59 protein-coding genes and 1 tRNA gene (1 of these 60 cut by a window edge) are annotated in these 53,920 nt (G+C 67.8%); 37 read left to right on the top strand and 23 right to left on the bottom strand.

Translation table 11 applies throughout. The features are described 5' to 3' along the window. Positions 1-27 precede the first annotated feature (27 nt). The 5 genes from ASF20_RS04520 to ASF20_RS24550 all read right to left on the bottom strand — a co-directional run bounded on the left by ASF20_RS04520 (position 28) and on the right by ASF20_RS24550 (position 4,693). Entirely contained in the window at positions 28-300 is a 273-nt protein-coding gene (locus tag ASF20_RS04520) for a hypothetical protein (RefSeq protein WP_056271337.1), read from the bottom strand. Positions 301-783: 483 nt separating this feature from the next. Then, positions 784-2,322: a nucleotidyltransferase gene (locus ASF20_RS04525; RefSeq protein ID WP_056271340.1), complete on the bottom strand. Its 1,539-nt coding sequence runs from the start codon at positions 2,320-2,322 to the stop codon at positions 784-786. Beyond that, the gene (locus ASF20_RS04530; protein ID WP_056271343.1) at positions 2,322-2,876 is read right to left on the bottom strand and encodes an SLATT domain-containing protein; all 555 of its coding nucleotides are present in this window, start codon (positions 2,874-2,876) and stop codon (positions 2,322-2,324) included. The genes ASF20_RS04525 and ASF20_RS04530 overlap by 1 nt, the downstream gene beginning before the upstream one ends. A gap of 17 nt (positions 2,877-2,893) precedes the next feature. Next, positions 2,894-4,456 carry a DUF2235 domain-containing protein gene (locus ASF20_RS04535; RefSeq protein WP_056271345.1) on the bottom strand — a complete coding sequence of 521 codons (1,563 nt, stop codon included), beginning with the start codon at positions 4,454-4,456 and terminating at the stop codon, positions 2,894-2,896. A gap of 63 nt (positions 4,457-4,519) precedes the next feature. After that, the gene (locus ASF20_RS24550) at positions 4,520-4,693 is read right to left on the bottom strand and encodes a hypothetical protein (RefSeq protein ID WP_156647957.1); all 174 of its coding nucleotides are present in this window, start codon (positions 4,691-4,693) and stop codon (positions 4,520-4,522) included. Positions 4,694-4,926: 233 nt separating this feature from the next. Between ASF20_RS24550 and ASF20_RS04540 the strand changes: the two genes are divergently transcribed. The 3 genes from ASF20_RS04540 (at position 4,927) to ASF20_RS04550 (ending at position 8,126) form a co-directional block, all read left to right on the top strand. After that, positions 4,927-6,030, top strand: a complete 1,104-nt coding sequence (locus ASF20_RS04540) for an XRE family transcriptional regulator (RefSeq protein ID WP_056271349.1) — start codon at positions 4,927-4,929, stop codon at positions 6,028-6,030. 9 nt (positions 6,031-6,039) lie between these two features. Next, positions 6,040-6,573, top strand: a complete 534-nt coding sequence (locus ASF20_RS04545; protein WP_056271352.1) for a hypothetical protein — start codon at positions 6,040-6,042, stop codon at positions 6,571-6,573. A 62-nt stretch (positions 6,574-6,635) separates the two neighbouring features. Then, positions 6,636-8,126 carry a hypothetical protein gene (locus ASF20_RS04550; RefSeq protein WP_210166842.1) on the top strand — a complete coding sequence of 497 codons (1,491 nt, stop codon included), beginning with the start codon at positions 6,636-6,638 and terminating at the stop codon, positions 8,124-8,126. 98 nt (positions 8,127-8,224) lie between these two features. Here the strand turns inward: ASF20_RS04550 and ASF20_RS04555 are convergent, their stop codons facing one another. From ASF20_RS04555 to ASF20_RS04565, 3 genes are all read right to left on the bottom strand, one after another. Further along, positions 8,225-9,031, bottom strand: a complete 807-nt coding sequence (locus ASF20_RS04555) for a metallophosphoesterase (RefSeq protein WP_056271358.1) — start codon at positions 9,029-9,031, stop codon at positions 8,225-8,227. Continuing rightward, positions 9,028-9,579 carry a metallophosphoesterase gene (locus ASF20_RS04560; protein WP_056271361.1) on the bottom strand — a complete coding sequence of 184 codons (552 nt, stop codon included), beginning with the start codon at positions 9,577-9,579 and terminating at the stop codon, positions 9,028-9,030. Before ASF20_RS04560 ends, ASF20_RS04555 begins: the two co-directional genes overlap by 4 nt. A gap of 379 nt (positions 9,580-9,958) precedes the next feature. Then, on the bottom strand, positions 9,959-10,867 hold the full coding sequence (locus tag ASF20_RS04565) for a LysR family transcriptional regulator (RefSeq protein ID WP_056271364.1): 909 nt from the start codon (positions 10,865-10,867) through the stop codon (positions 9,959-9,961). Between the two features lie 134 nt (positions 10,868-11,001). On the opposite strand from ASF20_RS04565, the gene ASF20_RS04570 reads away from it, so the two are divergent. From ASF20_RS04570 to ASF20_RS04610, 9 genes are all read left to right on the top strand, one after another. Then, a complete protein-coding gene (locus ASF20_RS04570) occupies positions 11,002-11,889 on the top strand; it encodes an NAD(P)-dependent oxidoreductase (protein ID WP_056271366.1) in 888 nt (295 codons plus the stop codon). 4 nt (positions 11,890-11,893) lie between these two features. Further along, on the top strand, positions 11,894-12,619 hold the full coding sequence (locus tag ASF20_RS04575; protein ID WP_056271368.1) for a haloacid dehalogenase type II: 726 nt from the start codon (positions 11,894-11,896) through the stop codon (positions 12,617-12,619). Positions 12,620-12,635: 16 nt separating this feature from the next. Further along, positions 12,636-13,445, top strand: a complete 810-nt coding sequence (locus ASF20_RS04580; protein ID WP_056271373.1) for an SDR family NAD(P)-dependent oxidoreductase — start codon at positions 12,636-12,638, stop codon at positions 13,443-13,445. 7 nt (positions 13,446-13,452) lie between these two features. Continuing rightward, positions 13,453-14,313: an SDR family oxidoreductase gene (locus tag ASF20_RS04585; protein WP_348271543.1), complete on the top strand. Its 861-nt coding sequence runs from the start codon at positions 13,453-13,455 to the stop codon at positions 14,311-14,313. After that, a complete protein-coding gene (locus ASF20_RS04590; protein WP_056271376.1) occupies positions 14,310-15,014 on the top strand; it encodes a dihydrofolate reductase family protein in 705 nt (234 codons plus the stop codon). The genes ASF20_RS04585 and ASF20_RS04590 overlap by 4 nt, the downstream gene beginning before the upstream one ends. Before the next feature lie 208 nt (positions 15,015-15,222). Next, positions 15,223-16,008 (top strand): SDR family NAD(P)-dependent oxidoreductase, encoded by a 786-nt coding sequence (locus ASF20_RS04595; protein WP_056271379.1) that lies wholly within the window; start codon positions 15,223-15,225, stop codon positions 16,006-16,008. A gap of 12 nt (positions 16,009-16,020) precedes the next feature. Further along, entirely contained in the window at positions 16,021-16,764 is a 744-nt protein-coding gene (locus ASF20_RS04600; protein WP_056271382.1) for an SDR family oxidoreductase, read from the top strand. A 64-nt stretch (positions 16,765-16,828) separates the two neighbouring features. Then, positions 16,829-17,707 (top strand): alpha/beta hydrolase, encoded by an 879-nt coding sequence (locus tag ASF20_RS04605; RefSeq protein WP_056271385.1) that lies wholly within the window; start codon positions 16,829-16,831, stop codon positions 17,705-17,707. A 20-nt stretch (positions 17,708-17,727) separates the two neighbouring features. Beyond that, the gene (locus ASF20_RS04610) at positions 17,728-19,116 is read left to right on the top strand and encodes a PQQ-dependent sugar dehydrogenase (protein WP_056271388.1); all 1,389 of its coding nucleotides are present in this window, start codon (positions 17,728-17,730) and stop codon (positions 19,114-19,116) included. A 73-nt stretch (positions 19,117-19,189) separates the two neighbouring features. Here ASF20_RS04610 and ASF20_RS04615 read toward each other — a convergent pair whose 3' ends face one another. The 3 genes from ASF20_RS04615 to ASF20_RS04625 all read right to left on the bottom strand — a co-directional run bounded on the left by ASF20_RS04615 (position 19,190) and on the right by ASF20_RS04625 (position 21,709). After that, complete coding sequence (locus ASF20_RS04615; RefSeq protein ID WP_056271782.1) at positions 19,190-19,672, bottom strand: GNAT family N-acetyltransferase; 483 nt, start codon at positions 19,670-19,672, stop codon at positions 19,190-19,192. A 327-nt stretch (positions 19,673-19,999) separates the two neighbouring features. Beyond that, the gene (locus tag ASF20_RS04620) at positions 20,000-20,989 is read right to left on the bottom strand and encodes a zinc-dependent alcohol dehydrogenase family protein (protein WP_056271391.1); all 990 of its coding nucleotides are present in this window, start codon (positions 20,987-20,989) and stop codon (positions 20,000-20,002) included. A gap of 87 nt (positions 20,990-21,076) precedes the next feature. Then, positions 21,077-21,709 carry an NADPH-dependent F420 reductase gene (locus tag ASF20_RS04625; protein ID WP_056271394.1) on the bottom strand — a complete coding sequence of 211 codons (633 nt, stop codon included), beginning with the start codon at positions 21,707-21,709 and terminating at the stop codon, positions 21,077-21,079. A 116-nt stretch (positions 21,710-21,825) separates the two neighbouring features. Between ASF20_RS04625 and ASF20_RS04630 the strand changes: the two genes are divergently transcribed. Next, on the top strand, positions 21,826-22,719 hold the full coding sequence (locus tag ASF20_RS04630; protein ID WP_056271397.1) for a LysR family transcriptional regulator: 894 nt from the start codon (positions 21,826-21,828) through the stop codon (positions 22,717-22,719). A 39-nt stretch (positions 22,720-22,758) separates the two neighbouring features. On the opposite strand, the gene ASF20_RS04635 is transcribed toward ASF20_RS04630, so the two are convergent. Continuing rightward, complete coding sequence (locus ASF20_RS04635) at positions 22,759-23,916, bottom strand: NADH:flavin oxidoreductase/NADH oxidase (RefSeq protein ID WP_056271400.1); 1,158 nt, start codon at positions 23,914-23,916, stop codon at positions 22,759-22,761. A gap of 170 nt (positions 23,917-24,086) precedes the next feature. On the opposite strand from ASF20_RS04635, the gene ASF20_RS04640 reads away from it, so the two are divergent. Continuing rightward, positions 24,087-24,737 (top strand): TetR/AcrR family transcriptional regulator, encoded by a 651-nt coding sequence (locus ASF20_RS04640; RefSeq protein WP_056271402.1) that lies wholly within the window; start codon positions 24,087-24,089, stop codon positions 24,735-24,737. Continuing rightward, entirely contained in the window at positions 24,734-25,678 is a 945-nt protein-coding gene (locus ASF20_RS04645; protein ID WP_056271405.1) for a LysR family transcriptional regulator, read from the top strand. The genes ASF20_RS04640 and ASF20_RS04645 overlap by 4 nt, the downstream gene beginning before the upstream one ends. A gap of 22 nt (positions 25,679-25,700) precedes the next feature. On the opposite strand, the gene ASF20_RS04650 is transcribed toward ASF20_RS04645, so the two are convergent. After that, positions 25,701-26,111 carry a hypothetical protein gene (locus ASF20_RS04650; protein ID WP_056271407.1) on the bottom strand — a complete coding sequence of 137 codons (411 nt, stop codon included), beginning with the start codon at positions 26,109-26,111 and terminating at the stop codon, positions 25,701-25,703. Between the two features lie 292 nt (positions 26,112-26,403). Between ASF20_RS04650 and ASF20_RS04655 the strand changes: the two genes are divergently transcribed. The 7 genes from ASF20_RS04655 to ASF20_RS04685 all read left to right on the top strand — a co-directional run bounded on the left by ASF20_RS04655 (position 26,404) and on the right by ASF20_RS04685 (position 33,777). After that, positions 26,404-26,922 (top strand): MarR family transcriptional regulator, encoded by a 519-nt coding sequence (locus ASF20_RS04655; RefSeq protein ID WP_056271410.1) that lies wholly within the window; start codon positions 26,404-26,406, stop codon positions 26,920-26,922. Position 26,923: 1 nt separating this feature from the next. Beyond that, positions 26,924-27,292 carry an antibiotic biosynthesis monooxygenase family protein gene (locus ASF20_RS04660; protein ID WP_056271413.1) on the top strand — a complete coding sequence of 123 codons (369 nt, stop codon included), beginning with the start codon at positions 26,924-26,926 and terminating at the stop codon, positions 27,290-27,292. A 29-nt stretch (positions 27,293-27,321) separates the two neighbouring features. Continuing rightward, on the top strand, positions 27,322-28,980 hold the full coding sequence (locus tag ASF20_RS04665) for an FAD-dependent monooxygenase (RefSeq protein ID WP_056271416.1): 1,659 nt from the start codon (positions 27,322-27,324) through the stop codon (positions 28,978-28,980). A gap of 643 nt (positions 28,981-29,623) precedes the next feature. After that, entirely contained in the window at positions 29,624-30,715 is a 1,092-nt protein-coding gene (locus tag ASF20_RS04670; RefSeq protein ID WP_056271419.1) for an alkene reductase, read from the top strand. A 178-nt stretch (positions 30,716-30,893) separates the two neighbouring features. Beyond that, a complete protein-coding gene (locus ASF20_RS04675) occupies positions 30,894-32,792 on the top strand; it encodes a PAS domain-containing protein (RefSeq protein ID WP_056271422.1) in 1,899 nt (632 codons plus the stop codon). Beyond that, positions 32,789-33,511, top strand: a complete 723-nt coding sequence (locus ASF20_RS04680) for an HAD-IA family hydrolase (RefSeq protein ID WP_244476327.1) — start codon at positions 32,789-32,791, stop codon at positions 33,509-33,511. The genes ASF20_RS04675 and ASF20_RS04680 overlap by 4 nt, the downstream gene beginning before the upstream one ends. A gap of 41 nt (positions 33,512-33,552) precedes the next feature. Beyond that, on the top strand, positions 33,553-33,777 hold the full coding sequence (locus tag ASF20_RS04685) for a hypothetical protein (protein WP_056271425.1): 225 nt from the start codon (positions 33,553-33,555) through the stop codon (positions 33,775-33,777). Between the two features lie 5 nt (positions 33,778-33,782). On the opposite strand, the gene ASF20_RS04690 is transcribed toward ASF20_RS04685, so the two are convergent. Next, a complete protein-coding gene (locus ASF20_RS04690) occupies positions 33,783-36,236 on the bottom strand; it encodes a PAS domain-containing protein (RefSeq protein WP_056271428.1) in 2,454 nt (817 codons plus the stop codon). Positions 36,237-36,360: 124 nt separating this feature from the next. Continuing rightward, positions 36,361-36,858, bottom strand: a complete 498-nt coding sequence (locus tag ASF20_RS04695; RefSeq protein ID WP_056220949.1) for an outer membrane protein assembly factor BamE — start codon at positions 36,856-36,858, stop codon at positions 36,361-36,363. Between the two features lie 238 nt (positions 36,859-37,096). On the opposite strand from ASF20_RS04695, the gene ASF20_RS04700 reads away from it, so the two are divergent. From ASF20_RS04700 to ASF20_RS04745, 10 genes are all read left to right on the top strand, one after another. Further along, positions 37,097-37,696, top strand: a complete 600-nt coding sequence (locus ASF20_RS04700; RefSeq protein WP_156394300.1) for a ubiquinol-cytochrome C chaperone family protein — start codon at positions 37,097-37,099, stop codon at positions 37,694-37,696. Continuing rightward, entirely contained in the window at positions 37,693-38,217 is a 525-nt protein-coding gene (locus tag ASF20_RS04705; protein WP_056220951.1) for a DUF177 domain-containing protein, read from the top strand. The genes ASF20_RS04700 and ASF20_RS04705 overlap by 4 nt, the downstream gene beginning before the upstream one ends. Positions 38,218-38,404: 187 nt before the next feature. After that, positions 38,405-39,439 carry a phosphate acyltransferase PlsX gene (plsX, locus tag ASF20_RS04710; protein WP_056220954.1) on the top strand — a complete coding sequence of 345 codons (1,035 nt, stop codon included), beginning with the start codon at positions 38,405-38,407 and terminating at the stop codon, positions 39,437-39,439. 28 nt (positions 39,440-39,467) lie between these two features. Beyond that, positions 39,468-40,475 carry a beta-ketoacyl-ACP synthase III gene (locus ASF20_RS04715; RefSeq protein WP_056271431.1) on the top strand — a complete coding sequence of 336 codons (1,008 nt, stop codon included), beginning with the start codon at positions 39,468-39,470 and terminating at the stop codon, positions 40,473-40,475. A 116-nt stretch (positions 40,476-40,591) separates the two neighbouring features. Next, the gene (locus tag ASF20_RS04720) at positions 40,592-40,912 is read left to right on the top strand and encodes an integration host factor subunit alpha (RefSeq protein ID WP_056220962.1); all 321 of its coding nucleotides are present in this window, start codon (positions 40,592-40,594) and stop codon (positions 40,910-40,912) included. A gap of 67 nt (positions 40,913-40,979) precedes the next feature. Then, the gene (locus tag ASF20_RS04725) at positions 40,980-41,450 is read left to right on the top strand and encodes a MerR family transcriptional regulator (protein WP_244472586.1); all 471 of its coding nucleotides are present in this window, start codon (positions 40,980-40,982) and stop codon (positions 41,448-41,450) included. A gap of 133 nt (positions 41,451-41,583) precedes the next feature. Continuing rightward, positions 41,584-42,030 carry a hypothetical protein gene (locus ASF20_RS04730; protein ID WP_056220968.1) on the top strand — a complete coding sequence of 149 codons (447 nt, stop codon included), beginning with the start codon at positions 41,584-41,586 and terminating at the stop codon, positions 42,028-42,030. Between the two features lie 198 nt (positions 42,031-42,228). Further along, positions 42,229-44,175: a PrkA family serine protein kinase gene (locus tag ASF20_RS04735; RefSeq protein WP_056220971.1), complete on the top strand. Its 1,947-nt coding sequence runs from the start codon at positions 42,229-42,231 to the stop codon at positions 44,173-44,175. A gap of 106 nt (positions 44,176-44,281) precedes the next feature. After that, positions 44,282-45,583, top strand: a complete 1,302-nt coding sequence (locus tag ASF20_RS04740) for a YeaH/YhbH family protein (RefSeq protein WP_056271438.1) — start codon at positions 44,282-44,284, stop codon at positions 45,581-45,583. Between the two features lie 155 nt (positions 45,584-45,738). Beyond that, on the top strand, positions 45,739-47,310 hold the full coding sequence (locus tag ASF20_RS04745) for a SpoVR family protein (RefSeq protein WP_056271441.1): 1,572 nt from the start codon (positions 45,739-45,741) through the stop codon (positions 47,308-47,310). A 314-nt stretch (positions 47,311-47,624) separates the two neighbouring features. Here the strand turns inward: ASF20_RS04745 and ASF20_RS04750 are convergent, their stop codons facing one another. Together ASF20_RS04750 and ASF20_RS04755 are read right to left on the bottom strand one after the other, a co-directional pair. After that, positions 47,625-47,936 carry an ETC complex I subunit gene (locus ASF20_RS04750; RefSeq protein WP_056271785.1) on the bottom strand — a complete coding sequence of 104 codons (312 nt, stop codon included), beginning with the start codon at positions 47,934-47,936 and terminating at the stop codon, positions 47,625-47,627. A 38-nt stretch (positions 47,937-47,974) separates the two neighbouring features. Continuing rightward, positions 47,975-48,051 (bottom strand) — tRNA-Pro (locus tag ASF20_RS04755). A gap of 224 nt (positions 48,052-48,275) precedes the next feature. Between ASF20_RS04755 and ASF20_RS04760 the strand changes: the two genes are divergently transcribed. The 5 genes from ASF20_RS04760 to ASF20_RS04770 all read left to right on the top strand — a co-directional run bounded on the left by ASF20_RS04760 (position 48,276) and on the right by ASF20_RS04770 (position 50,261). Beyond that, positions 48,276-48,656: a hypothetical protein gene (locus ASF20_RS04760; protein WP_056271444.1), complete on the top strand. Its 381-nt coding sequence runs from the start codon at positions 48,276-48,278 to the stop codon at positions 48,654-48,656. Positions 48,657-48,686: 30 nt separating this feature from the next. Then, a complete protein-coding gene (locus ASF20_RS04765; RefSeq protein WP_056271447.1) occupies positions 48,687-48,950 on the top strand; it encodes a hypothetical protein in 264 nt (87 codons plus the stop codon). Beyond that, positions 48,947-49,138: a hypothetical protein gene (locus tag ASF20_RS23810; RefSeq protein ID WP_156647958.1), complete on the top strand. Its 192-nt coding sequence runs from the start codon at positions 48,947-48,949 to the stop codon at positions 49,136-49,138. Before ASF20_RS04765 ends, ASF20_RS23810 begins: the two co-directional genes overlap by 4 nt. 123 nt (positions 49,139-49,261) lie before the next feature. Beyond that, a complete protein-coding gene (locus ASF20_RS23085; RefSeq protein ID WP_082501167.1) occupies positions 49,262-49,837 on the top strand; it encodes a class I SAM-dependent methyltransferase in 576 nt (191 codons plus the stop codon). 97 nt (positions 49,838-49,934) lie between these two features. After that, positions 49,935-50,261: a hypothetical protein gene (locus ASF20_RS04770; protein WP_056271450.1), complete on the top strand. Its 327-nt coding sequence runs from the start codon at positions 49,935-49,937 to the stop codon at positions 50,259-50,261. Between the two features lie 269 nt (positions 50,262-50,530). On the opposite strand, the gene ASF20_RS04775 is transcribed toward ASF20_RS04770, so the two are convergent. The 6 genes from ASF20_RS04775 to ASF20_RS04800 all read right to left on the bottom strand — a co-directional run. Beyond that, positions 50,531-50,977 carry a helix-turn-helix domain-containing protein gene (locus tag ASF20_RS04775; protein ID WP_056271453.1) on the bottom strand — a complete coding sequence of 149 codons (447 nt, stop codon included), beginning with the start codon at positions 50,975-50,977 and terminating at the stop codon, positions 50,531-50,533. Positions 50,978-51,046: 69 nt separating this feature from the next. After that, positions 51,047-51,376, bottom strand: coding sequence for a DUF4258 domain-containing protein (locus tag ASF20_RS04780; protein WP_056271457.1), 330 nt, complete (start codon positions 51,374-51,376; stop codon positions 51,047-51,049). 796 nt (positions 51,377-52,172) lie between these two features. Then, positions 52,173-52,418, bottom strand: coding sequence for a hypothetical protein (locus ASF20_RS04785; protein WP_056271460.1), 246 nt, complete (start codon positions 52,416-52,418; stop codon positions 52,173-52,175). A gap of 566 nt (positions 52,419-52,984) precedes the next feature. Further along, positions 52,985-53,227, bottom strand: a complete 243-nt coding sequence (locus ASF20_RS23815) for a hypothetical protein (RefSeq protein ID WP_156647959.1) — start codon at positions 53,225-53,227, stop codon at positions 52,985-52,987. 248 nt (positions 53,228-53,475) lie between these two features. Continuing rightward, the gene (locus tag ASF20_RS04795) at positions 53,476-53,919 is read right to left on the bottom strand and encodes a hypothetical protein (protein ID WP_056271466.1); all 444 of its coding nucleotides are present in this window, start codon (positions 53,917-53,919) and stop codon (positions 53,476-53,478) included. Further along, positions 53,909-53,920, bottom strand: the final stretch of a protein-coding gene (locus tag ASF20_RS04800; RefSeq protein WP_244476328.1) for a hypothetical protein. 423 nt of this gene lie beyond the right edge of the window; only the last 12 of its 435 coding nucleotides appear in the window; the start codon falls outside the window, past its right edge; its stop codon occupies positions 53,909-53,911. The genes ASF20_RS04795 and ASF20_RS04800 overlap by 11 nt, the downstream gene beginning before the upstream one ends.

Genomic DNA, 53,920 nt, shown 5'->3' on the forward strand with positions numbered 1-53,920 from the left:
GAATGCGGGGTTCGCCGGACGGTAGCCTCAGTCGGCGATGTCGAAGCCGTCTGGGTCGCCGTGGCGGCGGGCATGCGCAGTCACTCGGACGTCGCCGGAACGGGGCGCGGTGCGCTCGGCCAGCCTCCGGGCGCGGCGCTCACCCTCCTCGTGAGCGGCGCGCCCCAGGGTGACGAGCACCGCCCGCACCGCTCGCTCGAAGGCCTCCTCGCCGAGCTCCTTGAGCGACGACAGGCGGCGGAAGACCTCGCCGACCTGGCGGTCGGGGTCATGGGACAGGTTGGGGTCGTGGAGGTTCATGGCGGCCTCGTGCGCGGGCCGCCGGCGTGTCGCCGGTCAGGCCTCGCGGATCGCGTGGAAGGGAAGCGCGGCGCTGCCCTGGGGCAGCGGACGGGCGTCCGGTATGAGGCGGCCAGGAACGTACACGGAGGAGCTCCGATATGCGGGCGACGGCCCGGAAGCACGCGTGAACATAAGGGAAACTACGGCGCGGTCGTCAACGCGCCCAGGGTCGATTACCCCGGTCCATCCGTGATTTGCCGCAATCGACATGTGGATCCCCAGGGAAGGGCCAGGGATTCGCGAACAGCCGGCCCGAAAGCTTAGGCGCCAGCGCAGGAGAACCTGGGCGCAAGCACGGGCGAGCTTCCGGGATGCGTCTCCAGCGTGACTCCGCGCCGACCGTGTAACGCGGGGCGTCCCCCTTTACGCGTTACGAAGACTTCCGAGCGCCTGCCTGCGCTACCTTCCGAGCACGAGGGGCGTGCGCCGGCCGGGGTGCGCTCAGGCGATGTTGACGATGAACGGCCCGCTCCGCGCCACGCAGTAGCCGTCCTTCACAATGAAGCACTCGATACTGTGGTTGCCCGAATAGGAAGTGCCCTCCTGGCGAGTGAGGGTTCCGCTCGACACGGTCGCCTCTTCGAAGCCGCCGCGAAGTCCCCTGGCGCGGGTGGCTTCGGTACCGGTGTTCACGATCTGCCAGAATACGCGATAGGGCCTCGGCACGTCGGTTTGGGCGACGAAGCGCAAGTCCGCTCCTTTCGGGAGCGCGGCGTCGTCGTTGGAGAACGCCGACGGGCGGAAGCCCCGCCGCTGGTAGGTCGCCGAGGCGATGCGAGCGTTTCCCCTGGTCAGGGTCGGCCAAGTCACGGGCTTACGGTGCGGCGCATCGAGGATGCGCTGCATGGTGCGACCCACAAAGCCGGCCAGGGCGGTCCGCGGGGCCGGTGGTCGCCTCGACGAGGCCGCCGCCTCCACCAAGCGACGTCCCATCCTGGGGGCGAGCCGCTCTATGAAGCCATCCACGCTGTCCTGCTCCGCGGCCTGCCGGAAGTCTGTCCTGGCGGTTTCGAGCCAATCGTAGAATGCGTCCTTACGCTCGGGTTCGTCCCTCCACATGTCGGCGAAATTCTCGCGCGGGTCCGACGGGTTGGCGATCCAGTAGTCGTCGCCTCGCCTGATAACGAACTGGTCCATCCGCGTGAGGATGCTGAGCAGCGCCCCGCTGATGGTCGTTTCCTGCTGGTAGGCGTGCGCCGCCAACGTCGAGACGACGATGGACGTCGGACGCCCGCCGGAATCCTCCGAGAACCTTACATCGCGGTGCCGCTTCAGGATTTGGATCGCCGATTGCAGCGGCGTCTTCACCCTGAAGGCCGGTATCTGGGCGACGTCGGCCTTGGCCTCGGCGAGCATCATGGCGCGCCGGCGGGTCTCGAAGACCGGTCGCATCCGCTCGTAAAACCACTCCGCATAGCCGTTTGGGTTGCTAACGGGCCAATCGTCGGAGCGGACGCGGTAGTTGTCGTGCTCGCTGTCGGTGATGCCGACGGATTTCTCGACGAAGGCCAGCGACAGCGACCGTGCCTCGCGCAAGAGGCGTTGCCGCTGCGCGTCCGGTACGGCGGGCAGCACGTCCATGTGGAATTGCGCCGTATCGGCGTAGTTGAGCGTCCAGCACCTGCGCCATCCCTCGGGCGGCTTCATGCCATGGCGCTCGGCGTAGAGCCTGAGCTCGTGGCCGAGATGGTCGTGAAGCTGCTTCTGGGTCAGGGACGTCTTGGCGACGGAGAACTCGCAGACGATGTCGAGGTCGTAATCCTCCTCGCCGCTCAGGGGACGTATGGCCGTGCCGAGCCGGAAGGACCCCTGCGTGTAGGCGTCGATATGGACATGCTCGAAGCGGGAGCCTGGCCGCTCCAACCAAGCGCAGACCGACTTGTAGCTGCGGTCCGCGGAGGCGTAGCGCTCGGCCGGAATGTCGAGGGCCTTCGCCAGGTCCTCGATCAACTCCTCGCCCGTATGGCGGCGGTTCGACATCAGACTCCCTTCCGCAGGGAGGCGGGAACGAACTTGTCGATCTCGGCGTCCGAGAAGGTGTAATCCTCATTTCGCTGGAGCGCTTTCTGCGCTTCGGCGTAAGCCTTGGCAGTGGTCTGCGGCGCCCCCTTGTAGAGTGCGGCGAGCTTCGCCTGCAGGTCGTCCCTGCGCTTGATCGCCTCGTCGTCGGTAAGGCGGCGCATGCGCATCTCGGTGAGGAGAGACAGGTAGGACTCGCGGATCGGCCAGAGGCTGGCGGCGGCGTCGCGGTGCTTCTGCGCGGTGCCCCCTGGATCGAAGCCCTTGGTGTAGCCGGAAATCCAGAGGGTGCAGAACGATACGACCGCTGTTGCGATCTTGAGCGCCGGCTGGTCGACGAAGATGCTCGACGTCGCTCCGGAGGCGGTGAGCGCCGCAAGGATGATCTGCGCGAGTTTGAGGTGGCGCAGGGTTCCGCCGCACCTGTCGGCCATCTTCTCGTGGGTTTTGTGCGTGTAGACCACCCGCCCGAAGCACTCCCGGACCTGGTCCTCAAGCGAGGTGAAAGCTTCCATGGATTTACCCTCGTCGCTCACTCGGCGGCATACGGCGTCGGGCCGTACCGGTCCCTGAAGCGCACATGGTGCGCCAGCGGGGCCGGCCGGTACGGGGCGACGCCGTCGCACTGGACGACTGCCGAAAGGGCGAAGCGCTCGTCGACGCTCGGATGCACGGTCGCGTCCGGCTTGATATCCCGGTCCTTGGCCTCCCAGGACTTGCCCTGCGCCCAGCGCCGCACCCAGGCCGGAACCCACGAGGCCGACACACGCGCCTCGATGGCGTCGCGCATGCCCGCGATCTCGCAGTGCTGCACTCCTGAAGCGGACGGGTGCAGCCGCAGCCGCGGGATCTGCATGACCTCGACCGGGTGGCGCGGATCGACGACGGCCGGCATGCCGTCGACCTTGAGGCCGTCCGGAACCCCCACCGCCTGCTCCAGCATCCACCTGAGCGCGATGTCGGACAGGCGGGATTCCGTCTCGGCGTAGCTGCCGCCGATGTCGGAGTGGTTGCCGGCGAACCAGAACTGCCGGAACTGGTCGGGCAGCCCAGGCGCCCTCGGCGGCGCGACCGCGGTGGGTCCCCACCTCACGCGGTCGAAGTCCTTGCGCCGCTCGTCGATGGCGATCGCCGCGCGGGCGTAGCCGACCTGGGCGCTGAGGAGGCGGTCGAAGTTCTCGCCCTTCCACTCCGCCACGTGGCTCTTCGATTTTCCCGGCTCGGGCCAGTCCGTGATGGTCTTGGTCTTCGCGGCGACGAGCCGCCGCCGGAACGCGAGGGCGGCCAACGCCGACGCGGCGACGAGGGCGCCCGCCGCGGTCAGGTCCGCCTTCCAGAAGGGGCCGTCGAACAGGTAGGAGACGCCCCCCACCAGGGCGGAGGCCACCGCGATGGCGATACCGAGGGGGATAACGACCGCAGCCGCCAGGCCGGCCTTGATCAGGGTCCGCTTCGGGCCCGAGACACCCAGGGCCGCCACCGTGTCGAAGGTCCCGATGAAGTAAGGCTCGACGTTGGACTTGCCGTCCCCATCGCGGTGGTCCGAGCCGTACCTTGCCCGGAACCGCCGGGAGAGCTCGTGCCGCTCCGCGTCGAAATCGGCCCGGGGGTGCCCCGCACCGTGCTCCAGCACCGTCTCGACGGCCTCGCGCGCGATGTCCCGCGTCATCCTGCGGAAGCGCAGCAGGGGGCCGTCCGCGCCCTTGGTGGGCACGCCGCAGTACATGAGCAGGTTCGCCACGCACCGGACCGTGTAGGCCCCGCGGCTGAAGCCGATCAGGTAGATGCGGTCGCCGGGCTCGTAGTGGTCGACGATGAAGCGGTAGCAGTCCGCGATGTTCGTGGTGATGCCGCGTCCCGAGAGGGAGCCGGCCATCTTCTGCATGAACCTGACCGGCGCAGTCAGCGCCGTGGCGCCGATGTCCGTGTTGAGGCCTGGGTCGTAGAAGGCGACCTGCTCCGAGGGGTCGATGCCGCTCTCGGGGCCGACTTTGCAGACCCGGTACATCTTATAGACGTTGCTGACGTGCTGCTCGGGACGGACGCCGCCGTCCTGCCCCGTGCCGTCCGAGAAGACCACGATGTTCTTGGCCATGATGCGCCTTGCGTCGGAGCACAGGTCGCGGACCCGCCGAACGGCGGGCCCGCCGCGGGCGCCTCAGCGCTCCTTGCGCACGCCCTTGAAGGGGGTGCCGTCCTTCTTGCCGTCCATGAACCGGCCGTTGTCCGCGTTGCGCTTGGTCCAGGTCTCGGTGACTGGGTTGAAGACCTGGGAGCGGTCGCGGACCATGCCGTTGCGGTGGCCGTCGCCGGCCGGGGGATTCGTTGCCATGTCGATGCCCGTGTCGGGGGCCCGCGCGACCGATGCGCGGCCCGGGATGCCTCAGAGCCTGCCCGCGGTCCGGGGCCGATGGCGCCGGGACGGCCGGGAAGCCCTGATGCTCAAGCCCCCGGTCCGAGGATGCGACGGCGTGCCCATGTTGGATTACGCACGCAACCTCGTGGATTGCTTTAATATCTTGCAAACTGCAGAAGTGCAAGATACAGCCGCGATGGAGGGACACGATGGCATCCGCACCGACCGGCATCCGGCTGAAGGCGCTCCGCGAGCAGCGCGGCATGTCGCAGGAGGAGCTCTCGCGCGTCCTCGGCCTCGACCATCGACAGTCGCTGCAGCAGATCGAGACCGGCGGGCGGAAGCTGTCGGCCGAGGAACTCGTCGCGGCCGTGCAGGCGTTCGACGTCCCGCTCGACTATTTCACCAACCCGTTCCTCATCGTCGGCGAGGCGAGGTTCTCCTGGCGCCGCCATGCGGAGACCTCGGTCGAGGAGCTCGACGCGTTCGAGCGCAAGGCGGGCGAGTGGATCGGCGCGTACCGCGAGCTGGCGGCGGCGACGGGCAGGACGCTCCCGCCCATCGCCCACCGGCTCAACCTGACGCGCACGAACAGCTACGAGGACGCGCTTGAGGCCGGCGAGGCGGTGGCGGGTTTCCTCGACCTGGGCCCGGTGCCGTCCGAGCGGCTCGCGGAAGCCATGCAGGACAAGCTGTCGACGCTCGTCCTGATGGTCGACGCAGAAAGGGGCATCTCGGGGGCCGCCTGCCTCGTGAGGAACCTGGGCGCCGTGCTGGTGAACCGGCTGGAGGCGCCCGGCAGGCGGAACTTCGACCTGGCGCACGAGCTGTTCCACATCCTTACCTGGGACGCGATGCCCCCGGAGCGCCTCGACGACGGGAAGGGCGCCGGCAACCTGCAGAAGCGCGTCGAGACGATGGCCGAGAAGTTCGCCTCGGCGGTCCTCATGCCGAGGCGGCTCTTCGAGGGCGTGACGGACGAGGGGCGCAACCCGGACTGGATCAACGTCAGGGCGACCGAGCTCGGCGTCTCGGCGAAGGCGCTCAAGTGGCGCCTGGTCGACCTCGAACGCCTCTCCCGTTCCGCCGCCCAGAGCTACGAGGACTACCGGCTCGTAAACAACGGCGGGCTGGTCCACAGGGAGCAGGACGTGCCCCTGAAGTTCGGCAAGCACTTCCTGACCGTGGTGGCTGACGCCATCGGGCAGGGACACGTCTCGGTGCGGCGGGCCGCGGCGCTGCTCGTTGTCACCATCGACGAGCTCGGGGACCTTTTGGACGCGCATGGGGTCGAACGCCCGTTCGACATGTGAGCCCGCACGATGGCTGTCCATCGCGGCTCGGTCCTCACCGACACCAACACGGTCATCGAGGCGCATCGCGTCGGCGCATGGCGGGCGTTGTCCAGCCGCTACCGATTGGTGACGGTGGCCAAGTGCCTAGAGGAGACGCAGACGGGCTTCCAGCGCCGGCGGCCTGAGGAGAACATCGACCCGACGATCCTGCGCCCGAGCTTCCATTCGGTCGAGCCGGACGACGCCCTCGCGATCATGAGGCTGCAACTCGACGGTCCCGGCGCGCACCTCGACGCCGGCGAGCTCTCGCTCTGGACGCATGCCCTGACGCGGGAGGACGACTGGCTGATCTGCGGGGCCGACGCCGCCAGCATGCGCTTCGGCTTCGACCACGGGCACCGTGCGCGGCTCGTCAGCCTCGGCGGCCTGCTGAACGACATCGGCTTCCGGCCCGCGCTTCCGCTCCGCCGCAACTTCGGCAAGCCCTGGCTCGACGACCTGATCCACCGCCTCGCGATGGAGGGACTCCGGCCGGGACCCGGGCAAGGAAGGCCGGCATGACGGACGCGCACGTAACCGCGCGAGGCATCGACGACGACATCCCCATCGGCGACACGCTGACCGTGGAGATCACGCTGCCAGACGTGCGGTTCCTGGACGAGGCCGGCCTCGCGCATTGGTTCCCGCACCTCGACGGCAAGTGGACCGAGCAGACGAAGGCGCTCCTCGCCCGCTTCGGCACCGACCGGCTGGACCTCAATTGGAACTGGTTCGAGACGTCGACCTGCTGGACCTGTCCATGCTGCGGGCGCGGCAAGCCCGAAATCGCGCGGCCGAACGAGGGCGGCGTCCTGCTGGCGCACCTGCATCTCCACCACGACCACATGCGCGAGCATTTTAACGCAGTCCTCCGGGAGCGGCTGGGCAAACCGTGGCCCAAGGAACTGTCAGCCTCCTCCCGCCACGCGGAGGACCCTATGCGCGCCCTCGTCATGCGCTTCCGCGCCTCCTTGGCCTGCGACGGCTGCAACACCGCCGAGGGCGATGCGAAGAAGGCGCTCGGCCTGCCGCGGCACTTCTCGTTCACGCCGTCCGAGATCGCGCGCTTCGTGCGGCCGCGGCCCAACGCGATGAACGAGATCGACGTCGAGGAGGCGCGCCAGGTCTGGCTCGGCGTGAGGGAGGAGTTCGAGAGCCGCATTGCTTTTGCGGAGGTGCTCGTGGAGCGTCTCGCCTCCGGCCTGTTCGCGATGGAGCGCGGCATCACGTCGACGCCCCTGTTCAATCCATCGACGCTCGACGACTTCATCGCCCGGGAAGCCAAGTCGCGGCAGCCGGCGGCCGTGATGAAGGCCTGGGCCTATCGCCTATGGGGCGACCTGAGCCAACGCTCGGTGAGCCGGGACGGGGTCGGTAAGTCCCAGAAACGTCGTCGACCAGCCCGTGTCCGTCCGCCCACGGACGCCGAGGTCGAGGTCTTCGAGCGCAAGCCCGGTAAGGGGTGGGAGCGGACGCCCGCGGACTGGACGTACCCCTGCTGCGAGCGGGGCAAGCGCGCGATCCTACGCCGTAGCGGGTCCGGGCGATGGTTCACCCAGATTCGAACGCTCGCGGTGGTCGATCTTGAGACGGACGCGGACAACCTGGCCTTCCGGCGTGAGCTGTATCCGGACCACCTCGAAGGCCCGGTCGTCGCAGGCATGCGCGAGCGGTACGTCTGCGCCGATTGCCGGGACGTGGTTTCCGAGCTTCGCCGGGCGCGGCCGGACCTCGACGGCACCATGCTCACCTTGGAGGACGTGCGGGATTGCCTGGGCGAGATCCGCGACAACGAGAAGGCGGAGATTGACCTCGTGCTGGCAGCCGAGAGGGCCGAGGCGAATTACGACCTGGAACGGGCCGAGTGGGAGTTCACGGTGCACCGCGACGTCGCCTTGCACCTCTGGAAGGTGTGGAAGTGCTTCGGCCCGGACGCCATAGCGGAAGCCCGGGAGGCGCTGACGACGGCCGTCCGCGCCGAGGGGCTTGATCCCAAGGCCGTCCCCGGGGCGATGCGGTGGCTGTTGCTCCAGGGCAAGGCGTTCGCGGCGGAGGGATGGGCGCGCCCCACCTAGGGAGAGACGTGGCCCCGTTCCTTCGAGGCAGTCACTCGGGAGGTACAGGAAGCCTGAGGTGCATCCTCGTACAGGTACGAGGTCAGCCAACTGCACGGCTAGGCGAAGGTAGCCTCGATGACGAGGTCGGGCACGAAGTCGGTCCGCTCCTCGACGTGGCCGCGCGCGTTGCAGACGACGCGGGTACGGCCGATCCGGTAGTCGACGTGCCGGTGGACATGGCCATGCACCCATAGGTCGGGGCCGCGGTCCTCGATCAACTCGGTCAGGTCGGAGGCATCGCACCAGGCGAGAGGGGCGTGGCGATCCGGCAGACTGTCAGGGTGCGGGGCGTGGTGGGTCACCACCACGGTCGGGCCGTCGTGCGGACGGGCCAACTCTGCGTCGAGGAAGGCGCGGGTCGCGCGGTGCAAGGAAAGGACCTGCTCGGGCTCGATCCGGTCGCGCGAGCGCGGTCCGGTGCGGATGCGGCGGTAGTCCACCATGCCGTCGCGGCCCTGGGCGGAGCGGAAGGCATGCGTCAGGCTGAACGAGCCGAGACGGAAGTCTGTCCAGAGGGTGCCGCCCAGGAAGCGGATGCCGGCGAGCACGACGGTGCCGTCGATCAACAGGTGGATGCCGAGCACGGCGGCACGGTCCCGTCCGCGGGCGACCTGATCGTGGATGGTGTAGCGCTCCTCGCCGCGGTCCCACCAGAAGTCATGGTTTCCCGGGACGTAGACGACTGGCACACCGGGCAGGCGCTCGCCGAGCCAATCGAGCGCACGCGTCAGGGGCATGTGCACGTCGCCGGCGACCACGGCCACGTCGAAGCCGTCCGGCGGCGCGTGGGCGGCGAGGTCCCAGGCGTTCTCCGGCCAATCCTGGTGCAGGTCGCTGAAAACCCAAAGCCGGCGTCCGATCATCGCCCTTGCTCCTCGGCCTGGGCATTCTCAGCGAGGCGGACGCGGATCTCGTCGAGGGTGACGGGCCGGAAACCGAAGCAATCGACGCCGACGTCGGTGCTGGCGGCGGTGCCGGGCAGCGTGCCGTGCGAGTGCCCATAGAAGTGCAGGTCGCCGCGATGCATGCGCGGCCAGACCCGATGGGCGTAGTGGCTCATCCAGACGCCCTGGGGCAAACCATCAGGTCCGGGAACGACCACCCGGGCGACGTCGAACACGCCGTCCCAGGGCAGGCGTACCGAGATGCGGTCGTGGTTTCCGCGCACCAGAAATCGCTGCCGTCCCCGGAGACGACCGAAGACGGAACGGGCGTAGTCCTCGCTGCAGCGGTAGCAGAAATCGCCGAGGTGCCAGACGGTGTCGTCTGACCGGACGACCGCGTTCCAGTTCGCGATCAGCGTCTCGTCGTGCGCCTCGATGGAGGCGAACGGCCTGGGGCTCTGCATCCTCGGAGAGAGGATGCCGGCATGGCCGAGGTGGGTATCGGAAACAAATACTTGACGTGACATGGGAGCCTCGCGGGAAGCGGAGGCCCGGCACACGGCAACACTCCGGCGATCAGTCGGTTGGGTGCTTGGCCGCGGTTTTCATGATGGTGTTTCCCGGAAGGGCAGCGAACCTGTCCCGGCGCGGATGCTCGCGCAAGCCCGGGTGATCGGGATCCACACCTTAGGCCGTGATCAGCGACGATCCTGCGGGCAAGAGTCGGGCTTTCGTGCCGCGAGGCAAGGTGGGAGGGACGGCGACGGCCGCCTGGGCGTGCCCGGCCATCAGCTAGCGGTCGGGTGACCGGGCCGGGCGGCGAGGCCTATCAAGGGGATTCTTCGCACATCCCGAAGACTGGCAGAGGCACTCACCAGACCCTGCGAACGCCGAAATCGGCCGTCTTCACTGCGAAACGGCGCGTACGCGAAGGTATGCGATCAGCGCCCTGAGGGCTTCGGGTACCTGTCTGCGGCTTGAGTAGTAGACGTGGAAGCCGGGACCGGGCGAGGCCCACGCGGGCAGGACCTCCCGCAGGGTTCCAGCCGCCAGTTGCCGTGAGACCAAGCCCTCCTGGCAGTAGGCGATCCCGCCGTCCGTCTCGGCCATCGCCAGCGCGAGCGCCGTCTCGCTCAGCACGGCTGACCAAGCGACGTCTACGACATGATGCTCGGCCCCCCGCTCAACCTCCCAGCGGTAGATCGCGCCGGTGCCCATCCTGAGGCCGATGCAGCGATGGGCCGCGAGGTCGGACGGGTGTTCGAGGGGCGGAGCACCTCCGAGATAGCCTGGGGAGGCCACCATGATCCATCGGATGTCTCCCCCGATGGGCACCGCGATCATCTCCTCGGGGACGCGCCCCCCGAAGCGGATGCCCGCGTCGAACCCCTCCCCGACGATGTCGACGAAGTCGTCCTGGACCACGACCTCCAGCTTCACCTCGGGGTACTCGGCCAGGAAGCCCGACAGGGCCGGTCCTAGCACCAAGCGGGCCGCGTCGGTCAGCACGTTGAGCCGAAGGCGGCCGGCCGGCTTTCCCCGGTAGCGGTTCAGAGCCTCCAAGCCTTCCTCGATTGCCCCGAACCCGGCTTCCAGGCGCGCCAGCAGGTCGGCGCCGGCCTCGGTCAGGGTGACGGCGCGGTTGGTGCGGTTGAACAGCCGCACGCCGAGCCGGGTCTCCAAGCCGCGCAGGGCATGGCTCAGCGCCGACGGCGATACGTCGAGTTCGAGGGCGGCCCTTCGGAAGCCGCCAACCCGGGCGATCACGCGGAACAGGTTGAGGTCGCCCAGGTCACCCCGGGTCAGTCCAGTCACGATTGCCGTTCCCTTTTCCGTGTTGAGCTCACCTGAACGCTGCGGTGAATTCTAGAACGGCACCAGCGCATGTCGACCGGGTTAGATGTCCGCAAGGCCGGACGCCGGCATCCACCGACAATCGAGGTTAAGACATGGCTGGGGACAGCAAGCGCATCGCCGTGACCGGAGGCCACGGCAAGGTCGGCAAGACCCTGGTCCCGTACCTTAAGGACAAAGGTTACGACGTCTTCGTCATCGACCGCGACGCCCCCTCCGACCCGAACGAGTTGGCGATGGTCGCGGACCTGACCGACTTCGGCCAGGCGCTCGACGCGCTGTCGTCCGCCGGCGAGGACACGTACGCCCGGGCCGAACCCAAAGCGTTCGACGTCGTCGTGCACCTCGCCAGCATCCCGCACCCGCGCATGCTGCCGGACAGCGACGAGTTCCGGCTCAACATGATGGCCACCTACAACGTCTTCGAGGCAGCCCGGCGGCTCGGCATCAAGGACGTCGTCTGGGCAGCCAGCGAGGTCGGCATCGGCGTGCCCTTCGACAGGACCGACACCCCCTACGTCCCGGTGGACGAGGACTACCCGATGCGCGGCTACAACGTTTACGCCCTCACCAAGGTGCTGGGCGAGGAGATGGCCCGGCAGTTTTGCCTCAACGACCCTGAGATGCGCATCACCTGCCTGCGGCTGTCCAACGTCATGGACCCGCAGGAATACGCCCGGTTCGAGGCCTGGCAGGACGACCCGACCCGGCGCGTTTGGAACATGTGGACCTACATCGACAACCGGGACGCCGCCCAGGCCATCGAGTGCGCGATCCGGTACGAGGCCCGCGGCAAGGACGAGTTCCTCATCACCAACGACGAGACGGTGATGCGCACTCCGACGGCGGATCTCCTCGACCGCCACTTCCCGAAGGCGGAGCGGCGCAAGACCTTCACCGGCAACGAGGTCGTCCTCTCGAACGAGAAGGCCAAGCGCGTCCTGGGCTTCCGGCCCGTCCACCACTGGACGGAGGAGGTCTGAGGGCATGACCGGTTTCGATCACCTGGGATTCTTGGGCTTCGACACCTTCGGCACGGTGGTCGACTGGCGCTCGGGCGTCGCCCGTTCGGCCGCGCGCTTCCTCGACCGCCATGGCATCGGCGTCGATCCGCTCGCCTTCGCCGACGAGTGGCGGTCCCTCTACCAGCCGGCGATGGAGGAGGTGCGCTCGGGCCGTCGACCTTGGGTCCGCCTCGACGTCCTCAATGGCGAGAACCTGAGGACTGTGCTGGCCCGGCATGGCGTGGAGGTCGGCGACCTCCCGGACGGGGAACTCGCCGATCTCAACCGGGCCTGGGAACGGCTCGACCCCTGGCCCGACAGCGTCGAGGGATTGACCCGCCTCAAGCGGCGGTTCGCCATCGGCCCGCTCTCCAACGGCCACCTCGCGGGCATGATGCGGCTCGCCCGGTTCGGCGGCCTGCCCTGGGACGTCATCGTCGGGGCCGAGATCGCCCGATCCTACAAGCCGACGCCGGAGACCTATCTGCGCTCGGCCGATGCGGTCGGCCTGCCGCCGGAACGCGTCGGCATGGTCGCCGCCCACAACGACGACCTCAGGGCCGCCCGGGCCTGCGGCCTGCGCACCGTGTTCGTGCGCCGACCGCATGAGCACGGTCCCGCCCAATCCACCGATCTCGCCCCCGCGGAGCGCTGGGACGTCGAGGTCGAGAGCCTCATCGAAGCCGCCGACGCGCTCGGCTGTCCCTGAACCGGAGACCACCGACATGACCGGCACCCATCGCCCCCTCGCGCTTGTCACCGGCGCATCCAGCGGCATCGGCTACGAGCTCGCCCGGCTGTTCGCGGCCGACGGTCACGACGTCCTCATCACCGCAAGCGGCCAGAACGACGGCTTGGAACGCACCGCCGATGCGGTCCGCGCGACCGGCGTCGAGGCCATCATCGTGAAGGCCGACCTCACCGAGTACGACGGCGTCGAGGCCCTCGCCCAGGCCGTCGCCGGGACGGGTCGCCCCCTCGCGGCGGCGGCTCTGAACGCCGGCGTCGACGTCGGGGGCTACTTCGTCGGCGGGACCGACCTCGCGGCCGAACTCAAGATGATCCAGCTCAACGTCGCGTCGCAGGTCCACCTGACCAAGCGGCTGTTGCCGGCGATGGTGGAGCGCGGCGCGGGCCGGCTGCTCTACACGGCCTCGATCTCCGGCACGATGCCGACCCCCTACGAGGCCGTCTACGGCGGCACGAAGGCATTCCTGATCAGCTTCGTCGAGGCGGTGAAGGAAGAGGTGAAGGACAGCGGCGTCAGCTTCACGCTGCTGCTGCCGGGCGAGGTCGATACCCCGTTCTGGCACCGCGCCGGCATGGACACGACCAAGCTCGGCCTGGGCGAGAAGGCCGCCCCGACCAAGGTCGCCCAGGAAGGCTACGAGGCGATGAAGGCCGGAAAGGACCGCGTCGTCGCCGGCAAGCCCGGCTCGAAGTTCATCGGCCGGGTGCTCAACAACATCCTGCCCGACACCGCCAAGGCCGCGGCCCATTCCGGCGGGGCGGAGCCCGGCTCGGGCCTGAAGTGAGGGGGCGATGACGATGAACGACGATCTTCTCGCACCGGGCCGCGTCGCGGTCATCACCGGTGCGGCGCTCGGGATCGGCGCCGCGGCCGCGCGGCACTTCTCCGCGCTCGGCCTGAGGCTCTGCCTCCTCGACCGGAACGAGGACGCCCTCCGGGACCTCGCCGGCGATCTGGGCCGGGAGGCGGACGTGCGGACCTTGGTCGGCGACGTCACGTCCGCCGACGACCTGAACGCGCTGTGCGAGTCGGCCTACGACGGCTTCGGCGAGGTCGCGGTCCTGATGAACAACGCCGGCGTCATCGCCGGCGCCGGGCCCTGGACCGATCCGACGGCCTGGCGCCGCCAGCTTGAGGTGAACCTACTTTCCATCGTCACGGCGCAAGCGATCTTCGTGCCGCGCATGCTGGCCCAGGGCGGTCGCGGGGCGGTCGTGAACCTCGGTTCCAAGGAAGGCATCACCACCCCGCCCGGCAACGCGGCCTACTCGGTCGCCAAGGCCGGCGTGAAGGTGTTGACCGAGCAGTTGGCGCACGAGCTGCGCGCCGAGTCCGGGGACAAGGTGACGGCCCATCTGCTCGTCCCCGGGTACACCTGGACGCCGATGAATGCCGCCAAGGCGGCGGTGGGCTCGGCCAAGCCTGACGAAGCCTGGACGGCGGAGGAGTTGCTCACCCACTTCGAGGGCCGCTTCCGGCGCGGGGACTTCTACATCCTCTGTCCGGACAACGCCGTCACGCCCGAGCTCGACGCCGCCCGCATCCTCTGGGGCGCACGGGACATCACCGAGAACCGACCGGCGCTCTCGCGCTGGCACCCGAACTGGAAGGGGCGCTTCGACGCCTTCGTCGCACAGGAGACCGGCGCATGAAGCCGTACGTCATCTGCCACATGATGGGTCCCCTAGACGGGGAGTTGCTCGTCGACCGCTGGAGCCCATCGACAGGGCGTTCGTCGGAGGCGTTGATCGCGGAATACGACCGCGTGCACGAGGCGCTGGAGGGCGACGCCTGGATCGCCGGTCGGGCCGTGGGCGAGGAGTTCGCCGTGGGACGACCGCACCCGCCGGAGCCGGTGCCTGCGGTGGAGCGGCCGGTCCACGTCGCGAGGGTGGGGGCCGAGGAGTACGCGGTGCTGATCGACCAGCACGGAAAGCTGCACTGGACCGGGCCGGAGACCTACGGGGCGCCCCTCGTCATGGTCCTGGGCCGGGACGTCCCTGACGCGCACCTCGCCGAGCTCGCCGCCGACGGCATCTCCTACGTCGTGTCGGACGGCCCGGAGATCGACCTCGGGCGAGCGCTTGACGTGCTGGCCTCGGCCTTCGGCGTCCGCCGGCTGATCCTGGAAGGCGGCGCCCGGACCAACGCCGCGTTCCTGAAGGCGGGGCTGGTGGACGAGATCAGCCTTGTGCTGTTCCCGGCCATCGGCGGGCATTCGGGCAGCCAGACCCTGTTCGAGGCAGGCGAGGACGGACTGGCCGACCGCGTCCGGCTGAGCCTCGTCTCCACCGAGGTTCGTACGGCGGGCGCCGTCGCGCTCCGGTACCGCGTCGCCTACGTGCCGGCCTAATCCAACGTGCGAACCGAGGTGAGCCCCACTCAACTCGGCGTGCAATTCAGGTGAACGTATCGAAGGCAGCTAACAGCCTCCGACTTCGTTAAGTCTTCGTCACCGCATCGACATCGAGCGGCGCCCCGGGCGCCGAACCACACGGGAGGTCTCCTCCCGCGAACGATGCCCCATGCCCGCATCACCCTGCAGACCAAGGATTGAGACCATGACCACCCAACGTCCCCTCGCGCTCGTCACCGGCGGCTCGTCCGGCATCGGCTTCGAGCTTGCCAAGCAGTTCGCCCGGAACGGCTTCGACGTCGCCATCTCGGGCTCCAGCGACAAGGTGCACGCCGCGGCCGACGCCCTGCGCGAGCTCGGCGCTGAAGCCTATGCACACAAGGCCGACGCCGCGACCTACGAAGGCGTCGAGGGCTTCTGGACCTTCGTCCTCGGGCTCGGCCGGCCGGTCGAGGCCGCCGCGCTCAACGTCGGCATCGGCCAGGGCGGCGCCTTCGTCGACAACACGCTGGAGGACGAGTTCCGGCTGATCGCCATCAACATCACCGGCACCGTGCACCTGGCCAAGCGCGTCGTGCAGCACATGGTCCCGAACGGGCGCGGCCGCATCCTGATCACGTCCTCGGTCTCGGCCACGATGCCGACCCCCTACGAGACCGTCTACGGCCCGTCGAAGGCCTTCGGCTTCATGTTCGCCGAGAGCCTGCGCGAGGAACTCCGGGAGACTGGCGTGACCGTGACGGCCCTGCTGCCCGGCGCCACCGACAGCCAGTTCCACAAGAACGCCGGCATGGCCTCCAGCGCCATCGACCAGGGCAAGAAGAACGACAAGACCGAGGTCGCCCGGCAGGGCTTCGAGGCCCTGATGAACGACGTCGACCACGTCGTCGGCGGCGACGAGGAGACCAAGCAGACGGTCGTCGACAACCGCGTCACGCCCGAGCCGGTCAAGGCCGCGCGCCACGCCGAGAAGACGAAGCTGCAGGGCTGAGGGGGGATCACCATGAGCAACCTCACGAACGCGGTGACGGTCGTCACCGGTGCCTCCTCCGGGATCGGCGCGGCCACCGCCAAGCGGCTCGCGGCCTCGGGCGCCAAGGTCGTCCTGGCCGCCCGCAACGAGGACAAGCTGCGCGCTCTGGTCTCCGAGATCACGGAGGCTGGGGGAACGGCGACGTACAGGGTCACCGACATCACCGACCGCGCCGACGCCAAGGCGCTCGCCGCCTTCGCCGGGGAGACCTACGGCCCGGTCGATGTCCTGGTGAACAACGCTGGCCTGATGCTCTTCTCCGCCTGGAAGGACGCGGCGGTCGACGACTGGGACCGGATGATCGACACCAACCTGCGCGGCTACCTGCACGCCATCGCGGCAGTTCTGCCGTCGATGCTGGAGCGCAGGTCCGGGCGCATCCTGAACATGAGCTCGGTCGCGGGCATCAACGTCGGCGAGGGTGCAGGCGTCTACAGCGCGACCAAGTTCTTCGTCCGGGCGATCACCGAAAGCCTGCGCAAGGAGGTTGGCGTCGCCAACGGCATCCAGGTGTCGATGGTGAGCCCCGGCGTGATCGACACGGGCTGGGCCGACAAGGTCTCGGACGCCGAGGGGCGCAAGGCCGCGACCGAGCTGAACAAGGACGCCATCCCGCCCGAGGCCGTCGCGGACGCGGTGGCCTACGTCCTCGACCAGCCCGCGAACGTCACCGTGAACGACGTCGTCATCCATCCCACCAAGCAGGACTGGTGAACCTAGCGACCGGCGCGTGACCACAGGTCCGCGTCGGCATCCAACCCCCGATCAGGAGAGAACCATGCGCGAGAAATGCGGCGACGCGACCATCGAATGGGGCTCGGCCGAGGTCGAGCCCGGCATCCGCATCCATCACGGTGTCGCCGGGACGGGAGAGCGCACGGTGCTGCTCGTCCACGGCTACCCGGAGACGGCGTATGCGTGGCGCCGGGTGGTCCCCCTCCTTGTCGCGGCGGGCCTGCGCGTCGTGGTCCCCGACTATCGCGGCGCCGGCGGGTCCTCGAAGCCGCCGGCCGGCTACGACAAGCACACCATGGCGGGGGACCTCCACGCGCTCCTCTACGACCACTTGGGCCTCACTGGACCGGTAACGGTGGTCGGGCACGACGTCGGCATGCAGGTCGCCTACGCCTTCGCCCGCCGATTCCCGAACCGGACCGAGCGGCTCGTCGTGATGGAAGCGCCATTGCCTGGCACCACCGCCTATGACACGGCGCTGGGTGACACCGACCGGCTCTGGCACTTTCAGTTCCACCGGGCCCCGGACGTGCCCGAATTGCTGACGGCCGGGCGCGAGCAGCTCTATCTGGAGCGCTTCTACCAAGACCTTGCCTTCGACACCGAGGCCATCGGTCTCGACGCGGTCGAGCGCTACGTGCGGGCCTTCTCCCGGCCCGGCGCCATGCGGGCGGGCTTCGAGCTCTATCGCGCCTACCCCGCGGACGCCAAGCGTAACCGCTCCGAACTGGAGCGGGACGGGAAGCTGACGATGCCCGTGCTGGCATTGTCCGGGGCGGTTAGCGCCTTCGCACCCTTCACCGAGGGGATGATGCGCGAGGTGGCGGAGGACGTGACCTTCGCGACCATCGAGCGGGCGAACCACTGGGTGCCCGAGGAGAACGCCGAGGCGTTCGTCGCCGCCCTGTTGGCATTCTCGTAGATCGGACGGAGACCCCATCGATGAAATCGACACTGCTTCTCGCTGCGACCCTGCTCGCCGGCACGGCGTTCCTGCAGGCCACCGCCCAGGAATCCGAACCCGGCCGTCCGCACCGCCCGTTCGCCGAACGGCCGCCGGTCGACCCCGCCATCGTGGTCGAGAAGGCGAGCCGCGATCCGTTCGTGCAGCCGCACGACCGCCCGATCTTCCCCGGCCTGCCGCCGAGCGCCCCTGTGCAGCGTCAGCCGGCGCCGCGTGACGTGCCCCCGGAGGGTCAGGCACTTGAACGGCGCCCTCCGGTGAACCCGACCCAGCAGCCGGCCTTCCCGGGTCAGACGCGTGCCGTGACCGTCCGCACGAAGGCGCCCATGGAGGAGCGCGTGGTCGCGCGGGGGCTGTCCTATCCGTGGTCCCTCGCCTTCATGCCGGATGGGCGCATGCTCGTGACGGAGAAGTCCGGCACCCTGCGCGTCGTCACCGGCAAAGGGGAAATCTCGGAGCCGGTCGATGGCGTGCCGCCGGTGATGCACGCCGGCGATTGCGGCCTGCTCGCGGTCCTCGTCGACCCCGACTTCGCCTCCAACCGGCTCGTCTACCTGTCCTTCGTCGGCTACCGGCCCACCGGACACGCTCTGATGGTGGTACGCGGCCGCCTGTCCGCCGACGACAGGACCATCGAGGACGTCGAACAGCTCCTCACGCTTCCGCCGTTCAGTGGGATCAACCACTACGCGGGCGGCATGGTCATCGGCCATGACGGCAAGCTCTACCTCGGTACGTCCGAGTGGATCACCGACGAGACGCGGATCGCCGCCCAGCTTCCCGCCTCGCCCATGGGCAAGATCCTACGCATCAACCGCGACGGCTCGATCCCGGCGGACAACCCCTACGTCAACGTCAGCGGCGCCGAACCCAGGGTCTGGTCCATCGGCCACCGCGACCCCGAGGGCCTGGCGCTTGATCCCAAGACCGGCGGCCTCTGGATCAGCGACCACGGTCCGCAGGGCGGGGACGAGATCGACCGGGTCGAGCCCGGACATAATTACGGCTGGCCGCTGGCCGCCTACGGCAAGCGCTACGACGGAGGCCTGCTCGGGGGCGGCCGCTCCCAGTTCCCCGGCACCGACCAGCCGGCCTACTACTGGGATCCCGCCATCGCGCCGGCCGGCATCGCATTCTACACGGCGGACCTCGTCCCGGAGTGGAAGGGAAACCTGTTCGTCTCGGCCCTCGGCGGTCGACACCTCGCACGCTTGGTCATGGAGGACGGAAGGGTCACCGGTGAGGAACGCTTGCTTCGCGGTAACGACCAGCGTGTCCGCGACGTGAAGCAGGCTCCGGATGGAGCGCTCTGGGTGGTGACGGACGATGTCGATGGTCGTCTCATCCGGCTTTCCCCGAAGAGGTAGCTGTCGAGTTTCCCGGAAGGCGTGCGGGATTCGAGGCCGGTTGCGACCCGTTGCAGGCCCTGGCGGCAGGTTGTCAGAGCGCCTGGAACATCACCAGTGCATCGACATCGCCATGTGCGGGATGGTGGAAGGCAAGTGGCAACCGTCCGACGATGTCGAACCCAAGCTTCTGCCAGAGGCGCACCGCCCGCTCGTTCGTGCTCACTACGAAGTTGAACTGCATGCCCCGGTATTTGCGAGACCGGGCGTGAGCCAGGGCATGCTCGCCCATACGTCCTGCAATGCCACGCCCGGTGGCAGCGGCGCTCACCATGAAGCCGCAGTTGCAGATGTGGCGACCACCGCCCGATTGGTTCGGACGCATGTAGTAGGTCCCGAGGATGATCCCGTCCTCCTCGGCGACGAAGGTCTCCTTGTCCGATCCCATCCAGTAGGCGAGCGCCTGCTCCTCGGGCATGTCCCGATCAAGCGTGTAGGTCTCGCCGGCGCGAATGACTGGCTCGATGATCGACCAGATAGCGGAAGCGTCTTCGGAGAGGACAGCGCGGATCAGCATGGCGACGCGCATAGAGGTAGCCGCGAGGGTCGGAAAGCCATGACGCTGAAGGTCTGCTTCCCATCCTGTACGGACCTCACGGGAAACACGGAGCGCCAAGTTTCAGCCACCAAGCCGTAGCCGCAGTTGGCAACCTAGTGACCCAGGTTGTGTGGAGGCGCGACCGCATCTGGAAATCCGTCACCCAGCTTCACCTGGGCACGATCCTCGCTGTGCCTGGGACCACGGCGCCCCAGCCCAAGCGGGCGTTGCAGGCATCCAGGGTATGAAGCGGGCGAGGATCGGCCCACGAGGATGCCGCCGGGCCTTTCCCTCGGCGCCTACCGCTCAGGCGGTGACGACGATCTTCCCGACCTGCTCGTTGCTTTCCATGAAGCGGTGAGCCTCGACGATCCTGTCGAGCTTGAACGTTCTGGCGACGACCGGCTTCAGCGCGCCCGAGGCGAGCCCCTTCACGATGTAGTCCTTGGCCTTCTCCAGGCGCGCCGGGTCCTTGGTGATCTCGAACAGTTGGTAGCCGCGCACCGTCAGGTCCTTGCCCAGCAGCGGCATCACCGGAACCGCCAGAGGCGTCGTGTCGAGCGCGCCGTACTGGAAGAAGATGCCGAGGTAGCCGAGCGCCTCCAGGATCTTGGCGACCTCCGGCCCGCCGACCGGGTCGAAGGCGACGTTGGCGCCCTTGCCCTCGGTGATGCGGTGCACCTCGGCCACCAGGTCCTGCTCCTCGGTAGCGATGACGTGGGTCGCCCCGTGCTTCAGAAGCTCGTCGCGCTTGTTGCTGCGACGGGTCAGGGCGACCGGGGTGGCCCCGAGGGCGTTGACGATCTGGATGGCCGCCAAGCCCACGCTGCTGGAGGCGGCGCGGATCAGCACCGTCTGGCCGGCCCGGACGTTCGCGATGTCGACCAACGCGCCGTAGGCGGTCACGAACATCATCCAGGTCGCCGCGGCCTCCTCCCAGGAGAGGTTCTCCGGGTGCTTCACCACCCCGAAGGCGGGGGCGTTCACGAGCTCGCCGTGCAGGCCGTAGTCGCCGAGCATGAAGCAGGGCACGACGCTGACCGCGTCGCCGACCGCGAAGCCGTCCACGTCCGGGCCGATGGCCTCGATGGTGCCGGCAGCCTCATAGCCGAGGATGGCCGGGAAGGTCGGCTGGGTGACGTACTGGCCGGTGCGGAACATGACCTCGGCCCGGTTCAGGCCCATGGCCTTCACCCGGATCTGGACCTCGTCGGCTTTCGGCGCTGGAACCGCGACGTCTTCGACCTTGAGGACCTCGGGACCGCCGGTCTCGTGGAAGCGTACGATGCGGCTCATAGTCGTTCTCCTCGATAGCGTGGGTTGGGCGGAACTTGGAAAGCTCCCGCCCGGGACGCCGGGCGGGAAGGGTTCGGACAGCGTTGCTCAGGCGGCCTTGATCCATGCCGGGGCGGCGCTCGTGCCCCAGCCCAGGAAGAAGCCGAAGTGGATGTTGATCTCGCCAAGCGGCTCCAAGAAGCGGGCGTTGCGCAAGGGGCCGGACTCGACGGGCTGGAAGCCGGACTTGGCGGCGAGAGTGGACACGGCCTGCTTGGCGGCTTCGTCGTCGCCCGCGACGAAGACCTGCACCGGGTCGCGGTCCTCGCGCGCCTCGGAGGGCAGCAACTGTGCGAAGATCGTGTTGAACGCCTTCACCACCTTCGCCTCGGGTGCGAGCTTCTGAAGCTCCTCGGCGGCCGAGGTGGTGTGCCCGATGCGCAGGTCCTTGAAGTCCTTGGTGATGGGGTTCGAGATGTCGACGAGCACCTTGCCGGCGAAGCCGCCGGCCTCGCGGACCGCCTCGCCCGCCTGCGGGTAGTTGACGGCGAAGATCACCACGTCGGCGAGCGTGGCGGCCGCGGCGATGCCGCCGCCCTCGGTGCCCGCCCCGATCTCCTCGGCGAGCTTCGCCGCCTTGGCCGGATCGCGCGACCCGATGACGACCCGCTCGCCCTTCGAGGTGAGCAGCCGGGCGATGCCGGCGCCCATGTTCCCGGTTCCGATGACTGCGACGGTCATAACTGCTTTCCTCGTTCGCGAGCCGGCGCCGCCGGCCTCGACGGGAGCTATGGACCTCGTCCTATCCGTGATAAATCACGGTTTGATCGCAACACTCGCAACCATTGGTCAGGAATATGGACCGTCTCGCCAGCATGGAGGTATTCGCCAAGGTCGCCGACCTCGGCTCGTTCGCGGCGGCCGCGGCCGCCGCGGACATCTCCGCGGCGATGGTCGGCAAGCACGTCCGGCAATTGGAGGAGCACCTGGGCGTGCGCCTGCTGAACCGGACAACCCGCCGGCAGAGCCTGACCGACGCCGGGCGCGACTTCCTCGAACGCACGCGCATCGTGCTGGCGGAACTGGAGGCGGCAGAGGCCATCGCGGCCGACAGCCGGGCGAGGCCACGGGGCGAGTTGCGGATCAACGCGCCGGTCTCGTTCGGCACCTACAGCCTGTCGCCACTGCTTCCCGCGTACATGGCTGAGAACCCCGAGGTCACGGTTCGGCTCACCCTCAGCGACCGCGTCGTGGACCTGATCGACGAGGGCTACGACTGCGTGTTCCGCGCAGGCCCGCTGCACGACAGCAGCCTGATCGCGCGGGGCGTGCGTCCCCTGAACCTGATCCCCTGCGCGTCGCCGGCTTACCTGGAGCGGCACGGCCGGCCTCGGCACCCGAGCGACCTCGCCCGGCATGCCTGCCTCGGCTTCTCCGGCTCGGCGCTGGAGGAGCGTTGGACCTTCCACGGCGACGAGGGCGAGGTCGTCGTGCCCATCGGGTCGCGGTTCTCCGCCAACAGCGGCCATGCCTTGCGGCAGGCGGCCCTGGCAGGGATGGGCGTCATCCATCATGCCGAGGAACTCCTCGCGGACGACCTCGCCTCAGGCAGGCTGGTCCGCATCCTGGCGGAGTGGCGCTCGGAGCGCCCCCTCCACATCCTGTACGCGCCGGACCGCCGCATCACGCCGAAGCTCCGCTCGTTCCTCGACTTCACGACGGCACGCTTCAGCCGGGAGCGCGGGTCCTAGGGCAGGGGCGCCCGTCACGGTGCGCCCCCGCCCGGAGGCTCAAGCCGCCACGTCCTCGCCGTTCGACCAAGCGCCGAGCCGGCGGAGCTTCCGCTCGCGCCCGTTGAGCCACCAGCCGAGTTGGGGCACCCAGCTCTCGTAGGGCGCGTCCTGGGGGGCGGCCCCGAGCGCCTGCTCGGCGTCGAGCGCGAAGTTCGGGTTGCGCAGCGCCTCTCGGCCGATGGCGACGAGATCGGCGTGCCCCTCGGTCACGATTTGCTCGGCCTGGAACGGGTCGACGATCAGGCCGACCGCCATGGTCTTGAGGCCGGTGTCGCGCCTTACCCGCTCGGCGTAGGGCACCTGATGGCCGTAGCCGCTCGGGTGCTCGTAGGTGGTGCCGACTCCGCCCGAGGAGACGTCGATCACATCGACGCCGACCGCCTTCAGGGCCTCGGCGAAGGCGACCGTGTCCTCGATGGTCACGCCGGTCTTCAGACCGTCGACCGCCGAGACCCGCACGAACAGCGGCTTGTCGGCCGGCCAGATCGCACGCAGCTCCCGGGCGATCTCAAGCGGCAGCCGGAAGCGGTTCTCGCGGCTTCCGCCGTAAGCGTCCGTGCGGTGGTTGGTCAGCGGCGAAAGGAAGGAGTTCAGGAGGTAGCCGTGGGCGCAGTGCAGCTCCACAACCTCGAAGCCGGCCTTGAGGGCGCGCCGGGCGGCGGCGGCGAAGTCCGCCTTCACCTTCTCGATGCCGGCGGCGTCGAGCGCCAACGGCATCAGCCAACCCTGGTCGACGGCCTGGGCGCTGGCGGACACGATGGCCCAGGGCCGGTCGCCGCGGGCGATGTCGACCTCGGTCAGGGGGCCGTCGCCGTGGTAGGGGCGCTGCATGCTGGCCTTCGGACCCGCGTGGGCGAGTTGGATGCCGGGTACCGCGCCCTGCGCCCTCATGAAGGCCGCGATGCCGGCGAGCCCCTCGACCTGCTCGTCCCGCCAGAGGCCGACGTCGCCGTGGGTGATGCGCGCCTCCGGCGAGACGGCGGTCGCCTCGACGATGACGAGGCCGAAGCCGCCGAGCGCCAGCTTGCCGTAGTGCACAGTATGGTAGGTCGTCACGAACCCGTCCTCGGCCTGGTACTGGCACATGGGCGGGACGGCGAGGCGGTTGCGCAGGGTCACGTCGCGCAGGGTCACGGGCTCAAAAAGCTTGGCCATCGGGCAAGGGTCTCCGTTGCGGCGGACCGGTGGTCACGACGCTGACATCGTCTCGGAATCGATTATTGTAACGGGCGTTACTGACGCTATATCTGTAACGGGCGTTACACGCCGTCAACCCGCAGCGAGTCCCTCCGGGGGCTCATGTGCGCCAGCACACCGAGGACGCGATGAGCGCGATCACGCCGCACAGGAGCAAAGGCCGGCCGCGCACCTTCGACCGGACCCAAGCCCTGCACAGCGCACTGGAGGTGTTTTGGAAGCATGGCTACGAGCCGGCGACCATGGGCGAGCTTTGCTCCGCCATGGGGATCAACCCGCCGAGCCTCTATGCGGCCTTCGGCAACAAGGCCTCCCTCTTCATGGAGGCGGTCGAGCATTACGAGACCACCTATTGGGCGGCTCCCTGGAGGCTCCTCGACGAGGAGCCGGACCTGCGCGTCGCGGTCGGGCGGTTCATGGCCGAGGCGGCCGCCGTGTTGACCTCTCTCGACGCGCCGTGCGGCTGCATGGTCGTCCTGGGCACGGCGAACGTCTCGCCCGAGGCACAGGACGTCCACGACGCCTTGAGGGCCTTGCGGGAGGTCAGCCGGACCAACTTCCGCAAGCGCTTCGAGCGGGCCCTCGACGCCGGCGACCTGCCGCTCGGGACCGACATCGCGACGCTGGCCTCGACCTTCAACACGCTGCTGCAGGGCCTGTCGGTCCAGGCGCGGGACGGTGCCGCGCGGGCGGAGCTTGAGCGCATCGCCGAGGCGTCCCTCGCGCTGTTGCCGCATGCCGGCTCAGGCGCCCCTGCCGATGGGCGCGGGCGACCATGACGGTCAAGCATCGCGACCTCGCCGGGATCGACCTCAACCTGCTGGTGGCCCTCGACGCGCTCCTGACCGAGCGCAGCGTCACCCGTGCGGCGGGCCACCTTAACGTCGGCCAGTCGGCCATGAGCAGCAGCCTCGGCCGACTGAGGAAGCTGCTCGGCGACGAGTTGCTGACGCGGGCCCCGGACGGCATGCGGCTGACCCCGCGGGCGGTCGCCCTGGTCGAGCCCGTCCGGTCGGCGGTCCGCCAGTTCCAGTGCATCGTCCTCCGCGAGGATTCTTTCGATCCTGCCACGGTCAAGCGCGGTTTCACCCTCGCGGTGCCGGGCAGCGTCGAGGCGCATCTCATCCCGCGGCTGCTGGCCCTGCTGGGACGCGAGGCGCCCGGCATAAGCCTAAGGCTCCGCGCCCTCGACTACGGCAACGTGCTGGGGGAACTCGATGCCGACCAAGTCGACCTGGCGGTCGGGGTCGTGACGGAGGGCCAGGCGCATCACAAGGTCCGGGCGCTCTACCGCTTCGGCTACCTCTGCCTGTTCAACCCGGAGCTCCTCGGGGTCGCGCCGCCGCTCTCGCTCGACGATTACCTGCGCTTCCCACACATCATGACGAGCATAACCGGCGCGGATCGCGGGGTGGTCGACATCTCCCTGGCCGCCATCGGCAAGCGGCGCAGGATGGCCGCGACCACGCCGCGGTTCACGACCGTGGCCTTCCACGTCCAGGCCGCCCCGGTCATCACCACGATGGTCGACGCGCTCGCCCTCGGCTTCGCCGCGCAGCTCGGTCTCGCCACGAGCCCGGTGCCGGTGTCCCTCGAAGCCTCCACCATCTCGATGGTCTGGCATTCCTCATACGACCATGACCCCGCGCACCGGTGGCTGCGCGAGGTCATGGTGCGCCTCGGGCGCGAGGCCGCGCAGGATCAGGCCAACGCCCTGTGAGGCCGGGCGCTAGCGCCCGGCATTAAAGCGAGCCGAGCCTGACGTTCCCCGCGTCGGCCTCGGCGGTGGCAGGGGCGGTCGGCAGCCACCGAACCACACCCGCGGTCGCGAAGCCGCCCTGGCGAAGCACGCCGGAGGCGTCCGAGGCGATGCGCGGATTGCGGTACGCCCTGGTGATCACGCCCGGCGCCTTCAACGGTTCGACGGAAACCGTCTCCGCGCGGGCCTGGACCCACCGGGAGACGGAAGGCACCGAGAGTCCGCCCTGGCGGCGGATATCGGAGGCGTTCAGTGCCACGCCCGGCGCGTGATACGCCGCCCCGATGACTGCAGGCACGCTGAAGCTGGAAGCCACGTCGGCTGCGGCTGCGGGGGCGAGCGCGCCAAGCGTGAGGATGGCGGCGGCTGCGAAGGTGCGGATGCGGTTGGTCATCGTTCGATCCTCGTGGGCGGCGGGCAGTCCCGTCGTTCGGTGAGGTGAAGATGCGGACCGCGTGAGAATTGAGCAAACAGTTGAGATTGATACCGCTCATTGACATCGTCAATGTCGTAGCGGTCGACCGGTTTCAGCTCCACTTCGGCGAGACCGTTGGCCACTTCTCGAAAATCACTCGATGCCCCTCTCGCGAGGATGGAGCAGACTCGCACGCCCGGCCGCCCGCATCCCTAATATGACAGCATATTGTCATCTTGACGAACTTGGTCCGAATGCTATGTTGTCTCTCATGAGCACCAAGAAACAGGTCGCTGCGTCGGCGCAGGCACACCTTCGCGAGGCTTGGTCCGGTCTCGTCATCGAAGTCTTCCGCATCAACGGCGAACTGCTAGCCGCTGGTGACACGCTCGTCGGTGATCTTGGTCTGACGAGCGCCCGGTGGCAGGTGTTGGGAGCCATCGCGCTCTCGCCCGTGCCGCTGCCGGTCGCTCATATCGCCCGCAACATGGGCCTGACGCGGCAGGCCGTGCAGCGCCTGGTCGACGAGATGCGGACGGATGGCCTCGTCCGCCTGGAGCCGAACCCGCATCACCGGCGGGCCATGCTGGTCGTAGCGACGGAGCGCGGTGAGGTCGCCTATCGCGTCGCCATCGAGCGGCAGGAGCGCTGGACCGATACCCTCGCCGCCGGCCTATCGCCCGAGGCGTTCGAAGCTGCCAGCACCCTGCTGCGCGAGATGCGGGAACGGATCGAAAGGTCCGAGCCGGCGGCCGCCATCGGAACCCGAACCCAGACACAAGGAGCCTGATGTGCCCAAGTTCATCGAGATGGACCAGACCGTCACCCTGGCGGACCAACTGAAGGACGAGGGTGGCCCGGTCGTCCTGATCAACACCTTCGTGGCCCGGCCAGCCGATGCCGACCGGCTGCTCGCCGCCTGGACGGCCGACGCCGAGGTCATGACGCGGCAGCCCGGGTTCGTATCGACCCAACTGCATCGCGGCATCGCCGGCAGCGGCGTGTTCCTGAACTACGCCGTCTGGGACAGCATCGCTGATTTCCGGGCCGCCTTCACCAATCCGGAGTTCCGGGCCCGCCTGTCCGACTATCCCGAGACCGCGACGGTGAGCCCGCACCTGTTCCGGAAGGTCGACGTGCCCGGCATCTGCGCGGCGTGAGCTCATCCGTTCTCCAGCTTGAGGCTTTCATGCCATCTGAAGCGACGACCGAGCCCTACGACGCCGAGGTCATCGTCGTGGGCGCCGGTCCCGTCGGCCTGACTACGGGCTGCGCCCTGCGCCATCACGGGGTCGATTGCCTGATCCTGGAGGAGAGGACCGAGGTCCGGGCGTATTCCCGGGCCAACAACCTCTGGGCGCGGCCACAGGAACTCCTGGCCTCTGTCGGCCTGCGCGACGCCATCGCGGAGCGCGCCTACCCGATCCGTTTGGTCAACTTCTTCATGAACGGCACGCCCACGACGCCGATCCGGATCGACGACGTCACCAGTCCCCACCCGCAGGTCCTCTACAGCGGGCAGGACGTCATCGAGACGACCTTGATCAAAACCTACGAAGGGCGCGGCGGCCGGATGCAGCGCGGCGGAAGGGTCGTGGCCGTCGCCCAGGACGGCGATGGCGTGACCGTCACGGTGAGGCGCGGAGACGACGGGCCTGAGGAGCTCCTGCGCTGCCGCTACCTGGTCGCCGCCGATGGCGCCAAGAGCACGGTGCGCACCCAGTTGGGCCTGGACTTCGTGCCAGAGCGGTTCGAGGGCCGGATGAACCGTCAGGTCGACGCGAAGCTGTCCTGGCGGCGGTCGCTGGAACCCGATCAGCTCTGGTTCTTCTACTACGAGCGCGGCTTCTGCGGCGTGATGCCGGTCTGGGGCGGCTATCATCGACTGTTCTTCTTGGCCGATGACGCGGGGGTGCCGGACCGTGATCCGACGCTCGACGAGATCCAGGCGGTGGCTCGGGAGGTCACGCGCGACGAGACCCTGACGCTGACCGATCCGCAGTGGCTCACCCACAGCCGCTTCCAGTACGGTGTCTCCCCCGGATACAGCAGTGGCCGGGTGTTCCTGGCCGGCGATGCCGGGCACCTGTCCCTGCCCATCGGCGGCCAGGGCATGAACGCGGGCCTGCATGATGCCGTCGAGATCGCGTGGCGGCTCGCGGCGGCGCTGCGCGGAGAGATTGCGCCCGCGGTCCTCGAATCCTACGATGCCGAGCGCGGCGGCGAGCACGCCAGGCTCAGCGAGCAGCAGGCGAAGGGCTTCCGCCGGACCGTCTACCGGGGAACCGTCACGGACGTGGCCCTGGGCCTGGCGGCCAAGGTGGTGCCGGGCATCGGCGCCCTGCTCCAGGGCACGGACGACCTGCAGCAACTCTCGGTCAGCTACCCGAAGAGCCCGCTAAACGAAGACCATCTCTCTGGCGTGACCCACCTCCTGAACCGCGGGCCGAGGGCTGGCGAGCGGGCCCCCGAGGCCGAGGTCACGCGGGCCGGGGCGACGACCTCGCTGTTCGCCTACCTCTACAACCCGGATGGGCGGACGACGGGCTGGGCCCTGCTGTGTTTCGACGGGCGGTCACCGGAGGCGGAGCCTTCACTTCGAGCGGCCATCGAGGCCGTCGCCCCGTGGGGCTGTGTGCGGCCGCGCCTTGTCTTGGCGGGTCCCGCCATCGATGCGGGGGAGGTGCCTATGTTGTCGGACCTCGACGGCAAGGCGCATGGCGCCTACGGCCTGGAAGGCCAGCCTTCGATTGTCCTCGTTCGACCCGATGGGCATATCGCCTATCGCGACGCGGCCGACCGGCCGGAGCGCTTGGCTGCGTACTGCCGACGGGTATTCGTTATCTGAAGCGAGTTGATGGCTTGAATTAAGGTGGCCATCCAGTGGCTCGACCCGAGGGTTGGCAGCAGAGCAGTAGGCGGGTGAACTGCTGTCAGGGAACGGATCAGGGCTCACTCCCCCGAGGTCCGGAATTGAAGGATGCGGGCTCAGCTTAGCGCCTAAGCCAGCCCATAATCGTGCCGTTTCTCGTGCCCTACCGGAAAAAAGGTGAGTCCCGCCCAGGGGATCGATGGTTTGGACGGACCGTTATGAGCGGTCGGCTCTAACCATTGAGCTACAGGCCCTCTCGCTTCCGCAGCGATGGAAGGAGCGATACCCGAGTGGGAGACGCGCGTCACCCCGGATTTCGCGGCGCGACCGTGAACCGGGGCAGGCTTAAGAGCAGCCATGCGGAGCCTCGCGTCCCGACCGGATCTCACCGATCGCTCTGTCGGCGCACCGTCGTAGGCGGGTGAGCCGCCCCTTCGCTCCTTAGGAGCCGCGCGAGTCGATCGAAATCGAACGGCGCGTGCGCGCCCGCACGGGCGGGGTGCGTCGGTGGACGCCGACGTCTGGCGGTGCCCGGCGCGACGACCACATGAGGACATCGACGGGCGCGGCGAAATCCGCGCGCCGTCCGTTCGTCCTTGAAACAACGTGAGCTTCCTCCATGCCTTCCCTGTCCGACCCGATCCGCATCGGCGCGATCGACGCCAAGAACCGAGTCTTCATGGCGCCGCTGACCCGCGGCCGCGCCTCGCGCGAGCACGTGCCGACGCCGATCATGGTGGAGTATTATCGCCAGCGGGCCAGCGCCGGCCTGATCCTCACGGAGGCGACCGGCATCTCGCAGGAAGGGCTGGGCTGGCCCTTCGCGCCGGGCATCTGGTCTGATGGACAGGTCGAGGCCTGGAAGCCGGTGGTGAAGGCCGTGCACGACGCCGGCGGTAAGATCGTCTGCCAGCTCTGGCACATGGGCCGCATCGTGCATCCGGACTTCCTCGGCGGCCAGAAGCCGATCTCGGCCTCGGCGACAACGGCCCCGGACGCCGCGCACACCTACGCGGGCAAAAAGCCCTACGCCGAGGCGCGGGCGCTGTCCGTCGACGAGATTCCGCGCCTGCTGGCCGACTATGACCGCGCCGCGCGCAACGCCATGACGGCCGGGTTCGACGGCGTGCAAATCCATGCGGCGAACGGCTACCTGATCGACCAATTCCTGCGCGACGGCACGAACCTCCGCACCGACGCCTACGGCGGTTCAATCGAGAACCGTCTGCGCCTGCTCACGGAGGTGACGCGCACCGTGGCTGAGGCCGTCGGCCGGGACCGCACCGGCGTGCGCCTCTCGCCCAACGGCGCGATCCAGGGCGTGGATGATTCGAACCCCGAGGCCCTGTTCGGCGCCGCGGCGGCGACCCTCTCGAAGATCGGGATCGCCTTCCTCGAGCTGCGGGAGCCGGGCCCGAACGGCACGTTCGGGACGTCCAATCATCCCCCGATCGCCCCGGCGATGCGGGCGGCCTTCGACGGCCCCCTGATCCTGAACTCGGATTACGACGGCCCGCGGGCGCAGGCGGCCCTCAACGAGGGCCAGGCCGACGCCATCGCCTTCGGACGGCCCTTCATCGCCAACCCCGACCTGCCGGAACGGTTGTTTACGAGCGCCCCACTGAACAACGACGAAATGAAGACCTGGTACAGCCAGGGTCCGGAAGGCTACGTCGACTATCCGACCCAGGGTGCCGCCAAGGCGGCCTGAGCCGCCGACACGAGCCGATCGGAGCCGTCTACTGTATAGTTCTATACACGAGGCGGCTCCTCGACTGTCGTGGGACCCGGACCATCGCGGATTCACCTCGATCCACATCGAAGACCGTTAGCGCTATCGCTCGGACGGGAGACATCCTATGTGTTGCGACCGACGAGGATAGCCGCTTTTGCCATCGACCGATGCCTGCTCAGTCGCGCAGACCGGATGGACCGAGTCCGATCGGCTGGCGGAGCTCGCCAGCCTGGATCTCGCCGCGACCGGCCGGGAAGCCGTCTACGACGATTTGACCCGCATCGCGGCCCTGCTCTGCAATGCGCCGATCGCGCTGGTCAGCCTCGTGGAAGCGGACCGGCAATGGTTCAAGGGACGCGTCGGGTTCGAGCTGCCCGAGACACCACGGCGGATGTCGATCTGTGCGCACGCCCTTGAGGCCGAAGCGCTCCTCGTCATCCCGGACCTCACCCTCGATCCGCGCACCCGCGACAACCCCCTCGTCACGGGGGAGCGGCAGCTCCGTTTCTACGCCGGTGCGGTCATTCGCTCGCGCTCGGGCTATCCCCTCGGCACTCTCTGCGTCCTCGACGGCATCGCGCGTCCCGAGGGCATCACCCCGGTGCAGGCCGAGATGCTGGAGGCGCTGGCCCGGCAGGCCGCGACGCTGATCGAGCTGACCCGGACCCGCCGCGAAGTCGATGCGCGCGAGGCGGAGTTGGAGGCGAGCGAGCGTCGGTTCCGGGTGATGACCGGCGCGATGCCGCAGATGGTCTGGACCACCCGGCCCGACGGCTATCACGACTTCTACAACGACCGCTGGTACGCGTTCACCGGCGTCCCGCCGGGCTCGACGGACGGCGAGGCCTGGAACGGCATGTTCCATCCCGACGACCAGGACCGGGCCTGGTCGCGCTGGCGCCACAGCCTGGCCACCGGCGACCCCTACGAGGTCGAGTACCGCCTGCGCCACCATTCCGGGGCCTATCGCTGGACCCTGGGGCGGGCGATGCCGCTCTTCGATGCCGAGGGGCGGATCGAGCGCTGGTTCGGCACCTGCACCGATATCGAGGACCTGAAGCGGGCGGAGGCCGAGGCGCTGAAACTCGCCGCCATCGTCGAGCAGTCACAGGACTTCATCGGCATGGCCGACCGGGAGGGGTTCGTCCAGCACATCAACGAGGCCGGACGCCGCCTCGTCGGACTCCCCGACGTCACCGCGGTGGCCGGCACGCAGCTCCTCGACTATTTCATGCCCGAGAGTCAGGCGCTCGTCACCGGAACGGTCCTGCCCGCCGTCGAGCGGCAGGGCTGGTGGGAGGGCGAGCTCGCCTTCCGGCACTTCGGGACGGGGGAGGGGATCGCGGTCCTCTACAACATCTTCCCGGTGCGGGACGACGAGGGTCGGTTCGTCGGTTACGCCACCGTCACCCGCGACCTGCGCGAGCGCAAGCGGGCGGAGGAGGCTCAGGACCTCCTGATAAAGGAACTGTCGCACCGGATCAAGAACATCTTCGCCGTGGTCGGCGGCATCGCCGGCCTGTCGGCCCGGACCGATCCGGCCGCCCGTCCCTTCGTCTCGGCCTTCCGGGAGCGCCTCGGCGCCCTGGCGCAGGCGCACGAATACGTCCGCCCGCACTCCCCGGCGAGCGCCCCCGTGGTGAAGGGCCAGACTCTGTTCGGCCTGATGCGCCTGATCATGGCGGCCTACGTGCAGGACGGGCGCGCGCGGATCGTCGTCGACGGGGACGACGTGGCCGTAGGCGAGCGCGCCGCCACGGCGCTGGCGCTGATCATGCACGAGCAGGCCACCAACGCGATAAAGTATGGCGGCCTTTCGACCGAGACCGGCGGCGTCCGCCTCACCGGCCGGCGTGACGGCCCATCCTACATTCTGACCTGGGCGGAGAGCGGCGGCCCCACGGTGACCGGTCCGCCGACCCGGCAGGGCTTCGGCACGGTCTTGGCGCAGCGCAGCGTCGTCGGGCAGCTGGACGGTACGCTGGAGCAGGACTGGGCCCCCAGCGGTCTCGTGATGCGCCTCGTCATTCCGGTGGATCACCTCAAATCGTGAGTCTCCCTCCGTATCGCCTCGTCGTCTTCGATTTCGACGGGACCCTGGCCGACAGCTTTCCCTGGTTCGCTGGTGTCATCAACGGCGTAGCCGACCGCTACGGCTTCGCCCGCATCGCAGAGCACGAGACCGAGACGCTCCGGGGCATGGATGCGCGGGGCATCGTCCGGCATCTCGGGATTCCAGCCTGGAAGCTACCGCTGATCACCCGGCACATGCACCGGCTCGCGGCCCGGGATATTGGGGGGATCCGGCTGTTTCCCGGCGTGCCGGACCTGCTCGCCAACCTCGACGGAGCGGGCCTGCGCCTCGGCATCGCGAGCTCGAATCGGGAGGCGACGATCCGGCGGGCGCTGGGACCGGCGGCCCGCCACTTCACTCACTACACCTGCGGTGCGTCGCTGTTCGGCAAGGCCCATCGCCTGCGTGCCCTGATCCGTGACGCCAGCCTCGCCCCGTCCGCGGCGCTCTACGTCGGCGACGAGATTCGCGACCATCAGGCCGCGACCGAAGCGGGCTGTGCCTTCGGGGCCGTGACCTGGGGCTATACCCGCGTCGACGCACTTGCGGCGCGAACGCCGGAGCACCTCTTCGCCGACCCCGCGGCGATCGGCCGGACCGTCGTGTCGACCCCGCCACAGGGGATTGGAAAGTGCACAGCGCTCCGGCCGGCCGGATTGCCTATTGCTCCCTCCGCACGCCACGTTAACGTCCGTTAGGTGAGGCATCCGGAGCGACGCTACACTTGGAAAGCTTGTGCATGGACAAGACGCAGCGATCGCAACCGATCGGACCGGCCGTCTCTCCGGATCGGGAGCCGGGGGTCCGCCGGTTCCGGGCCCGCGGGGCGCGATCGCATTTCCTGATCGCCTGCCTCGCCGGCGGCCTGCAGGCGACCTATGCCCCTCAGCCCGAATCCGAGGTCTCCGACCTGTTCGCGAGCCTGATCGCGCAGCTCGATTCCAGCGAGCCGGGAAGCCGCTGAAGCGGTCAGGGCCGATCGCGCCGTCCGCGACGACTGCGGGCCACCGCCTTCCGCAGGACCCTTGAGAGCTGCTCCACCGAATAGGGCTTGTGCAGCAGTTCGAACCCGTGGGCCCCCTCCTCGGCCAGAACATGGCTGTACCCGCTGGCCAGCACCACCGGCAGGTCGGGCCGCCGCCGGACGATCTCCTTGGCGAGCTCGATCCCATTCATGCCCGGCATGACGATGTCGGAGAACACCACCTCGAAACGGAAGGGAATCTTCTCGAGCTGCCGCAGGGCATCGGCGGCGGAGGTCGCCCAGACCGTGTGATAGCCGAGTTCGGCCAGGGTCTGGGTCGCGAAGCGGCCGACCTCCGGGTTGTCCTCGACGACGAGGACGCAGGTGCCGTGCCCCTCCGTCAGCGGCTCGGCCTCCTCGGGCGGCCTGGCGGTTTCGGATAGGCCGGACACGCGCGGCAGATAGAGGGTGAAGCTCGAGCCGCGCCCCGGCTCACTCTCGACGAGAACCTCGCCCCCCGACTGCTTGGCGAAACCGAACACCTGGCTGAGGCCGAGGCCGGTCCCCTGACCGACGCCCTTGGTGGTGTAGAACGGCTCGAAGATCCGGTGCAGGTCCCCCGCGGCGATGCCGGAGCCGGTATCGGTCAGCGATACGGCCACGAAGGCGTCCCCGCGGATGTCGAGGGGCGGGATCCCCGAGACGGCGCCGACGCGGATCGTCAGCCGGCCCTCGCCCTCCATGGCGTCGCGCGCATTGACCGCCATGTTCACCAGCGCGGTGTCGAACTGGCTCGGATCGGCATGCACGTAGCAGGGCGTCTCCGGCACCTCGACCACGATGGCGATGCGGGCCCCCGTCAGGGTGCCGACCATCTCGCTGATCGCGGCGACGCCCGCGCCCACGTTGAAGGTTTCGGGCTTCAAGGCCTGGCGCCGTGCGAAGGCGAGGAGCTGGCCCGTGAGCTTGGCGGCCCGCGCCACGGTGTCGGAGATCGCATCGACGTAGCGGCGGCGGCGATCCTCGGCGAGGCCCGGCCGCTTCAGGAGGTCGGTGGAGGACTTGATGACGGTCAGAAGGTTGTTGAAATCGTGGGCGACGCCGCCGGTGAGCTGACCGACGGCCTCCATCTTCTGCGCCTGACGCAGGGCCTCCTGGGCCTGGGCGAGGGCGGCCTCCCGCGCCTTCTCCTCGGTGATGTCGCGGCCGCTGCAGTAGGAGCGCCCGCCCTCCGGCACCGCCGTCCAGGACAGCCAGCGATAGCCGCCGTCGCGGGTGCGATAGCGATTCTCGAAACGGAAGACGGGCGTGCCGCCCGCCAGGGCTCCGACGACCTCGGCGGTGCGCTCCACGTCGTCCGGATGGATCAGGTCGAGCACGGACCGGCCGGCGATCTCGGATTCGGACCAGCCGAGCACGACCTCCCAGGCCGGGTTCAGGCGCTCGAAGTAGCCGTCCGGGTGCAGCACGCCGAGCAGGTCCGGGCTGACCAGCCAAGTCAGTCCGCGCTCGTTGGAGCGCAGGATGACCTGGCGCTCCAGATCGGCGTTGAGGAAGCGCAATTCCGCCTCGTTCCGGCGCAGGGCGATCTCGGCGAGCGCCCGGTCGGTGACGTCGACGCCCTCGACGAAGACGCCGGTAACGGCGCCGTCATCGTCGAAGATCGGCTGGTAGACGAAGTCGAGATAGAGCTCGACCTCCGCCCCGTCCGCCACGCCCTGCAGGGTGAGCTTCGAGGCCGTCGCCGTGAAGGCATCGCCGGAGCGATAGACGGTGTCGAGAAGGTCGAGATAGCCCTGGTCTACGGCGTCCGGAAGAGCCTCGGCGACGGTCCGACCCAGAAGCGGCCGGTCACCGACGAGGCGCCGGTAGGCCGGGTTGGCGAGTTCGAAGCGGTGTTCGCGCCCGCGCAGGACGGCCATGAAGCTCGGAGCCTGGGCGAACAGCTGCTCGAGGCGCTCGCGCTCGGCGCTCGCCCGCCGTTCGGCCTGCACCCGGCCCGTCGTCTCGGCGCACGCGCAGAACATGCCGACGACCTGCCCGGCCTCGTCGCGCACCGGCGTGTACCCGAAGGAGAAGTAGGTCTCCTCCGGATAACCGTTGCGGTGCATGATGAAGGCGATGCCGTCCATGTGCGTCGCCTCGCCCGCATAGGCGCGGGCCAGGATCGGCTCCACCTGATCCCAGATGTCGTGCCAGAGGTCGCGGAACGAGCCGCCGAGGGCGGCCGGATGGCGGGCGCCGCACATAGCGGCGTAGCCGTCGTTGTAGAGGGTGATGTAGTCCGGCCCCCAGACGATCAGCATCGGCTGCTGCGAGCCGAGCATCACGCCGATGAGCGTCTTCAGGGCCTGGGGCCAGCCGCCCGGCATGCCGAGCGAGGTCGCCGACCAGTCATGGCTGCGCAGGAGCGCGCCGGTCTCGCCACCCTCGACGAGAAAGGCTTCGCGAAACGGCATCCTCGGGTCCTCTGCCCGCCTGGCGTCGAGCCCGGGCGAGCCATTCACGGTCCGCGCCACACGCGCGCCCCCTCAGTCGGCCGGTCGCCCAACCCCTCGGTTCCCGAGGGGTGGACCGCGATGCCTACAGACCGCGATTGGCGCCGGGCACGACGCTGGTGCCGGACCCGCTGCCGAACGGCTCGTACTTGGTCAGGCCGCGGAAGAGCTGGCTGAGGAAGGCGCGATCGGCGCCGCTGGTCGGCGTAGTCCGCTCGATGAAGTCGAACACCTTACCGTCTTGCAGGCCGTAGAGCGCCACGCGCTCGACCTTGAAGGCGCCGTTGAAATAGACGGCGGTGACCTTCTGGTCCTCGACCCGTTCGCCGAGGAACAGGACGGTGCGGCGCGTGTTCTGGCTGATATAGTACCACGATTTGTTGCCGACGGTAGAAACGGTGGACGGCGTGCCGAGGATCTGCAGCACCTGCTCGGCGCTCATCCCGGGCTTCACGGTGGCGAGGGCGGCCTGGTCGATCTGGTAGCCGTGGCGGATGTCCTCGCCGATGCAGCCGGACACACCGGCACCGATCACGCCGAGGACGGCGAGGCGAGCGAGCGACGAGACGAGACGGCGCGACATCGGCCACCCTTGCTGACAGTGAGAAACTGGACGCGACTTCCGGGAAGGCGTCTTCCGTGACGGTGTCTTGCGGCCCCGATCCCGACCCGACACCGAGGCAAGAAGTATCCCGATGGAGGTTGCACCTTGACCGTTCGCTGCCGTAACGCGGGGTTATGGTTTTGACAAGGCAAGCCCGGCCACACCCGCCGGCCGTCCGCGCCGGCTTCGCGCCCGGCGAGCCTGGGAGATGTGCATGATGACGGGGCTCCTCGACCGGCTCCGCGCCTGGGGCCGGTCGAGCCCGCGCGAGCGGGTGATCGAGACGCTGCACGGGCGCATCAACGAGGCGGCCCGCCAACCGGACCTCTACCTCCACCTCGGCGTACCCGACACGTTGGAGGGACGGTTCGAGTGCCTGATCCTGCACGTCATCCTGGTTCTGCGCCGCCTGAACCGCCTGCCGGAACCGGCGGCCGACGTGGCCCAGGACCTCGTGAACGCGGTGTTCCTGCAGCTCGACTCGTCCCTTCGGGAATCCGGCATCGGCGATTTCGGGGTCCCGAAGCGCATGAAGAAGCTCGGATCCGCCTTCTACGGCCGGGCCGAGGGCTACGATGCCGCCCTCGATGCCGGGGATACGGCGGCGCTGACGGCAGCGCTCGCGCGCAACGTCCTCGGGGTCGGCGCACCGGCGGCGGCGGCCGGCCTCGCCCGCTACGTCCTCGCCAGCGATGTCGCCCTGGCCCGGACCGACCTCGACGGGCTGATCGCCACCGGCCCGGCATTCCCGCCGCCGCAATCCTTCGCCGCTCCCCCGGCCGGACCGGACGGCACCACGACACGGATCGTCCCATGACCCGCCACGATACGCCCCGTCACGGAGAGACCGGACCGCTCGCGCGGATCGTCAGCGTCGACCGCCTGCGCCGCAGCGATGGGCGGCTCGTCGTCACCGCAAGCCCGGAGGAGTGTGCCGCCCTGGCCGCCGACTTCGAGATCCCGGCCATCCGGGACCTCGTGGGCACCTTCGAGACGAGCGGCCCACCCTCGGCCTTCCGGGTGCGCGGAACGGTGACGGCGCAGGTGACGCAGGTCTGCACGGTGTCCCTGGAGCCCTTCGAGGGGCCGGTCTCGGAGCCGGTGGACCTGCTGTTCACCGACACCGACCGGCTCGCGGGGACCGACGCGGAGGATGCCGACGTCCCCGACCCGATCGTGGGAGGCAAGATCGATTTCGGCGCGATCACGGGCGAGTTCCTGGCGCTCGGGCTCGACCCCTATCCGCGCAAGCCCGGCGTCGCGTTCGAGCCCCATATCGAGGATCTGGACGAGCCGCCGCTGGCGGCCCTGCGCGGGCTCAAGCCCGCCAACGATTGAGATCCGCGACCAGCACATCGGACCGGCTTTGGGCGAAACGCTCAGATTTCGTTTGCCCACCGGGCCTCAATCGCTATTTTCCGCCCCGCCGGGCAGGGGGCCGGTCGTCCGCCGCCACCCCGCCCACCGTGATGCCTCCCGCCGGGAGGCCGTTCCTTCCGCGATCAGAGGCCACCGGCCACCCACCATGTCCCAGAGAGTGTGCATCTCGCTCGACGCCATGGGCGGCGACCACGGCCCCACGACCGTGGTGCCCGGCGCCGCCATTGCCCGCGAGCGCCATCCCGAGATGACGTTCCTGATGTTCGGGGATGAGGCAATCCTCACGCCACTGGTGGCCGCCGAGCCGCGCCTGAAGGGCGCCGTCGAGATCCGCCACACGACGATGGCGATCTCCATGGACGAGAAGCCGAGCCAGGCCGTTCGCTCGGGGCGCGGCAAGTCCTCGATGTGGCGCGCGATCCAGGCGGTGAAGGACGGCGAGGCCGATGCCGCCGTCTCGGCCGGCAATACCGGCGCCCTGATGGCGATGTCGAAGATCTGCCTGAAGACCCTGGCGGGCATCGAGCGCCCGGCCATCGCCTGCCTCTGGCCGACGGTGCGCGGCGAGAGCGTGGTCCTCGATGTCGGCGCCACCATCGGCACCGATGCCGAGCACCTCGTCGAGATGGCGGTGATGGGTTCGGCCATGGCCCGGATCGTGTTCGACCTTGACCGGCCGACCGTCGGCCTCCTCAACGTCGGCACCGAGGAGATGAAGGGCAACGAGGCCGTCAAGGAAGCGGCGCGCTACCTGCGCGAGACCGACCTGCCGAACCTCGCCTATCACGGCTTCGTGGAGGGCAACGACCTCGGCAAGGGCACGGTGGACGTCGTCGTCACCGAGGGCTTCACCGGCAACATCGCCCTGAAGACCGCAGAGGGGACGGCCAAGCAGATCGGCAGCTACCTGCGCGCCGCCATGAGCCGGACCCTCTCGGCCAAGATCGGCTACTTCTTCGCCCGCCAGGCCTTCAAGGCCCTGCGGGACAAGATGAACCCGAGCCGGGCCAATGGCGGCGTGTTCCTCGGTCTCGAGGGCATCGTCATCAAGAGTCACGGCTCCGAGGACGCGCACGGCTTCGCGGCGGCGGTCGACCTCGCCCACGACATGGCCCGGCACGACCTCATGCGTACCATCCGCGACATGCTCGACCTGACGCCGGCCGCGGTCGCGTCATGAGCCGATCCGCGCACAGAAGGACGGCCCCATGACGGTCACGACCGGGACGGCCCATTCCGGAAAGGTCCTGCGCTCCGTCGTGGTCGGCTGCGGCTCCGCCCTGCCGGCCCGATGCGTCACCAACGACGAGCTCAGCCGCACCGTCGACACCTCCGACGACTGGATCGTGCAGCGCACCGGCATCCGCCAGCGCTACCTCGCGGATGCCACCGAGACGACCTCGGTCCTCGGCGCGCGCGCCGCCCGGGCGGCCCTCGACGAGGCGGGCCTCGGCGCCGACGACATCGACCTCATCATCTGCGCCACCTCGACGCCCGACCACACCTTCCCGTCGACCGCCACCGAGATCCAGGCGGCGCTGGGCCTGCGCGGCGGTTTCGCCTTCGACGTCCAGGCCGTCTGCGCCGGCTTCGTCTACGCCGTGACCACCGCGGACAAGTTCCTGAGCACGGGGAGCGCCAAGCGTGCCCTGGTCATCGGGGCCGAGACCTTCTCGCGGATCCTCGACTGGGAGGACCGCACGACCTGCGTGCTCTTCGGCGACGGCGCCGGGGCGGTCGTGCTGGAGGCCCGGGAAGGGGAGGGCAGCAGCGCCGATCGCGGCGTGCTCACCGCGAGCCTGCGCTCGGACGGACGGCACCGCGAAAAACTCTACGTCGATGGCGGCCCGGGCTCCACCGGAACCACCGGCCATCTGCGGATGACGGGCAAGGACGTCTTCCGCTTCGCCGTCGGCTCCGTGATCGACGTCGTCGACGACGCCTTCCGGGCGTCCGGGACCACGGCCGAGGATCTGGCCTGGTTCGTGCCGCACCAGGCCAACCGGCGGATCATCGAGGCGTCGGCCGACAAGCTCGGCATCGCCCGCGAGAAGGTGGTCCTCACCGTCGACCGGCACGGCAACACCTCGGCGGCCTCGATCCCCCTGGCCCTCGACGTCGCCCGCAAGGACGGCCGGATCCAGCCCGGCGACCTCGTGATGATCGAGGCGATCGGCGGCGGGTTCACCTGGGGCGCGGCCCTCATCCGTTGGTAGGCGCGACCGGTTTCCGAAACGGGGCCTCACGCACTGTTGACCCCGGCCTGAACGCCGATTAGCGTGCGCAATCATAGAGATACTAAGAAAACTCGAATCGCCTTGGGGAATATCGCATGACGGGAAAGACGGTCACACGCGCCGATTTGAGCGAGGCCGTCTACCAGCAGGTCGGCCTCTCGCGGACCGAGTCCTCCGCCCTGGTCGAAACGGTGCTGTCCGAGATCTGCGCCTGCCTCGCCAGCGGCGAGACGGTGAAGCTGTCCTCGTTCGGGTCCTTCGTGGTGCGCAGCAAGGGCCGTCGGGTCGGGCGCAACCCGAAGACCGGCGTCGAGGTGGCGATCGAGCCCCGCCAGGTCATGGTGTTCAAGCCCTCGAACGTGCTGAAGGCCCGGATCAACGGCCTGAACGGCGCGGCCGAGCACGACGACGCGTAGGCCCGCCATGTCCCTCGCCGCGCGGATCGAAGACGCAAAATCCGATTCTCGCGACGGGGAGGCGGCCGTGCGTGAGGGTCCCGAGAAGAGCGCGGGCGCCTTCCGCACCATCAAGGAAGCCGCGGACGAACTCGACGTGCCCCAGCACGTCCTGCGTTTCTGGGAAACGCGCTTCACGCAGATCCGCCCGGTCAAGCGGGCCGGCGGCCGGCGCTATTACCGGCCCGACGATCTTGACCTCCTGAAAGGCATCAAGCACCTGCTGCACGGGCAGGGCTACACCATCAAGGGCGCCCAGCGGGTCCTGCGGGAACGTGGCCTGCGCTTCGTCCAGTCGGTGGGCCGGGGCGAGGCCGTGGCGGCCGCCCCCTCGCTCCAGGATGCCGAGCACGAGGCGCCCGCGGCCGACCTCGCCCCCGGGGACGGCCTCACCGCCGCGCAGCGGGCTGTCCTGGCGGACGCCCTCGCGGACCTCCGGGCATGCCGTGCCGCCCTGGCGGGCCTGCGCCTGCCTCCCGAACCCATCGGCGACGCCTGAGGGCGGAGCGGTGATCGCGGGGAGGGCGAACGCCCACTCGACGGCCGCGCCTGCGATCCCCACATCCGCTGTAGCCGGGCCGAATCCACCGCGTCCCGCGCGGATCGCCCGGCGTGATCGGAGTTCGTCCCGCATGCTGCTCGCCCGTTCCCTCACCTTCCTGGCCGCCGGCACCCTCCTGGCGGGGCCGGCCCTGGCGCAGACCACGGTCACCCGCAGCGAGACTGCCGCCAGCGGCAAGAGCGTGCGCCTCGCCATCGTGCCGAACCTGAAGAAGGATTGCTCCACCGGCCCGATGCCCGAGATCCGCGTCAGCGGCGCGCCGAAGAACGGCTCGCTGATCACCAAGGTCGGCAAGATCAAGACCCCGGCGAAGTACCGCTGCCCCAGCAAGGAGGCCGCCGTTCAGGCGGTGTTCTACCAGAGCAAGGACGGATTCACCGGCAGCGACGAAGTGACGGTGGACGTCAAGGATTCCGACGGGAACGTCCAGACCCAGAACATCAAGATCACGGTCGGCGCCGCCAAACCCGACGCGACCAAGCCGGACGCGGCGAAGAAGGATTCCACGGACCTTTGAGCCTCCCCCGGGGCCGCGGTGGTCTGCCATCCGCGGCTCCGACACCGAACCCGAATGGCAGGGCCGCCTGGTGCACTGTGGCACGCATCCCACGCCCAAGTTCCGTCGTGAATGCGCTGCGACAAAACTGGGCCTGTCAGTTGCATCCAAGGCGAGACAGGATGAAGCTGTCGCTGTCGTGAGGGGATCGGAAAGCCTATGCCGTCGACGAACGACCTGTTCCAGAGCTTCGCCCGTGGCTACGAGGCGCGTCGCGATACGGAGATGAGCCTCTCCGAGTATCTCGAAGCCTGCCGCGACGAACCGTTGATGTACGCCTCCGCCGCGGAGCGCATCCTCGAGGCGATCGGCAAGCCCGAATTCGTAGACACCGCGAAGGACCCGCGCCTCGGGCGCGTGTTCATGAACCGCACGATCCGGGTCTACCCCGCCTTCGCCGAGTTCTACGGCATGGAGGAGACGATCGAGCGGATCGTCTCGTTCTTCCGCCACGCGGCACAGGGGCTGGAGGAGCGCAAGCAGATCCTCTACCTGCTCGGCCCCGTTGGCGGCGGCAAGTCCTCCCTGGCCGAGCGCCTCAAGGCCCTGATGGAGACGCACCCCATCTACGTGCTGAAGGCCGGCAACGAGGTCTCGCCGGTCTTCGAGAGTCCGCTCGGATTGTTCGACCCCGAAACGATGGGTTCCGAGATCGAGGAGCGTTACGGCATCCCAAAGCGACGACTTACGGGCCTGATGAGCCCCTGGGCCCTCAAGAGACTGGACGAGTTCAACGGCGACGTCTCGAAATTCAAGGTCATCAAGGTCCGCCCCTCGCGCCTGCGCCAGATCGGCATCGCCAAGACCGAGCCCGGCGACGAGAACAACCAGGACATTTCCAGCCTCGTCGGCAAGGTCGACATCCGGCGCCTGGAAACGCTCTCGCAGGCCGATCCCGACGCCTACTCCTACTCCGGCGGCCTCAACCGGGCGAACCAGGGCGTCCTCGAATTCGTCGAGATGTTCAAGGCGCCGATCAAGATGCTGCACCCCCTGCTCACCGCGACGCAGGAGGGCAACTATGTCGGCACGGAAAACATCGGTGCGATCCCGTTCACTGGCGTGATCCTGGCCCACTCGAACGAGTCCGAGTGGCAGACCTTCAAGACCAACAAGAACAACGAAGCCTTCATCGACCGCATCTACGTCATCAAGGTGCCCTACTGCCTCCGTGTGACCGAGGAGCAGCGCATCTACGAGAAGCTGGTCTCGGGCTCCGAACTGTCCGACGCCGCCTGTGCGCCGGGAACCCTGGAGATGCTGGCCCGCTTCTCGGTGCTCTCGCGCCTGCGCGAGCACGCCAATTCCAACGCCTTCTCGAAGATGCGGGTCTACGACGGCGAGTCCCTGCGCGAGGTCGATCCCCGCGCCCGCTCGATGCAGGAGTACAAGGACGCCGCTGGCGTCGACGAGGGCATGGACGGGATCTCCACCCGCTTCGCCTTCAAGGTGATGGCGGCGACCTTCAACCACGACACGACCGAGGTCTCGGCCGATCCGGTCCACCTCATGTACGTGCTGGAGCAGGCCCTGCGGCGCGAGCAGCTGCCTCCCGAAACCGAGAAGCGCTACCTGGAATTCATCAAGACGGAGCTGGCGCCGCGCTACGCGGAGTTCATCGGTCACGAGATCCAGAAGGCCTACCTCGAATCCTACCACGACTACGGTCAGAACCTGTTCGATCGCTACATCGACTACGCCGATGCGTGGATCGAGGATCAGGACTTCAAGGATTCGGAGACCGGGCAGCTTCTGAACCGCGAACTCCTGAACCAGGAGCTCACCAAGATCGAGAAGCCGGCGGGCATCGCCAATCCGAAGGACTTCCGCAACGAGGTGGTGAAGTTCGCCCTGCGCTCGCGGGCGCAGCACGGCGGCCGCAACCCCTCCTGGACGAGCTACGAGAAGCTGCGCGAGGTCATCGAGCGCCGCATGTTCAGCCAGGTCGAGGAGTTGCTGCCGGTGATCTCCTTCGGCTCGAAGAAGGACGGCGAGACGGAGAAGAAGCACGGCGAGTTCGTCGACCGGATGGTGGCCCGCGGCTACACCGAGCGGCAGGTCCGCCGTCTGGTCGAGTGGTACATGCGGGTGAAGCAGGCGGGCTAGGGCATCGACCGAGCCTTGTCCGCACGGTGACGGGGCGGCCGCCACGGGTGGTCGCCCCGCTTCGCCGATCCCACATTGGTCTCGAGGGCGAAGGCACACACATCGGATGCACATCGTCGACCGCCGTCTGAATCCCGGGGGCAAGAGCCTCGCCAATCGCCAACGCTTCCTGCGCCGCGTGAAGGACGTGGCCCAGCGGGCCGTGCGGGAATCCGCGCGGGAAAAGGACATCAAGGATCTCGGCAAGGACGGCCGGGTCTCGGTGCCGGTCGATGGGGTTCGCGAGCCGCGCTTCGCCCGCCAGTCCGGCACCGGCTTGCACGACCACATCCTGCCCGGCAACAAGACCTACGTGGAGGGCGACCGGATCGAGCGCCCTCCGTCGGGCGGCGGCGGCAAGGGCTCGGGGGAGGGCGGCGAGGGCTCGGAGAACAGCGAGGACGCCTTCCGCTTCGTCCTGACCCGCGAGGAGTTTCTCGAGCTCTTCCTCGAAGACCTCGAATTGCCCGATCTCGCCAAGCGCCGGCTCTCGGTGGTGGAGACCGAAGGGCTTCGCCGGGCCGGCTATACGATCTCGGGCTCGCCCGCCAACCTCGCCCTGACGCGCACCCTGCGCAATTCCATGTCGCGGCGCATCGCCCTCAAGCGGCCGAAACCCGACGAGATCGCCGCCCTGGAGGCCCGCATCGCCGCGACGCCGTCGAGCGATCCCGACCTGCCGGACCTACTGCTGGCGCTCTCGGGCTTGCGCGAGCGCACCAAGCGCATCCCTTACGTCGATCCCCTCGACCTGCGCTACCGCCGGTTCGAGACCTATCCGCGCCCCGTGGCGCAGGCGGTGATGTTCTGCCTGATGGACGTCTCGGGCTCGATGACCGAGCACATGAAGGATCTGGCCAAGCGCTTCTACATCCTGCTGCACATCTTCCTGACCCGGCGCTACCGGCACGTGGAGATCGTCTTCATCCGCCACACCGACAAGGCGACGGAGGTGGACGAGGAGACGTTCTTCGGGTCGCGCGAGACCGGCGGCACCCTGGTCTCCTCGGCGCTGGTGGAGATGAAGCGCGTCATCGCCGAGCGCTACGATCCCAACGACTGGAACATCTACGCCGCGCAGGCCTCCGACGGCGACAACGTGTCGAGCGACGGCCCGACTTCGACGGAGCTGCTGCGCGCCCACATCCTGCCGGCCTGCCAGCACTTCGCCTATCTGGAGGTCGGCGACGAGAACGGCCCGCGGGCCGGCTTCGTCGAGCATCGCACCACCCTGTGGCGGACCTACGAGGGCCTGGCGAAGACGGGCGCAGCCATCGCCATGCGCAAGGTCAATCACCGTCGCGACATCTACCCGGTGTTCCGCGAGTTGTTCGGGCGCAAGGACGCCCGGGCGGAAGCGGAGGCGTAGCACCCACGGGCGCTCTCCTCCCCCCCTTTGGGGGGCGTTGGAGGTGGAGGTGGCACCGCTTGGCCTCGGAGGTCGACGGGCCAACCCAGCCACCCCAACTCCTCCCCACAAGGGGGAGGGGACGCGCCACCATCGGAAGCACAGAGGGGACAGTTATGGTCGGCAGCATCATTCGCCCCACGCCCCAGCGGAACTCCGGCGGCCAGGAGCCGCTCTTCACCGGGAACGATTGGGACTTCGACACGATCCGGCGCATCCACGATGCCTGCGAGGTCGAGGCGCGGGCGCTCGGCCTGTCCTGGTATCCAAACCAGATCGAGATCATCACCGCCGAGCAGATGCTGGACGCCTACGCGTCGATCGGCATGCCGCTGTTCTACAAGCATTGGTCCTTCGGCAAGCACTTCGCCCAGCACGAAGCCGGCTACCGGCGCGGCATGATGGGGCTCGCCTACGAGATCGTCATCAACTCGGACCCGTGCATCTCCTACATCATGGAGGAGAACACGGCGACGATGCAGACGCTGGTGATTGCGCACGCGGCCTTCGGCCATAACCATTTCTTCAAGAACAACTATCTCTTCAAGCAGTGGACCGACGCAGAAGGCATCCTCGACTATCTCGACTTCGCCAAGGGCTTCATCTCACGGTGCGAAGAGCGCCACGGCCACGCCGCCGTGGAAGCCGTGCTCGACGCCGCCCATGCGCTGATGAGCCAGGGCGTCCACCGCTATCCGCGCAAGAAGCGGCCCGACCTCGCCTCGGAGCAGCGCCGCGAGCGCGAGCGCGCCGAGCACGGCGAGCAGATCTACAACGACCTTTGGCGCACCCTGCCGCAGAAGGCGGCCGCCGGGCGTCCCGACATCGCGGCGGAGCGGCGCAAGGCGCTCCTCGAACTGCCGCAGGAGAACATCCTCTACTTCCTGGAGAAGGTGGCCCCCCGACTCCGGCCCTGGCAGCGGGAGATCCTGCGCATCGTCCGCCTCGTGGCGCAGTACTTCTACCCGCAGCGCCAGACCAAGGTGATGAACGAGGGCTGCGCCACCTATTGCCACTACCGGATCATGAACGCCCTGTCCGAGAAGGGCCTGATCGGCGAGGCGGCCTACCTGGAGTTCCTGCAGTCGCACACCAACGTCGTGCGCCAGCCGAACTACAACGAGCGCGGCTACAATGGCCACAACCCCTACGCCATCGGCTTCGCCATGATGCAGGACATCGCCCGCATCGTGGAGCAGCCGACGGAGGAGGATCGCGTGTGGTTCCCCGAGATCGCCGGCACCGGCGACGCCATGGCGACCCTGTGCGACATCTGGGCGAACTATCGCGACGAAAGCTTCATCGCGCAGTTCCTGTCGCCCAAGCTCATGCGCGACATGCGCCTGTTCCACGTGGTCGACGACCCCGACGAGTCGGAGCTCTACGTCGAGGCGATCCACGACGAGCGCGGCTATCGCAAGATGCGTCGCTCCTTCGCCCGGCAATACGACGTGGCGTGGCTCGACCCGGATATCGAGGTGGTGGACGTCGATCTCGAAGGCGACCGGCGCCTCATCGTGCATCACCGCGCCCTGAATCGCATCACCCTGCAGAAGGACGATGCCAAGCGGGTGCTTCAGCACCTGGCGGATCTCTGGGGCTACGACGCGGTTCTCAAGGAGATCGATCCGGCCAACGACGCGGTGCTGGCCGAGCACCATGCCAGCGCGCGGCCGATCTTCTTCTGATCCGGGCTGCGTTTCCGCGAAGCGGCGCCCGTATCGGCAAGCCGGCGCGGCGCTCGAGCGAAGCCGAAATCCGCCAGCCCCCGGGGACAGGATTTGGTATGACAGAGCGGGCGCGGCCTAACGGCTCACGCAACAGCGCGGCTCATGAGAGGATTGGCGGCGGCCCCCAGCCGCGCTAGCCTGCGGCGATGATGAACGACGACCTGCGCGAATCGCGCGCCGCCCTGATCCTACTCGCCGCCGCGGTCGGCTCCGTCCTGATCTTCGGTGCCGTCACCATCCTGATCCAGCTCTGACGCGCCGGAGGCAGCGCCTCAGTGGGTCCAGGGAGCGGTGCGATTGAATTTGAAATTGTCCGAATAGGACAGGCCCTTGCGCAGGATCGGCTTCTGCGGCTCCTCGACCCGGTAGGACAGGCCCGCCCGCGTCGCGTAGGCCACGGCGTCCTCGCGCGTCTCGAACTCGAGATGGACCTGCTGCAGCATGTCGGACGAGCCGGTCCACCCCATCAGCGGGTCGGTCTCGCGCGGCGCGGTCTGGTCGAATTCCAGCACCCAGGCCTTCGCCCGCGCCGTCCCGGACTGCGTCGGATCCTTCGCGGGCTGGTAGATGCGGGCGCTCGTCATCGGGTCGTCCAACTCCAGGGAGCCTCGGCGGGAAATGATGGTCGGGGCGATAGGATTCGAACCTACGACCCTCTGGTCCCAAACCAGATGCGCTACCAGACTGCGCTACACCCCGACACGCTTGCGCGTAGAGGGGACGTACGGTTTCGGGGGGCAAATGGCAACCGGGGGCAGGGGGCATAAGGGCAACGAAAGGCGCTGAAAGGCACGCTTCGGGACCGACAGTCCCGAAAAAGTCCCGAAGTCGGTTCGCGATGCGTTCTCAGGTGTTGCCGGCCCGTCATAGGCGCCACTCGGCTCAGGCCATATCCCGTCCGGCCCTCCCCAGCGCCGGACGCCATGTCAGCCTCACCGAAGCCCAAGCTCGTCCCCGCCGATCCTGCTCTCTGGCGCAAGGCCTTCCTCGACCTTCGCCCCAGCGTCTCGCCCTGCCCAGGCCTGACCGGCACGAACTGGACCGCCATGCACGAGGCCGCGATCGACTTCCTCGACCGATACGCCGATCAAGCTGTGGCGCTCGGCTGGACGACCTTGGATCTCTGGGGCGTGCACCCTCAGGCCGGGACGATTCGGCCCGACTTCTGCGGCGCCATGGTGCTGAGCGGGGAAAAGGTGTCGGCCGTCCACACGGACCGAATCGCGTTCGAGCGGACGACCTACCGGCGCGACAAGCCGGGCCGGCCCGGCGGCGCGGTGCCGCTGTGGACGTTCGGGCGGTGACGCTGGCTCGCTCTGTGCTATCTCGCCGGCATGGCTGAGAACCCTACGACCGGCGAACTCTACAAGGCGAAGGTGATCCTGGAGGCGGACGTCCAGGCCGCGGTCGACGCCTTCATGGCGGATCCGAGCACGACCGCATTCCTGTTCGGCGATGGCTACCGGATCGACCTCGCCGAGGCTGTGAGCAGCCACGAGTGGGCGAAGGTGACCGTCGCCAACAAGGAATCGACCGAGCACCTGAAGCGGGCCGCCGTGCGCACCGCGATCCTGCTGGCCCGGCCGGAGAAGCCATGAGCCATCAAGCCCCCACACCCGACGAGATCCTGGCTGCCGCCGCATTCCTTAAAAAGCGCGGCCGAAACGTCGATTCCATCCCAGGTGATAAGGCCGGGACCTACAGGATCGATGGCCACATCAGCACCGGGCATGACGTGGTAAGGCATGCGGTCATGACGGGCTGGAAGCTGCTTCGAGATGCGTAGGACCGTGCCTAGCGCGATCCTGCTCGCCCGCTCGGAGAAGGCGTGGCGGTGCGGCTGGTGAGGATACGAAATCGCTAGTACCAGTCGCTGAGTGGCTGCCCACAAGTGAGGATCTGATTTACGATGGCTTCCTATTCGCAGATTTATGACGAAGTATTTTCAAATCATACTGGATATCAAAGCCCTATAGGCTCTCCTGGCTTTCGGCTTTGTTTACAAAACCAAAAACGAATACAGCAGCTTGGGCAAAAATCACTCGATTATGGCTGTGGAGCCGGGTTCACCGTTGAGTTGCTGAGATCGCATCTCTTTCAGAAGGAAGCATTTGGAGCTGATATCAGCCCGAAAATGGTTGCGGCCGGAAATGCTCGAATTGGCATGGATGCAGTCAAGGTCATCTCGAATGGGAGAGCCCCGTACGAAGATAACTCTTTTGACTTCATCACCTGCTTCGATGTCTTGGAGCACCTTGATGAGGCCGATATCCTAAACGTTGAAAAAGAGTTCCGAAGGTTGATCAAACCAGGCGGGACAGTTTTTTGCAATATTAGCTTAAGACTGGCAGGAAGCGTCGATCTAGACGGCAGAAATTTGCACCGCACTGTCCAGGCGCCAGATTGGTGGGATAAGATATTCGCGTTCGACGAATTTACCGTGGAGAAATCAGATATGGAGATGACAGGATGGAAGCGGATGTGAAGTAATTATTTCACAAACCCGCAGAAACATTTAGTAGCGCACTCAATCCACGAACGTGATCACCGTTATGCCGGCCTAAATACATTCAGGATAGATTTTGCATAGCGGAGCTGCCCTGCCCTGGCGCGACATCACCACCGACGACTACGCGCCCCGCATCTTCCCAGAGACGTCCGGCAGCGCGCAGTGGATCGCGTCAAGCGACCGCGTCTACGAATTGCTGAAGGGGCAGCACGAGGGCTTGTATCGGCTCCGCCTGGTCCTGCGCGAGGCGGTCGATCTGAAGCGCGGACCGAAGGCCGACCCGCTCTGGTATTGGGACTACGACGCGGGCCCGCCCGCGATCACCTGCGTGACCGAGACCTGGATCCTGACGAAGGATGGGAAGCGCCGGCGGGTAGGCGAGAATGGTTTCGCCCGCTGAGGAGTACCCATGCGCAAGGAAAAGGCACCCTCTGACGCTCCAGGGCGGCTTGCAGTCGAGAAGGAGCCGGATCGCTCCCCGGCCGGCCTCCGCACCACCGCAGACCGAATCGACCAGCGCAAGGACAGCGGCTTCTTCGTGCCTGGGTCAGCAGCGAGCGTCTACGCAAAGGCTATGCGGGTTCTGGCCCGGGAGCGGGAGCAGAGGCCAGAAATAGGAAAGCCCGGCACACCATGACGGTGGCCGGGCCTTGGTCCCCTCGCAGCTAGCTAGGCTGCGATCTTATAGTTCGACGGATCGGAGCCATCGATACGGATGGGCGCGGTCTCAGCGCTGGGTACGCACCAGCCCGATAGCTCACGCACACCGGCGTCTTTGGGCAGGCCGAGGGCTTCGATCGCCTCGAGGCGAATCAGTGCCTCGGCGTTATTGTCGAGCTCGATTTCATTTCGCTCCCACCGGCTCACAGTCAGGGGTTCGCGATGCACGATTGCAGCGAGCTCAGCCTGAGTGAGGCCCATTTCGGTACGGAGGAATCGCAGCTCGGGACCGGATATGGCCGAGCGCTTGCTCACGATGCCATGAGCGATGGCCTTGTGCAGACCATTGATATTCGGGATCGTGACGCACTCCTCGCCGGCATCGTCATGCACGAGGGTGGCGCCCTCGATCATGACGTTGGTGAGACCGCTCTCTGTGTAGCGATAGGCGTTCATGGTTTTCCTCAATAGATAACTCAGTGAGGCATAGAGCCTCAAATATGGAGCATTAAGCCCCATCATTATTTACGATTCGTCTACATACATCACCGTAACTAGTTTCATCTGGCAGTTGTTTGCATCGGGGATAACTACGACGCGGATGGTCCGGCTTCCTGAGTTCGGGGACCGGCTTTCGATCCGGTACTTGTAATACCCAGGACGCGTAGATGGCTCCGGATCTTCGTACACGAACCCGTGTTTTAGGACGTACAGAACGTCACCCGTTGTCAGATCCCGCTCGGCCAGCCGCTCCCGAATGTGCATCGTGTAGGTCATTGGAAGCTGCTCATCGCGAGCCAACTTCCTGATCTCACTGGTAGCCAGCGGAGGCTTCCAGGGCTGGTCGAACGGCATGAGTGCTCCCCTTGGCACCAGAAGCACTTATCATCATGATAAGTTCCTAGCCATAGGTAATAGGTAGTAGGATGGTCGCAAGGGGCGGCGGTGGCATCGGTGCCACTTACCCAACCGGGTAACTGCGCCGGCACCCTGTTCCCTTGGCTCCGACGAGTCCAGGCTCCGTGCGCGGCCGCACAAAATCCTGCTGCTGCCGGAGCCGGGCGGGTGCTAGAAGCGCCGAGTAGGGTTCCAGCCGATTCCCGCGCACGTGCCGCAAGCCTTGCCGCTTAAGTAGCCCGAGGCGCTGCACTCGGGACAGGCGACCCAATCATGCTCACCTAGCATGCTCACCCAGACCCCCGGGCGCTTCTGTCCGGGGCATCGGTGAGTGGCGTTGATCATGCCCATCGTGTAGCCGACGTCGCCGCAACGGGTGCACTGCGCGACAGGGCGTGGCTTAGGCTTCTGGGTAGCTTGCATGCCGTACGCTAGCACTGCCTGCTTGGGAAAGAAAAACCCGCCGCGGCCGGAGCCGGGCGGGTGAAGGTAGATGCCCTCGGGAAGGACATGCCGGCCAAAACCATTCTGGCGGCTCGCCGCGTCGCTTGCAGGATCCGTGCAACAGCGGGATGACCGGGCACGGAAACTCACTTCGCATTGCGCCAGCTGAAGGGGATCCGGTTGTCCAAGCGAGGAGCTGCGCTAGATCAGCCGCGCCGATCCGACAGTCCCCCCATTCATCGTCCGGGTCGGTGGCGGCCGAGTCCTTCACGGGGTCTCAACTCGGCCGCCTTTCCGCCTGCTCCGCCGTTCAGTAGAAGCCACTCGTCGTTTGCTCCGTAAGCGTCACGCACGCGCGGTAGGCTGTCTCGCCCGCCTCGTCCCGTACGACAGCGGTGAAGGTGCGATCATCGCACTTCAATCCGCACTCCCCGGCCACCTCGTACAGCGCACGGACGGCCAGGCAGCGACCCGCCTGCAGGTCCGGAAGAACAGTGCCCTCCTCGTCCGTTACGACGTATTGTCCTGCTGCAACGTCAACGAAGTACCGCGGCATCTGCCTTCTCCGGATCGCTTCAGATGACTCAGGAATGCCTGATGCGACGTTTTGTTCAGCCCTCCTAATTGCGGCGCCATCTAATCTGCAACGAAAAACCCGCCTCGGATTGCTCCGGGCGGGCTAAGTTTGGGTCACTTCCCACCATGCGATACCGCGAGAAGCGTGGCTGATGGCAGGTTGTTCCGCCCCCCCTTAACGGCCTTCATCCTCCCATCGGCCACTAAGGGTGAGCTTCGCTCGATACAGGGTGTTCCCCTGGTCATCGCGGACCGACGCAAACCAGCTTTGCTGGTCATTCCCTTGGATGGAACGGGTCGCGATCTGCGCCAAGGTATCGAGCGCTAAGCAGCGTCCAGCCGCCTCGTTTGGCAGAACGGTGCCCGCGTCGTCTGAGGTCGAGCCCTGGGTTTGGCCGACGTCCAAAAAGTATCGCGGCATCCGTTTTCCCGCTGGTTTTGACATATGATAAAGCGGCAAAACCGTGCAGGTTCACTGGTTCGCCTGCAAAATAAACCAATTACGGTCATCATACAGAACGATGCCGCTGCGTGCCCCCCAATGCGCTAATGGTGGAATCTCCGATATCGTGCCTGCATACCAAACTGCCGGACGAGACCTTCGTCGCTCCAGAGATCAGTTCGGATATCACTGCCTCTAGAAGTGACGATCAGGATCGCTTCAGCATCGCTGCCAGCCGTAAAATCTCGGACGTGAATAATTCGGCCGTCGGTATGGCGTGTGATCGCACGGTACGCCCGCGTCGGCTTGTCGTCGGCCCGCAACGCGGGCGGCTTGGCATATTCCATCCATTCTCCAGGTTGCTGCTGGCCGTGGTACCTGAAATACCAATCGGAGCACGCGAGAGTTCAAGGGCGCCTGGGCCCATATGCTCAAGCTTCCGTGATTAGAATGGCGTCTCTTTGACGTGGAGCGGGATTACCGTTTCGTCGCCTGAAAGTAGCTACAAGAAATCCGCGACAGCTCTCGCTGGGCGGGTTAGGCAGAGATGGGTGCCCCGCAGGTCAAGCAGCGAATGGATCTCACATTTGAGAGATCAACCCGCGCAGCGGATGTCTCGCGTGCCCCGCGTCAGTCCCTGGATCGCCTCGACCATCTCGCGGTGCTCCTGGTGGCGGTCCTCGGCGAGGCGCTTCTCGTGCTGACGCCGCTCCTCGAGCAGGCGCCGTTCATGCTCGCGGTGCTCCTCGGCCTCCTTTTTCCGGAAGGCCATCTCGGCCTCACGCATCAGCGTGCAGCGATCATGCGATGCCGAGACCCCTCGTAGGGCATCGATGATGTCCTTCAGGTCGCTCTGGCCCATGACCATGCCGGCGATCTGGGCCAGCCCACCCCCGCCCACCGTCGGGCGCTCGATATGCGGCTTCTCCAGCTTGGCCCGCATGTAGCCGATGACCGCCAGGATGATGCCCCCGCCGCCACCAGCGGCCAAGAGCGTGCTCAGGATGTCGACCCACTGCTTCACGTCTTCAGGCGACATT

The sequence above is a fragment of the Methylobacterium sp. Leaf88 genome, from assembly GCF_001422795.1.
In the GTDB taxonomy this organism is placed as follows: domain Bacteria; phylum Pseudomonadota; class Alphaproteobacteria; order Rhizobiales; family Beijerinckiaceae; genus Methylobacterium.

What these genes read in the sequence shown, in the direction of transcription:
- ASF20_RS04730 (WP_056220968.1), top strand. Translation starts at nt 41,584, where the DNA reads ATGCTGCTCGCCCGTTCCCTCACCTTCCTGGCCGCCGGCACCCTCCTG.
- ASF20_RS04735 (WP_056220971.1), top strand. Translation starts at nt 42,229, where the DNA reads ATGCCGTCGACGAACGACCTGTTCCAGAGCTTCGCCCGTGGCTACGAG.
- ASF20_RS04690 (WP_056271428.1), bottom strand. Translation starts at nt 36,236, where the DNA reads ATGCCGTTTCGCGAAGCCTTTCTCGTCGAGGGTGGCGAGACCGGCGCG.
- ASF20_RS04615 (WP_056271782.1), bottom strand. Translation starts at nt 19,672, where the DNA reads ATGCTGATCCGCGCTGTCCTCTCCGAAGACGCTTCCGCTATCTGGTCG.
- ASF20_RS04525 (WP_056271340.1), bottom strand. Translation starts at nt 2,322, where the DNA reads ATGTCGAACCGCCGCCATACGGGCGAGGAGTTGATCGAGGACCTGGCG.
- ASF20_RS04570 (WP_056271366.1), top strand. Translation starts at nt 11,002, where the DNA reads ATGGCTGGGGACAGCAAGCGCATCGCCGTGACCGGAGGCCACGGCAAG.
- ASF20_RS04695 (WP_056220949.1), bottom strand. Translation starts at nt 36,858, where the DNA reads ATGTCGCGCCGTCTCGTCTCGTCGCTCGCTCGCCTCGCCGTCCTCGGC.
- ASF20_RS04645 (WP_056271405.1), top strand. Translation starts at nt 24,734, where the DNA reads ATGACGGTCAAGCATCGCGACCTCGCCGGGATCGACCTCAACCTGCTG.
- ASF20_RS04795 (WP_056271466.1), bottom strand. Translation starts at nt 53,919, where the DNA reads ATGTCGCCTGAAGACGTGAAGCAGTGGGTCGACATCCTGAGCACGCTC.
- ASF20_RS23810 (WP_156647958.1), top strand. Translation starts at nt 48,947, where the DNA reads ATGAGCCATCAAGCCCCCACACCCGACGAGATCCTGGCTGCCGCCGCA.
- ASF20_RS04625 (WP_056271394.1), bottom strand. Translation starts at nt 21,709, where the DNA reads ATGACCGTCGCAGTCATCGGAACCGGGAACATGGGCGCCGGCATCGCC.
- ASF20_RS04740 (WP_056271438.1), top strand. Translation starts at nt 44,282, where the DNA reads ATGCACATCGTCGACCGCCGTCTGAATCCCGGGGGCAAGAGCCTCGCC.
- ASF20_RS04630 (WP_056271397.1), top strand. Translation starts at nt 21,826, where the DNA reads ATGGACCGTCTCGCCAGCATGGAGGTATTCGCCAAGGTCGCCGACCTC.
- ASF20_RS04585 (WP_348271543.1), top strand. Translation starts at nt 13,453, where the DNA reads ATGACGATGAACGACGATCTTCTCGCACCGGGCCGCGTCGCGGTCATC.
- plsX (WP_056220954.1), top strand. Translation starts at nt 38,405, where the DNA reads ATGTCCCAGAGAGTGTGCATCTCGCTCGACGCCATGGGCGGCGACCAC.
- ASF20_RS04715 (WP_056271431.1), top strand. Translation starts at nt 39,468, where the DNA reads ATGACGGTCACGACCGGGACGGCCCATTCCGGAAAGGTCCTGCGCTCC.
- ASF20_RS04785 (WP_056271460.1), bottom strand. Translation starts at nt 52,418, where the DNA reads ATGCCGCGGTACTTCGTTGACGTTGCAGCAGGACAATACGTCGTAACG.
- ASF20_RS04530 (WP_056271343.1), bottom strand. Translation starts at nt 2,876, where the DNA reads ATGGAAGCTTTCACCTCGCTTGAGGACCAGGTCCGGGAGTGCTTCGGG.
- ASF20_RS04700 (WP_156394300.1), top strand. Translation starts at nt 37,097, where the DNA reads ATGACGGGGCTCCTCGACCGGCTCCGCGCCTGGGGCCGGTCGAGCCCG.
- ASF20_RS04765 (WP_056271447.1), top strand. Translation starts at nt 48,687, where the DNA reads ATGGCTGAGAACCCTACGACCGGCGAACTCTACAAGGCGAAGGTGATC.
- ASF20_RS04610 (WP_056271388.1), top strand. Translation starts at nt 17,728, where the DNA reads ATGAAATCGACACTGCTTCTCGCTGCGACCCTGCTCGCCGGCACGGCG.
- ASF20_RS24550 (WP_156647957.1), bottom strand. Translation starts at nt 4,693, where the DNA reads ATGGCAACGAATCCCCCGGCCGGCGACGGCCACCGCAACGGCATGGTC.
- ASF20_RS04590 (WP_056271376.1), top strand. Translation starts at nt 14,310, where the DNA reads ATGAAGCCGTACGTCATCTGCCACATGATGGGTCCCCTAGACGGGGAG.
- ASF20_RS04685 (WP_056271425.1), top strand. Translation starts at nt 33,553, where the DNA reads ATGGACAAGACGCAGCGATCGCAACCGATCGGACCGGCCGTCTCTCCG.
- ASF20_RS04650 (WP_056271407.1), bottom strand. Translation starts at nt 26,111, where the DNA reads ATGACCAACCGCATCCGCACCTTCGCAGCCGCCGCCATCCTCACGCTT.
- ASF20_RS04595 (WP_056271379.1), top strand. Translation starts at nt 15,223, where the DNA reads ATGACCACCCAACGTCCCCTCGCGCTCGTCACCGGCGGCTCGTCCGGC.
- ASF20_RS23085 (WP_082501167.1), top strand. Translation starts at nt 49,262, where the DNA reads ATGGCTTCCTATTCGCAGATTTATGACGAAGTATTTTCAAATCATACT.
- ASF20_RS04760 (WP_056271444.1), top strand. Translation starts at nt 48,276, where the DNA reads ATGTCAGCCTCACCGAAGCCCAAGCTCGTCCCCGCCGATCCTGCTCTC.
- ASF20_RS04545 (WP_056271352.1), top strand. Translation starts at nt 6,040, where the DNA reads ATGGCTGTCCATCGCGGCTCGGTCCTCACCGACACCAACACGGTCATC.
- ASF20_RS04575 (WP_056271368.1), top strand. Translation starts at nt 11,894, where the DNA reads ATGACCGGTTTCGATCACCTGGGATTCTTGGGCTTCGACACCTTCGGC.
- ASF20_RS04555 (WP_056271358.1), bottom strand. Translation starts at nt 9,031, where the DNA reads ATGATCGGACGCCGGCTTTGGGTTTTCAGCGACCTGCACCAGGATTGG.
- ASF20_RS04750 (WP_056271785.1), bottom strand. Translation starts at nt 47,936, where the DNA reads ATGACGAGCGCCCGCATCTACCAGCCCGCGAAGGATCCGACGCAGTCC.
- ASF20_RS04580 (WP_056271373.1), top strand. Translation starts at nt 12,636, where the DNA reads ATGACCGGCACCCATCGCCCCCTCGCGCTTGTCACCGGCGCATCCAGC.
- ASF20_RS04705 (WP_056220951.1), top strand. Translation starts at nt 37,693, where the DNA reads ATGACCCGCCACGATACGCCCCGTCACGGAGAGACCGGACCGCTCGCG.
- ASF20_RS04605 (WP_056271385.1), top strand. Translation starts at nt 16,829, where the DNA reads ATGCGCGAGAAATGCGGCGACGCGACCATCGAATGGGGCTCGGCCGAG.
- ASF20_RS04620 (WP_056271391.1), bottom strand. Translation starts at nt 20,989, where the DNA reads ATGAGCCGCATCGTACGCTTCCACGAGACCGGCGGTCCCGAGGTCCTC.
- ASF20_RS04775 (WP_056271453.1), bottom strand. Translation starts at nt 50,977, where the DNA reads ATGAACGCCTATCGCTACACAGAGAGCGGTCTCACCAACGTCATGATC.
- ASF20_RS04745 (WP_056271441.1), top strand. Translation starts at nt 45,739, where the DNA reads ATGGTCGGCAGCATCATTCGCCCCACGCCCCAGCGGAACTCCGGCGGC.
- ASF20_RS04670 (WP_056271419.1), top strand. Translation starts at nt 29,624, where the DNA reads ATGCCTTCCCTGTCCGACCCGATCCGCATCGGCGCGATCGACGCCAAG.
- ASF20_RS04535 (WP_056271345.1), bottom strand. Translation starts at nt 4,456, where the DNA reads ATGGCCAAGAACATCGTGGTCTTCTCGGACGGCACGGGGCAGGACGGC.
- ASF20_RS04540 (WP_056271349.1), top strand. Translation starts at nt 4,927, where the DNA reads ATGGCATCCGCACCGACCGGCATCCGGCTGAAGGCGCTCCGCGAGCAG.
- ASF20_RS04600 (WP_056271382.1), top strand. Translation starts at nt 16,021, where the DNA reads ATGAGCAACCTCACGAACGCGGTGACGGTCGTCACCGGTGCCTCCTCC.
- ASF20_RS04635 (WP_056271400.1), bottom strand. Translation starts at nt 23,916, where the DNA reads ATGGCCAAGCTTTTTGAGCCCGTGACCCTGCGCGACGTGACCCTGCGC.
- ASF20_RS04655 (WP_056271410.1), top strand. Translation starts at nt 26,404, where the DNA reads ATGAGCACCAAGAAACAGGTCGCTGCGTCGGCGCAGGCACACCTTCGC.
- ASF20_RS04560 (WP_056271361.1), bottom strand. Translation starts at nt 9,579, where the DNA reads ATGTCACGTCAAGTATTTGTTTCCGATACCCACCTCGGCCATGCCGGC.
- ASF20_RS04640 (WP_056271402.1), top strand. Translation starts at nt 24,087, where the DNA reads ATGAGCGCGATCACGCCGCACAGGAGCAAAGGCCGGCCGCGCACCTTC.
- ASF20_RS04520 (WP_056271337.1), bottom strand. Translation starts at nt 300, where the DNA reads ATGAACCTCCACGACCCCAACCTGTCCCATGACCCCGACCGCCAGGTC.
- ASF20_RS04665 (WP_056271416.1), top strand. Translation starts at nt 27,322, where the DNA reads ATGCCATCTGAAGCGACGACCGAGCCCTACGACGCCGAGGTCATCGTC.
- ASF20_RS23815 (WP_156647959.1), bottom strand. Translation starts at nt 53,227, where the DNA reads ATGGAATATGCCAAGCCGCCCGCGTTGCGGGCCGACGACAAGCCGACG.
- ASF20_RS04780 (WP_056271457.1), bottom strand. Translation starts at nt 51,376, where the DNA reads ATGCCGTTCGACCAGCCCTGGAAGCCTCCGCTGGCTACCAGTGAGATC.
- ASF20_RS04720 (WP_056220962.1), top strand. Translation starts at nt 40,592, where the DNA reads ATGACGGGAAAGACGGTCACACGCGCCGATTTGAGCGAGGCCGTCTAC.